Here is a 45,494-nt window from a genome sequence, read left to right as displayed (position 1 = left end):
CCACCACACACGGAACCCCCGAAACCACACCACGAACCGGCACCGCAAAAACCACCCACCCACCACACACGGAACCCCCGAAACCACACCACGAACCGGCACCGCAAAACCACCCACCCACCACACACGGAAACCGCGAAAGCACTCCGTTCACCCGCCACACAGGGAACCGGAGACCACCAGGCCACCCATCACGGACCGAAAGACAACCATCCACCGCACTCGCCACGCGGAGGAGCCTCCGAAACGACCACCCCACCCACCACGTGAGGCCGCCGCCGAGCTGACCGTGGAGCCGGACGCCCAGGAGCCACCACCCAGCCGACCACGGCCGGGCACCCTGGAGAGCCACCCGGCTCGCCTCAGCCTCACTTCTGAACCACGCGCCGAGTGGACGGTCTGACAAACCCAGGTCCGACACCCCCGCCGCGAAGATCAAACCCTGGTCCGACGCGATCCCGCCACCCTCTGCGGGATCGTGAACGCCATGCTGAAACCCCTCGCCCTCACCCTGGCGCTCCTGGGCGCAGGCCTGACCGCCCCGGCCGCGGCGGCGACCACCACCGCCCAGGAGTGGCGCCCCTGCCCCGGAGACAAGATCGGGATGGTCTGCACCGACCTCAAGGTCCCGGTCGACTGGAGCAAACCCGGTGGCCGCACGATCACCCTGAAACTGGGGCGGCTCAAGGCCACCGGCGCCTCGAAGGGGTCGGTGCTGGTGGCCTACGGCGGTCCCGGAGGTCCCGGCATCGCCCTGACCCAGGCCAACCCCGGCTGGTGGGCCGCACTCCGCGAGCGGATGGACATCGTCACGTGGGACACCCGCGGCTACGGCGAGCAGTTCCAGGGCCTCAGCACGGGCCTGCAGTGCTCGTGGACCCGCGTCCCCATCCCCGACGCCCCGGAGGACGACGCCGCCCTCGGCCGGCTGTCCGACACCAACCGCGGCTACGCCGAGGCCTGCCGCCTGAAAGACCCCGAGTTGTTCGCCCACATGAGCTCGGCCGACCACGCCAGAGACATGGAGGCCATCAGGAAGTTCCTGGGCGACGGCGAGCTCAACTTCTACGGCGCCTCCTACGCGGGCATCTTCGGCCAGGCATATGCCCGGCTCTTCCCCGGCCGCATCCGCACGATGGTCCTCGACGGCACGATCAACCACAGCGCCGCGAGCTGGAAACGTGAGCTGGAGGAGTCGGCCAAGACCAACGAGAGCTTCCTGCGGCGCTTCTTCACCTGGTGCAGGAGCAACGACTGCTCCGACGTGCCCGGCCGCTGGCGGGCACTGATCGCCAAGGCAGAGCGCACCCCCGTCCCCACGACGACCGCCAACGTCGCCTACAACGGCCGCGACCTGCAGTCCTTCGCCATCAGCCGGGCCCGGCAGGGCAAGCCGGCCTGGCCCGCCCTGGCGCAGGCGATCCGCAAGGCGGCCAAGGGTGACGCGTCCGATTTCGTGCCCGAGCGCGGTGCCCGCTACCCCGACCAGGCCACGGGCGTCACGGAATGCACCGACTGGCCCCGCTTCGCCGACCTCAAGGAGCTGGCCGCCACCAACACCCGCCTACGCAAGATCGCCCCCAACGCGGGCACCGCCAACACCCTCGCCACGGCGATGCTGGGCTGCATCGGATGGCCGGTGACCGTGACCAACAAGCCCGCTCCCCTCCCCAAGGGGCTGCCTCCCCTGCTCGGAGCGGGAGCGTGGGGCGAGTCCGACTCGGTGGCCCGAGCGCTGTCGTCGGTCCCGGGCAGCGCCGTCGTCCACCACGACGGGCCCGGCCACACGCTCTACGGCTTCAACGAGTGCGCACGCGACCACATCAACCGCTACTTCACCGACCGCACCGTCCCCGCCAAGCCCACACCATGCTGACGAAGCCCCGTCTCCGGATGCCCGCTTCGTACGGGCATCCGTGCACGCGGCAGAGCTTTCCAGTGAACGTAAATACCGCAAACCACCCGGGAATGTCCCGCGTCAAGCAGGTGACGGGTCACCCTCACCGGCAAACGGTCAGTGCCTGCGCCTCACAGCCGATCTTGCTCTGGACGCTCGGAAGGAAAGAAGGCGCCGCAGCATCGCTGCGTACTCCGCTACTCCCGGCGTCTTCGTCCGCGGCGGGGCTACTTCGCCGGTCGTACGCCCAAGTCCCTCCTCCCGCACGACGGCCCGGGCAGGCCTGCCGTGTGAGGCTGTCCGCTATGAACGTGGAGACAGGCCGTCAGACGAGTTTCGACAGCTGGGTCGCTGCTCACGCCTCGACCATGGAAACCCTGGACTTCCAGGCGCCCGTGGACGACCTCGAACCGCTGCGCGACATCATCGGATGTGCGCAGGTCGTGGCTCTGGGCGAGAGCACCCACCACATCCGGGAGTTCTACCAGGTACGCCATCGCCTTCTGCGCTTCCTGGTCGAGCGGTGCGGCTTCGAGGTGTACGCCCTCGAGGCGCCGTTCACCCAGGGCCAGGTCTTGGACGCGTGGGTCCAAGGCGGCCCCGGCACCGTCGAACAGGTCGCGGCGGACGGCATTGCCCTGTCCCTGGGACAGTGCCGGGAGCTGCACGAGGCACTGGCGTGGATGCGGGGCCGCAACCACACCACCGCCACGCCGGTTCGGTGTGTGGGCACCGACCTGCCCGGGGCCGCGGCCTCGCCTCTGCCCGCGCTGGAAGAGCTCGCCGGCTACCTACGCTGGGCCGCGCCGGAGGCGCTCCCGGTGCTGGAGGAGGCGGCCGGCGTCGTGCGCCGGTTCGACGATCCGGTCGTCTTCGTGGCTCTCGACCGCTATGCCGACCTTCCACCGGAACAGCGGGACGTACTCACGGGCGCGCTGAGTCAGCTGATGGCTCGCCTGCAGCGTCTGACCCTCGTCCAGCACGCCCGAGGCCACGGAGCCGAGCACGACACGGCGATGTGGCATTTGCGCGGCGCCTGGTATCTCGACCACCTCCACCGCGCCAACTCCACCGAGGGCTTCGAGTCTGCCTCCACCTTCCGCGACCTCTACATGGCGGAGTCCGTGCTGCGCCTTGTGGAGGGCGGCGCGCGCGTGGTGCTTGCGGCGCACAACTGGCACATCCAGCGCACGCCCGCACTGGACAGCCAGAGGCACCCGCTCCTGCCGGCCGGCGCGCACCTCGCAGCGGCCCTGGGGGACGCCTATCGGGCCATCGGCGTGACCTCGAGTGTCGGCCAGACCACCACGCTGGGCGCGCCGACTCCGGAGCGGCCGCATGGCGCCTGGTATGCCGCCCCGCTCCCGCCGCCGGTCGACGGAAGCATCGAGGCGGCCTTCCCCACCGACCGGCTCTGGGCGCTCGCCGATCTGCGCGCCGCACGCCCGCATGTCCACGACGCGGCGTCCTTCCGGCACTCCCGCATGGCCGACTATTTTCTGGACCTGCCGGTGTTCGAGGCGTTCGACGCCGTCGCGCACGTGTCGCGGACGACCGGCACCGATCACGTGCTGGAACACGGCACCGGTTGAGTCGCGGGCAGCTCCTGTATGCCGGGCCGAGCGCCTGTTCCGAACGGTGATCCTCCATCGGAGCTCGTGTTCGCGGCACGGAACGACCCTCCGCGCCAGAAAGGCTGACTCGCGACCTGGACCAACCCTCCACGTCAGAAGGGTTGCGATTTCGCTGCCGGCTCAGTGCTGACGCAGCCCCCTCCGGGAAGGTGCCGCGCACAGCGGGCGGGCGGCGTCACTGGTTGGTGGTGGAGGGGGTGCCGTGCCAGCTGGTCCACAGGGCTGCGTAGGAGCCGCCCTCCGCCACCAGTTCGTCGTGGGAGCCCAGTTCGCTGATGCGTCCGTCCTCCACGACGGCCACCCGGTCGGCGTCGTGGGCCGTGTAGAGGCGGTGGGCGATCGCGATGACCGTCCGTCCGTCGAGTACGGCGGCCAGCGAGCGTTCCAGGTGCCTGGCGGCCCGCGGGTCGATGAGGGAGGTGGCCTCGTCCAGCACGAGGGTGTGCGGGTCGGCGAGGACGAGGCGGGCCAGGGCGAGTTGCTGGGCCTGCGCGGGCGAGACGGCGAGCCCGCCCGAGCCCACCTGGGTCTCCAGTCCGTCGGGCAGTTCCAGCACCCAGTCGAGCGCGTCCACCGCTTCGAGCGCCTTGCGCACGGCCTGATCGCCGGCGTCGGAGCGGGCGATCACGAGGTTGTCGCGCACCGTGCCCTTGAACACGTGGTGTTCCTGGGTGACGAGTGCGACGTGGCCGCGCAGGTCGTCGAGGGGCATTTCGACGAGCGGCACCCCGCCCACGGCGACGGAGCCGGCGCGCGGCCCGTGGATGCCGGCCAGCAGCCGCCCCAGCGTCGACTTGCCGGCGCCCGACGGACCGACCATGGCCAGCCGCTCCCCCGGCTGCACGGTCAGCGACACGCCGTGCAGCACGTCGCGGCCCTCACGGTAGGCGTAGCGCACGTCCGACGCCTCCAGGAGTTCGCCGGAGGGCGACGACGAGGCGGAGGTCACCCGGTCGTCGGGCACGTTGGCCACGCCGAGCAGCCGGGCCATGGACGCCCCGCCCACCTGCAGCTCGTCAATCCACATGAGGAACCTGTCGAGCGGGTCGATGAGCTGCTGGGCATAGAGCGTGGCGGTGGTCACCTGGGCGAGCGCGACCCAGCCGTTGGTGTAGAAGAGGCCGCCGACCAGCAGCGTGGCCACGACGGGCAGCACATAGCCCAGCTCGACGGCGGGGAACCACACGGTGCGCAGGTGCAGCGTGTAGCGTTCGGCGGCGTACGAGCGGGCGATGTCGTCGTCGGTGCGGGCCCTGCGCCGCTCCTGCAGCCCGAGCGCCTCCACCGCCCTGGCGCCCTCGACGGTCTCGGCCAGTCCTTCGGTGAGATCGGCGTAGGCGGCGTTCTCGCGGAGATAGCCGTCGCGCGCCCGCTTCAGATACCAGCGCGTGGAGATCCACAACACCGGGCCGGCGATCAGCATGGGCAGCATGAGCAAGGGGCTGACCAGGATCAGGGCGCCCACGGTGATCACGAAGGTGACGGACGCGATGAGCGTCTCGGGGACGGCGTGCCGCACGGTGCGCGACAGGGCGTCGACGTCGCGGGAGGTCCTGGTGATCAGGTCGCCGGCGCCGGCCCGTTCGACGGTGGACAAGGGCAGCCCGAGCACCCGGTCGACGAACTCCTCGCGCAGCTCGGCCAGCACCTTCTCGCCGAGCCTGGCGGAGGCCAGTACGGCATGGCGGACGAGCACGCCCTGCAGCAGCAGGAACGCCCCGATGGCGGCGGCCACGACGACGACGTTGACCTCGGCGCCGTACTGCACGTCCTGCACCAGCTCGCCGAGCTGCCACGGCACGGCCAGCCCGGCCACGGCGGCCAGCCCGTGCAGGGTGAGAGCGAGGGTGAGCTCGCGCGGATAGCGCAGGGTCAGCCGCCTGGCATAGGCGCGCACCTGTTTGCGGTCGGCGACCGGAAGGATCTCGCGGGCCATGTGTCAGTCCTCCCCGCGGGTCACGGTCGCGGCATAGGCGGGCGTGCTGGTGAGCAGCTGCCGGTGTGTGCCCTCGGCCAGCACCCTGCCGTCCTCGACGTAGATGACGTGGTCGGTGCGGTCGAGCACCAGAGGGCTGGTCGTGCAGATCAGCGTGGTGCGGCCGGCGCGGGCCTTGGCCAGCCGCCCGGCGATGCGGGCCTCGCTGTGGGCGTCGACGGCGCTGGTGGGCTCGACCAGGATGAGCACCTCGGGGTCGGCCAGCAGCGCTCTGACCAGGCGCAGCCGCTGCTGTTGCCCGCCGGAGAACTCACGACCGGCCTCGGCCACGACCGTGTCGAGCCCGTCGGGCAGGGCCTCGACGATGTCGTCGGCGCAGGCCGCGTGCAGCGCCTCGCGCAGCTGGGCGTCGGTGGCGCCGCCGCGCACGTCGAGCTCGTCGCGCAGGCGGCCGGTGAACAGGCGGGCGCTGTTGTCGGCGACGAGGATGCGGGCGCGGATCTCGGCGAGAGGCAGGTCGGCCAGGTTGGCCGAGCCGAAGGTGACGTCACCGTCGGCGTAGTGGCCGAGCCGGTCGGCGATGGCGGCGGCGTCGTCGGGCGAGTCGGCGGCGACGGCGGTCAGCGAGCACGGCTGGAGGGTGACGCCGCTGTAGGAGTCGCGCAGCACGCCGCCGGGGCTGCTGGCCGTGCCGCCGGTGACCTCGGGCTCGATCGACAGGATGCGGATCACGCGGCCGGCGGCGACGTGGCCTTTGGTGAGCTTGTCGGCGGCCTCGGTGAGGGTGCGCAGCGGGCCGATGAGGAAGACGGCGTAGAGGTAGAACGAGACGAGCTGGCCGGTGGGGATCTCACCCGCGACGGCGAAGGAGGCGCCGACGCCGGTGACGACGGCGATGAGCAGGCCCGGCAGCACGATCTGGGCGCCTTCGAGCGCCGACTCGACTCTGGCCACGCCGACGCCGGCCTGGCGGACGAGCTGCGACTCCTCGCGATAACGGCCGGCGAAGACCTGCTCGCCGCCGATGCCGCGCAGCACCCGCAGACCCGCCACGATGTCGCTCGCCCTGGTGGAAAGATCGCCGACCAGCTCGCGGTGCCTGCGCTGCCGCCGGTGCAGTGGGCGCAGCAGCGGCGAGACGGCGAGAGCCATGATCGGCACGCCGAACAACACGAGCAGGCCGAGCGGCAGCGAGGTCGAGATCAGGATCACGGTGACGGTGACGATCGCCACGATGGAGCCGGTGCCGCGCAGCAGGATGTCCATGGAGCTGCCGATGTGGGCGATGTCGGAGTTGCCGACGCTGACCACCTCGCCGGTGGACAGCCGCTTGGGCAGCGTGGCGCCGAGCCTGGCGGCCTGCCTGGCGGTCACCTGCACGGTGCGGTAGGCGGCCGACAACCAGGTTTGCACGGCCATCCGGTGCCGCATCAGCCCGGTGTAGGCCTGCAGCAGGCCGAGCGCCAGCAGGACGCCCGCCCAGAACAGCAGGGCCTGGGAGTCCTTGGCCGTGACGGCGTCGATGCCCCTGCCGAGCACGGCCGGCATCAGGGCCTGCACCAGCCACCACAGGGTGGCGAAGCCGATGCCCGTGAGCAGAGTCGGCCACTGCCTGCGCGCGGTCCACCACAAATAGCGCAGCGGGCTGCGGATGTCGGGCACGCCGGGATCGGCCTCAGGAAGGGAGCGCATAGCCTGACAACCTTGACAAGGCGCGGGGCGGCCCGGCAAACGGTTTTCGACCTGCTGGAACGTTCCCTTAGTGCTGCTCGATGCCGCGGAAGGCCCGCATCGTGTACGTCAGCGTCACCAGCGCGGTGACCGCGAGGAGGGCGTAGCCGATCGTGTACGCCCCGGTGGCGGCATAGACGGCCCCCATGACGAGGGGCGGGAAATAGCCACCGAGCCCTCCCGCGGCGCCGACGAGCCCGGTCACCGTACCGACTCTGGAGGCTTCGACGAGCCGGGCGACGAGCGCGAACACGCCGCCCGTCCCGAGCCCGAGGAAGAGCGCCATGAGGACGAAACTCGCCCCCGCGGGCACCTCGGCCGGGGGTTGCAGCGCCAGCACGAGCGCCATGACCGTGGTGCCGCCGAACGCGATGAGCAGCACCTTGACCGGTCCGATCCGGTCGGAAAGCGCGCCTCCCAGCGGCCTGGCCAGCACCGCCGCGATCGAGAACCCGGCCGTACGCAGCCCCGCGCCGGTCTGGGCGTAGCGGTAGACGTTCTGCAGCAGGGTCGGCAGGTACGTCGAGAACGCCACGAACCCGCCGAAGGCCACCGCGTACAGGAAGGCCGACTGCCAGGTGGCCTTGAGCGTCATGGCCTCCCGGATCCTGGGCCAGGCGGGTGCGGTCGCGGGCGTCCAGCGCGGCGAGTCACGGCCGATGCCCAGCATGACCAGCCCGGTCACCGCGAGCGCCACCGCCATCAGCGCGTGCGTGAACGCCCGGCCGAACGCCTCCACCAGGACCGGCGTGCAGAACGCCGACAGCGCGGTGCCGCCCATCCCGGCCCCGAACACGCCGGTGGCGAAACCCCGGCGGGCGGGTTCGTACCACGCGTTGACGAACGGGATGCCGACGGCGAACGACGTGCCGGGGATGCCGAGGACGAACCCCCAGAACAGCAGCCAGCCGTACGAGTGGGACCAGCCGGTGAACAGGACGGGCACGATCGAGACGAAGCAGACGGCCGCGAACATGCGCCGCCCGCCGTACCGGTCGGCCAGCATGCCCATGGGGATGCGTCCCAGCGAGCCGACGACCACGGGGATCGCCACCAGGAGCGAGAGCTGCGTCTGCGACAACCCCAATTGCCCGCCGTAGCTCCCGGACAGCGGTCCGATGAGGTTCCACGCCCAGAACGTCACCGCGAAGGCGGCGGTGGCGAGCACCAGGTTCCGCACCTGGCCCGTACGAAGTTCGGACATGCACTCTGTGTAACAGAGTCTCGCTTTCCGTGATGACGTGGGGGTATGCGGTGAGAGCGCCCGCGCGGGCATTCTTTACACGGTGCACACCAGGGCCGGGACGGTGCCGCTCGCGCTTCTCCCGTTCAGGCCTGACGTGCGCGCACTTTTCACCCCGTTGGGCTGTTTGTTCCGTCCTTACATCGTGTATCGGAGGCGCGGGCGATGGCGTGCCGGGGCACCCGGCAGGGGTCGGGGTGCGCCAGAATCGAGCCTTGTGAAGCACGGGTACACCAACAGTACGGTCGGCGACGGCGCCCTGGTCGTGAAGTGCTACCAGGGGCCCGAGGCGGCGTTCAGGCTCAGCACGGAGAGCAGATATCTGCGCCGCCTGCGCGGCCGCATCCCCGTGCCCCGCGTCCACGAGGTCACCTCGACCAGCCTCACCACCCGCTGGGTCGAGGGCTCCCACGGCCAGGACCTGCTGGACGACGGCCGTGCCGCGGAGGTGCTCGCCGAGTGCGGCCGCATGCTGGCCCGCATCCACCGGCTCGGCATCGTGCACGGCGACTACGGGCCGCAGAACATGTTGTTCCACCCGGCGACGTTCGAGACGGCCGCGATCCTCGACTGGGAGTGGGCCCATCCGGGGCGGCCGGTCGAGGACCTCGCCTGGTGCGAGTGGATCGTCCGTACGCACCACCCCGAGCACGTGCCGCTGCTGCCCCGCTTCTTCGCCGCGTACGGCGAGCCCGTGCCCGGCTGGTCCGAGCGCCACGCGGCGATGCTGGCGCGCTGCCGCGACCTGCTCGGCTTCTGCGGCCGCTGGGAGCCCGGCGGGGGCGGCGAGAAACTGTGGCGTGAGCGCCTCGACACCACCTCCGCCTGGACCGAGTGACCGGACGACCGGATGGCGCGGGCCGCCGGACGTCTTTGACAGGTTCTGTCGGTGTCCTTTGCTTGACTCGGGGCATGACTCGGCACGTGATCCTTGTCCTCGGCGCGACAGGCACCATCGGGCGGCGCGTGGCTGAGCGGCTGCGCGCGGCGGACCACGACGTGCGCGCCGCCTCCAGGAGTGGCGAAACCGCGTTCGACTGGGCGCGGCCCGGCACGTGGGAGCCCGCGGTGCGAGGGGCGTCCGGCGTCTTCCTCATGGCCCCCGACGGCGTCCCGATCGATCCGGCGTTCGTGTCGCTCGCGGCGGAACAAGGGGTCGGCCACATCATGCTGCTGTCCAGCGGCGGCATCGAGGTCATGGGCGACGAGCGGCTGATGGCCGCCGAACGCACGGTCCGCGACAGCGGCACCGGGTGGACGATCCTGCGGCCGAGCTGGTTCCACCAGAACTTCGACGAGGGTTTCCTGCGGCCCGCGGTCATGGCGGGCGAGCTGATGTTGCCGATGGGCGCCGTGCGTCAGGCGTTCGTCGACGCCGGCGACATCGCCGCGGTCGCCGCCGCGGCGCTCACGCAGGACGGCCACGCGGGCCGCTCCTACGAGATCACGGGGCCGCGCGCCCTGTCGTTCGGGGAGGCCGCGGAGATCATCGGCTGGGCGGTGGGCCGCGAGATCACCTACCTGGGCGGCGAGGAGGAATACATCGCGGCGCAGGGCTTCTCCGGCGACGCCATCCGTGCCGCCAAGGCGTTCGCGGCGCTGCGCGCCCTCGGCGACCAGCCGGTCACCGAGGTCGTGACCCAGGTGACCGACCGACCGCCCAAACCGTTCGAAAGCTACGTCACCGAGGCGGCCGCGCGAGGCGCCTGGCGGCCGTGAGAGCAGCCCCGCGAGGCGCGGTGGGCGAGGCGCCTGGCGGCCGTGAGGGCGGCTGTCGCTCACGGCCGAAGTGGTTGTCGCCCGCGGGCCCGCAGCCGGAGTCAGCTCACCGGCGCAGTTCGCGCACCAGGGCGGTCGCCGCGTCGAGCAGGTGCAGTTCCCGAGGGGTCATCGTGGGGTTCGCGCTCCGCCGGTCCCTGGCCCGCTCCAGCGCGTCGTCATAGTCCATCGCGGCGCCCAGCCCGGCCAGCAGCGCACCCAGCGCCGCCCGTGCCGCCGGCGCCCGCCCGTCCTCGTCGTCGGCCGCGACCTGGGCGAGGATCACCGCCGAGATGGCGCAGTCGTCCTCGGGCAGGCCCTCTTCGGTGTTGCTCCAGTCGATCACCATCGGGCCGCGGGGCGTGAGCATGACGTTGTCCGGGTGCAGGTCCAGGTGGAGCACCCGATCGCGGGGGTCGGCCGAGCTGCGCGCCGGGATGCGGTGCAGGCGCAGCAGGAGCCGCGCGATGCCGTCGCCCGCCGCCTCGGGGCTGAGCTCCCCGCCGAGCATCGCGTGCAACATCGTGGGCCCGGTCAGCCGCTCCATCACCAGGTCGGTGGCCGGTCCGTCCGCTGGACGCACGCGGGGCACGGGATAGCCGTGCCCGGCCACGTACTCCATGACCGCGGCCTCCCCGCGCGCGTCGAGGCCCGACCGGTAGCGGCGCAGGACCAGGTCCTCACCGATCGTGTACACGTCGGCGCTGCGTCCCGATCCCAGCAACTCCCCGAGCTCCATCGGGCCAACCTACCGGGCCGCCTCAAGGACGCCCGGCGACGCGATCCAGCTCGGCCAGGTCGGCGGTGTGCTCGCGCCGCATGGCGGCCGCGAGCTCGCGTGCCTGTTGCGCGCCGCCCGCGTTCTGCTCGCCGTCCGCCACCAGCGCGAGCTGCTTCAGGTACGCCCGCAACAGCGTGACGAACCTGCGGTCGAACGCCTCGTCCCGCAGCCCCGACAGCGCGTCCAGGTCGGCGGCGGTGGGCATGCCGGGCATGTCGTGCTGCTCGTGCGGGTTCTCGCCGGTGACCCGGGCCTGGGCGAGCAGGGCGCGCAGTCGGCCGCGTTCGCTCTCGTGCTCCTCGCCGAGCCGGGCGGCCAGCCCGGCGAGCGGCGGGTCCGCCGCGCGGTCCCCGGCCAGTTCCAGGAGCGGCAGCGCCCGCGTGTGCAACGCCTCGGCCAGTTGCAACCAGGCCACGTCCGTGGTGGTGAAGGACTCGCTGGAGGTCGGCGCGGGGGCGGGGGCGGCCGAGCAGCCGAGCAGCAGGACGGTCAGCAGCAGGGACCCGAGCACCCGTGACACGCGCACGACCTCCGCGAGGGCCCGGGCGGGACGGCCCGCCCGGGCGATGGACAGGGGTTACGACGGCCGCCCGTCGGCGCCGCACTTGATGACCGGACGGATGCAGTCGCGTACCCGGCGCTCCATCTCCGCCTCCGGCCAGGCGTTGAAGAAGTCGCCGTGCATCGTGAACCCGCCTCCCGACGCCAGCCGGAAGTGTGACGGGTCGCCGCTCACCGGGTAGCGGATCACCTGCCGCAGCTTGGGCACCGGTACGGGATGCGTGCTCGGGCAGGCCCCGGCCACCGGGTAGGCCATGTGGCTCTTGTGGTCGGCGGAGTCGAGGTCACGCCCGTTCCAGCACTGCGGGAAGTCGAGGTACGACTCCAGCATCGTCCCCGGCGGGCAGGTGACGAAGTCCTTCGAGGCGCCCACGTGCCCGGCGTGCAGGCAGGACCACCGGGAGATCGTCGTGTGGTCGGGCCCCGTCGCCATGGCGTTGCCCGCGACGATCCGCAGCCCGAGCGGCAGCGGCTGGGTCCTGGCGACGATGTCGTCACGCACGCCCTCGCCGAGGTAGTAGAACGTGACGATGGCCGGCTCGACGGGGGTGCCGTCCCTGTAGAGGGTGGGCACCCAGTACGACGACCTGTCCACGGCCGGGTTGCAGTTCGTGGCGCCGTTGAGCAGGTCGTTGAGCTGGGTGTGGGCGTTGGTGACGCGGCTGCCGAAGAAGCTGTGCATGTGCGAGGCGCCCGGCAGGCCGGGGAAGACGATCGGGTCGTCGGGCAGCCGGTGACTGAACGGGCAGTCGGCGAGGAACTCCGCCACCCGTACGGGCTCGGCCACCGCGGGCCGGGGCACCACGGCCACCATTCCGATCAGTACGGACAGTAACGCGAAAAGTCGGGAAACGAGCATGGCGGCTCCCTTGGGGGTCATCGGCGGACCCGCACGGCGAGAAGGCGCTGGAAGGCCCTCAGGCGTCGTACGCCGGGGCTGGGGGGTGGACTCACGACGTCTCCGTGAGAAGCGGGGGGTGGTGTCGGGGAGCGCTCCCTGACAAGAAGGTTCCTCGTCCATAACACCGCTGTCAAGATGCTTGTTACCATGTGAAAACCTCAATGACAGCTGAGAAAACGCTCTCTCGACCCGCGTCCGGGCTGGAGCGCTGCCGGCCGGGGGTGCATAAAATAGGTGGGAAATCCTTACTGGTCCGGCCAGACTGATCAAAACCCAGTGAGGAGTTTTCTTTCATGCCGAACCAGCCCGCACCGAACCTGCTGTCGTGGGCCAGCGAGATCGACGAAGGCGCGATCATGCAGGCCGCACGCACCGCCCGCCTGCCGTTCGTCTCCGGCCACGTCGCTCTCATGCCGGACGCGCACGTCGGCATCGGTGCGACGGTCGGCTCCGTGATCCCCACCGAGAACGCGATCATCCCCGCCGCCGTCGGCGTCGACATCGGCTGCGGCATGGTGGCCACGGAGACGACGCTCACGGCCGCGGACCTGCCCGACACGCTCGCGGCCCTCATGCCGCTGGTGGAGCAGCGCATCCCCGCCGGCGTCGGCAAGGGCCACGACGACCCGTCGACCGACCGCGCGCTCAGCGACCTCGGGCTCCCCCACACCGACCTCAACCCGAAGCAGACGAAGAAGGTGGCCGACCAGTTCGGCACCCTCGGCTCCGGCAACCACTTCGTCGAGGTCTGCCTCGACGAGCGCGACCACGTCTGGACGGTGCTGCACTCGGGGTCGCGCGGCATCGGCAACCAGCTCGCCCAGCTGCACATCACGGGCGCCAAGAAGATGATGAAGAGGCAGGAGGTCGGCCTGGAGGACCCGGACCTGGCGTACTTCGTCCAGGACACGCGGGAGTTCACCGCGTACATCGAGGACATGTTGTGGGCCCAGCGCTACGCGATGGCCTCGCGCGCCCGGATGGACAAGGTCCTGATCAACGCCCTGTTCCGCGTCACCGGTAAGGGGCAGCGCGTCCGCACGATCAACTGCCATCACAACTTCACCCAGCAGGAGACCCACTACGGCAAGTCGTTGTGGATCACCCGTAAGGGGGCCATCAAGGCCGACAGCGGCGACGAGGGCGTGATTCCGGGCTCGATGGGCACGCGCTCGTACATCGTGCGCGGGCGGGGAAACCCCGAGTCGTACACCTCGTGCTCCCACGGGGCGGGCCGCCGCATGTCGCGTACGAAGGCCAAGCGTGAGCTGTCGGTCTCGTCGCTCACCGCGGCCATGAGCGGCCGCACCTGGAACGCGGACCGGGCCGCCGCCCTGGTGGACGAGCACCCGGAGGCGTACAAGCCCATCGACCAGGTGATGGCGGACCAGAGGGACCTGGTGGAGGTGCAGCACACGCTGCGCCAGATCTTCAACTACAAGGGCTGAGCAGGCCCACGGCTCCCCGCCTGCGCGACAGGCGGGGAGCCGTCTTTCTGTCGGTGCCGGAACGTAAAGTGCGGCGGGTGGACGAGACCTCCAGAACCCGGCGTGCCGTGCAGGCCTACGTCGGCAGCACCGAGCGGCGGGATTGGCAGGCGCTCGGCCGCCTGCTCGCCGAGGACGTGGTGTACGAGATGCCGCAGACTCGCGAGCGCATCCACGGCAAGCGGGCCTTTCTCCAGTTCAACAGGGATTACCCCGGCGACTGGCACTTACGGGTGCGGCGCATCGTCGCCGACGGGCTCCATGCGGCGGCGTGGATCGACGCTCGCGTGGGCGCTGAGCCGCTGGACGCGTGTGTCTGGTTCGACCTCTCGCCGCAGGGGTTGATCAGCCGCGTCACCGATTACTGGCCGGAACCCTACGATCCACCACCCGGCCGCGAGCACCTCGTGGAACGCTGGTGAGCCGTCCGTCGGGTGGGGCTTTTCACACCTGCCCGTTTTCTGGCTGACTGCCGTACTGCTTCGTCTCCGGCTTCTCCACCATGAGCGCGTGCGCCGGCTCGTCGGCCACGGGCCGGTGCGGCAACCCTCGAGGCACGACGAAGACATCTCCCGCCCGCATGACGACGGACTCCCGCCCTTCGAGCTCGATGCTGAACGTGCCGTCCCAGCACAGGAACAACTCGTCCTCGTCGTGGTAGTGCCACGGAAAGGCACCGTGGAAGCGGGCCAGCCGAACCACCGCGTCGTTCACCTCGGCGAGCTGCCGCTGCTGCCACGGCCCCGGCAGCGTACCGATGACCTCGGGAACCGACACACGAACACTGACTTCGACAGCCATCTTTCCTCCTCGGTGGTTGGCGTAGGAGACCAGCCAATCCACAAAGACGGCTCACTCACAGGGCCAATCACAGCAAAATTGGTCCGCCTCAAGAACCAATCGGCGTGTGCCGGTGCCGTGGGGCGGGTGAGCCGTCATCGGGTTCTCGCCGGCTCCTTCTGTACGACCTGGGCGGGCGGCCTGCCGGGCAGGAGCGGGATGACCGCCAGCACGATCACCAGCACGGACACGACGAGCCAGAAGATGCCGTGGAAACCGGTGATCACGTCGCCGGCCGTCTGCAGGACGAGCGTGACGACTGCCACGCCGAGGGCGGCGCCGAGCTGGTTGAGCATGTAGAGCACTGAGCTGCCCTGCGCCACCATGGGCCCGGGAAGCGTGCGATAGAGCGAGCCCATGGTGGGCGCGCTGAAAGATCCGCTGCCCAGCCCGAGCGTGAGCGCCGCCAGCGCCGGCCAGATCTCGGGGGTGCCGGCTCCCATCCGGGTGAAGGAGAGCGCGCTGAGCAGGGCGACGACGACACCCCCGACGGCCAGGCCACGCGCGCCGATCCGGTCCGACAGCCGCCCGGCCAGCGGCATCGCGATCGAGCCGCCCAGCCCGAGCGGCGCCATCAGCAGGCCGGCGGCGAGCACGCCGTGCCCGTGTGCCTGCTGGTAGTACAGCGGCAGCGCGAACAGCGCCCCGAAAAGGGACAACCCGCCGAGTCCCATGATCGTGACGCTGGCGGTGAAGCCCCGGCTGGCGAACAGGCGCAGGTCGATGAGCGGCGCGTCCCCCGCTCGCGCCCGCAGCGCGTGGACGGCGTACGCGACGAGCAGCAGCACGCCGGCGGCCAGCGGCAGCAGCGCCTGCCAGGCGGCGAACGACCCCTGCTCGGCCGTCTGCGACAGCGCCAGGACGACGGCCGCGAACCCGGGCCCGAGCAGCGCCAGCCCGACGACGTCCAGCCGGGCGAGCGACCTACCGGACGACCCGCCGGACGGTTCTTCGGCGGGGATCACGCGTACGGCCAGCAGCAGGGCGATCAGTCCGACGGGCACGCTGAGCAGGAACATCCACCGCCACGAGAGTCCGGCGAGCACCGCGCCGCCCGCGATCGGCCCGAGCACGGGCCCGAGTGACAGCACCACGCCCATCAGCCCCATCACGCGGCCGGCCCGGCGCGGTCCGGCGGCCCTGGCCAGGAGGATCAGCACGAGCGGGTCGAGCAGCCCCGCCCCGAACCCCTGAAGCACCCGGAAGGCGATCAGGCTGCCGACGTTCCAGGCCAGCCCGGCCAGCAACGATCCGGCCAGGAAGAGGGCCAGCCCCACCAGCCACAGCCGCTTGCCTCCGAACCGGTCGACGGCCCACGTGGTGAACGGGATGGTGGCGGTGACCGCGAGCAGGAAGCCGGTGGACGTCCAGCCGACCGTGCTGAGCGAGGTGGAGAAGGCGCCGGCCAGGGTGTCGACGGCGACGGCGGCCATCGTGCTGTTGAGGATGCCCAGCAGCCCGCCGAGCAGGATCACGCCGATCATGCCGAGGAGCCGGGAGTCCATGCGTTCATCCGACGGTATTGAACTCATGGGTTCAACGTAGTTATCTCATGCGTTCGCATGCAACCCGTACGTCTACAGATTTGAACCGGCGCGTACAATCCCAGACATGGCCACCAGCACCCGCGGACGCATCGACAAGCGCCAGGCGATCCTCGGCGGCGCGTTCGCCGTGTTCGCCCGCCTGGGATACGCGCAGGCCTGTGTGCAGGACATCGCGGACGAGGCGGGCGTGGCCAAACCGACGGTCTACAACCACATGACCGACAAGGCCACGCTGTTCCGGCACGCCGTGGAGGCCGCCTCACAGGCCGCGCTCGACGCCCGGATCGGCGCGCTCGCGCCGCTGGCCGACCCGGGCGACGACCTGGCCGGCACCCTGGAGGACGTCGCCCACGCACTGCTGCGGCTGCACACCGACGAACGTTCGTGCGCGTTGAAACGGCTGCTCTACTCCGAGATCACGAGATTTCCAGACATTCTCGACGTCGTGATCGGCAGCGGCCCCCACCACCTCGCCCAGGCGCTGGCCGACCGCCTGGCACGGCTCGCGCTCGCCGGCCGCCTGCGCACCACCGACCCCGACCTCGCGGCCGAGCAGTTCCTCGCACTGCTCCTCGGCCCGCTGGAGGCCCGCTCCCGCCTGGGCACCCGCCAGATCGCCGACACCGAACTCCGCGACCTGGCCCGCGCCGCCGTGGGCACCTTCCTGCGCGCCTGGGTCCCGGACAGGCCATAGCGAATGTCAGCGACAAGACCTCTTGTCGGTGGTAGGCAAGGGATATAGTCTGCCGCGTGTGGTGGAACGAGACGACTACGCGGCCATCCGCGACCGGATCATCGGGCTCTCCCACACCCATGGCCTGCGCTGCGACTGGGCGGAGACGACCAGGCGGCAGCGCTTCCTCCTGCTGTGGGACGCCGAGGGCCGCGTCGCGGCCCGCGCGATCGTCCCGCTCTACCCCGGGGAGACGCCCCACCTGGTCGACTCCCTCGAGCAGGGGCTCGCGCACCTGTTCGGCGACCACTGGCTGGAGGACGCATGACCGCGGACCGCGTTGACGTTCACATCACGCTGGCGGGCAGCCTGTGGCTGGCCCAGGTGGACGGCGTGGCCGGAGGCATGTCCGCGCGCACGCTGAAGGAACTGCACGCCGACGTCACCGAAGGGCTGCCGTTCCTGTTCGCCGACCGCGACCGGCCGCCCGCGCCCGTCTTCCACTACGCGCTGCCCGGCCTGTCCGAGCAGGACCTCGACGACTTCGCCGCACTGCAACGCCAGGCCGCCGCGATCGCCGAGGACTACACGCGCACGCTGAAGAAGCGGGTCACGCACATGCACGAGCTGGGCCTGTCCGACGGCGACATCGGCGAGCTGCTCGGCCTGACCAAGCAGCGCATCCAGCAGATCCGCACCAACGCCAATGACGAGTCCCGCCAGAGCGCCTGACCGGGTTCTGGCCACGAACGCCCCCCACCTGTCAGGAGCCGGGAACCACCACAGGATCACCGGCGCCGAGCAGCCCAGGCAGGTCGACCAGCAGCACGTCTCCCCCGACGGCCCTCGCTACCGGGATGGCATCCCCGCAGGGATCGCGTTGCGGCCCGAGAAGAGCTCGCGCCGTGGGTCCGGCACGGTGGCCGGGATCCAGGTGTCCACCTCGTCGGCGGTCCGCTGTGGATCGTCAGTCCCCGAAATACAGGCGGTTCAGGTCGACCAGTTCCACGTCCGCCCGCCCGCGCGCCGCTTCCACCAAGCCGTCAGTGAATCCGGAGCGTGCGAAGAGCAGCAGCTTGGGCTGCTCGCCGATGCGGGTGTCGGGCAGCAGGGCGCGAAGGTGCTCCAACCGCCGAAGCTGCGGGACGTCCACGGGGGCAAGGGTGCCCTTCGCCTCGCCGATCGCAGTGATCCGATCTCCGGCGAAGGAGGTCGCCTCGGACACCACGATGTCGAGTTCGTGTCCATGGCGGTGTGCACGGCACGAAATTTCGCTGGGACGGACGGTGCTTGCCGTTCCCCCGAGCGTGCCGGTGGACGCATACAGGAAGCACCATTCGCGCGCGAGGTCCTCGAAATGGGGTCCGTAAATCTTGGACGCGACCGTATCGGCATGGTCGCGCCAGACCCGGGCCGCTTGACCGCTGATCAGCTCCGGCTCCCGCCGCTGCGTGATCAGCTGGTGCAGCCGGACGATCGGCTCAGCGATCCTGAACACGCTCCGCTTCTCCCGCAACGCGTCATCAACCTGTTCCACGAGGCCGATGCTCTGCAATCCCCCGAGCAGGTGGGCCAGCGCACTCGTGGGCCGCCCGAGAGCGGCGGCGATCTCACTGCGACGGTGATTACCGGCGCTGATCGCCGTCAACGTGGCCGCGTAGGACGTGGGATCGGAGATCGAAGGCTCTTCCCTGAGCAACAGACCGCCCTCGCGAAACATCGCGGATGCCGGGTTGAGCAGCCGCCGCTGCACCCATCGATCGAAGCCGCTGAGGTCGGCGGGGCCGGTTCCCCCGCACATCTCCAGGTACGCGGGCGTGCCGCCGACGAGCGCGTGCACCCGGAAGGCCAGTTCCGGTGACTCTGTAAGCCTCCAGAAGGCACTCGCCTCGCGGAAGCCGAACGGCCGCACGATGAGTTCGAGCACGGCCCGACCACGCAGTGGAGCACCGCCTCCGAGCAACTGGGCCATCGTGGTGAGGGCGCTGCCGCAGAGGATCAGCCGGGTGCGGGTGTGTTCCTTGGCATGCCCCGTCGGGCTGAGTGCCTGCTGCAGGTAAGAGGGAAGCGCCGGCGTGGCCGAGACCAGGTAGGGAAACTCGTCGAGGATCACCGGCGTGGCACGTTCGTCGCCGAGGCGCAGCAATTCGTCGAGCGCTTCCCTCCAGTTGCCGAACCGGACCGGCTGGCGCAGGCCACGATAGGTCGCGTACGCCGCACCCAAATCGGCCAAGTTCTGCGCCTCGGTTTGCTGGGTGGCGCCGAAGAGCAGGCCCCCGGTCTCCTGGGCCAGCAGTTCGAGCATGAGCGTCTTGCCCTGGCGGCGGCGACCGTACACGAGTCCGAGGGTGGCACCCACCGCCTGGCTGGTAGCGAATTCGGCCAGGTTTTCCCATTCGACATCGCGGCCGGAAAGCCGCCCAGGCTTACGTAGCATACCCAGATAATAGCTCAACTTATCATAGCTCTGCCTATCATTCTTTACAGAGAGATCCTGTTCGGCTCCGACGAGCAGGTCCGACCGGTCAGGGCGCGGCTGCGGATCGAGGCCGAGCTGTGGGCGGCACAGTTGCCGGGCCTCCGACGACGACCGCCAGAGCGCCTGACCGGGTTCCGGCCACGAACGCCCCCTCAGCCGCCCCACCTGGTCAGGAGCCGGGAACCACCACAGGATCACCGGCGCCGAGCAGCCCAGGCAGGTCGACCAGCAGCACGTCTCCCCTGCGACGTGCCGCGGTGACCAGATCCGGCTGAAATCCCTCCGTCGAGAACAGCGCCAGGAACGCCGACCTGACGTCATGCCCGTGCTCCGCCAGCAGCCCTTTCAGCCGGTCGAGCCGATCGAGGTCAGCCACGCTCCGCCGGATGACCGTGGCCTTGGCCTCACCGACAAGGCTGATGCGCGCCCTCCCCGACCGCTTGTCCAGGGCGACGACGTCGATTTCGTGCTTGGCCTGCCCTTCCCTGTCGTTGACGACGGTCGCCGCCACCTGGGTGGCATCTCCCCGCAGCGAGGAATCGGCCTGGGCCCGAAGCCACGCCCTGGCGCAATCCTCGAAGTGAGGCCCCAGAACGCGAGCGACGAAGGTGGGCCGTGAACGTCGCCAGGCCTCGGCCGCCTGCCCCGTCTCCACGAGATCGCGCTGCGGAACGGTGATCAGGTTGTGGAACCGGACGATGGGGTCGGCAATCGTGATCACCGGCCGTCTTTCCCACAACGGATCGCTTTCGCGCCGTAGGTATCCCGCGCTGGTGAGCGCGTCGATGGGCCGGGTCAGCGACGAGCGCGGCTGTTCGAGCAGCCCTCCGATCTTCGCCGGGCTCGTGGCGCCGTTGGCGACGGCATTGATGAGCGCGTAATGCAGTGCGCTTCCGGTGAACCTGGGATCTTCACGCAGCAGATATTCGGCTTCGCTTCCCGAGAAGAGCGCCTGCCGCGGATCCAGCACAGTGGCCGGGATCCAGGTGTCCACCTCTTCGGCGGTCCGGGGCGGATCCACAGTCGACAGGTTGCGGTAGCCGGGCGCGCCGCCGAGTGTCGCATGCACCCGGAAGGCGGCCGCCGGATCCTGAATGCCCCAGTGCCGCGCCGTGGTGGCCAGATCGAACGGGTGGAGACGAAGATCGATCGACGCCCGTCCTCGCAGCGCCTTCGTACCGGAGAGCAACTCGTTCATGACCGACATGGCCGACCCGCAGACGATCACTCGTCCTCCCGGCACACCCTGCTCGGCCTGGGATCGGTCGTACAACAGCTGCAAGAGTCCGGGCAGTTCGGGAGAGTGCGCCACCCAGTAGGGCAACTCGTCAATGACGAACACGCTCGGCGGTCCTGCTCCGCCGCGCCGGGCCGTCAGCTCGATCGCCGTGGAGAGAAGCGATTCCCAGCTCGCGTCGGCTACCAGTTCGGGACTCAGGCCCGCGTAATGTGCGATCTCCGTGGCGAGCCGTCGCCGGGCGGCGACCACCCCCTCCTCGGCCACGGCCGAGACATAGAGCCCATCGGTGGCCTCGGCGAGCGCACGGAGCAGGAAACTCTTTCCGACCCTGCGCCGTCCTGACACGACGCCGAGCCGGAGGTGGGTGTCCGAGTGCCGGACGAACTGCGCGAGCGCGGCCCACTCCGCGTCCCGGGCGAGGACTCTGGTCGGCTTGCGCATCAACGCCTCCTCATTTGTATGCTCACGAACATACTAATTTGTTCGCACCCCTAAACCAAGTGATTCGCTTCTACTTGACGCTACAGAGCAAGTACTTGCTATTGTGTGTCAAGTGAGCACGCGTGAGCATGTGGCGTTGGCGGGTGAGCTGGCCGAGCTGGTCGGGCGGCGGATCGTCGACCCGTTGGAGATCCTGTTCGGCTCCGACGAGCAGGTCCGGCCGGTCAGGGCGCGGCTGCGGATCGAGGCCGAGGTGTGGGCGGCACAGTTGCTGGGCCCCGACGACGACCTCGCGGTCCGGACGGCGGCGCGGTTGATCGCGGCCCTCTTCCCCGGCGACGGCCCTTTCGATCCCCCGGACGAGTGGTGGCGCAGCGCGTTCGGCAGGGCAGTGGCCCGGCGCGCGGGCCATCCGGGCAGGGAAGCGGTCCCCTTCGCCACGGCGGGCGCGATGCTCGGCATCACCCGGCAGGGCGTTCACGACCTCGTCAAGCGCGCGAAGCTCGACCGGCATCCCGGCGGCGGGGTGAGCACCCACTCCATCCGCGAACGGCTCAACCAACCTCAGGAGCGTCATGGCGCACGACTTCACCCTCACTGATCACGACATTCCCCTCGCCGTACGCGACCGCGGCGGCTCCGGCGAGCCCGTCCTCCTCCTTCACGGCCTGGGCGGCACCCTGGAGGCGTGGGACCCGTTCGACCTGCCCGGCCACCGGGCCGTCGCTCTTGACCTGCGGGGCCACGGCCTGTCGGGCGACGGCCCGTGGGAGTGGGACAAGGCGCTGGACGATCTCGAGGCCGTGGTGAAACACCTCGGGCTCGGCAACCCTGCGGTCGTCGGCCAGTCGCTGGGCGGCATGCTCGCCGTGGCGTGGGCCAGGCGACATCCCGAATGCCCGGCGATCGTCAACCTCGACGGGCTGCGCAGCGCGGAGAGCGACCCGGGCAACTACCCGGGGATGGACCCGGAGGCGAGGGATCGGGAGCTGGCGCGGCTCAAGGCCACGTTCGACCAGCAGGCGGCGGGCATGGGCGGGCCGCTGCCCGCCGAGCTCAGGCCCATGTTCCCCGCCAGGGCGCTCGTCGAGCGGGACGGGCAGGTCTACGCCCGGCCGGGCGTGGACCTGCTCGAAACGGTGCGCCGCACCCCGGAGTTCCGCGACACGATCCCCCTGCTGGGTGAGGTCTCCTGCGACGCCCTGGTGGTCATCCCGACCCGCGACCCGCAGGGCATGCCCGGCGGGGAGCTGATGGAGGCGTTCAGGAGAGGGGTGCGCCGCGACCTCGCCGGCCTGCCCGCCCACATCGAGGTCAGGGAGCTGGACGCCGGCCACGACATGCTCGCCGAGCAGCCGGCGACCGTCGCCGCCCTGGTCACGGACTTCCTCGCCACCCGGGGTTGAGGGCGGCGGCCTACTTGCTGTTGGCCTTGAGGTAGTCGCTGTTCATCTGGGCGATCGTGTCCAGCGGGATGCCCTTGGGGCAGACCGCCGTGCACTCCCCCGTGTTCGTGCAGCCGCCGAACCCCTCCGCGTCCATCTGGTCCACCATGGCCTTGGCGCGGGACATCCGTTCCGGCTGGCCCTGGGGCAGCAGGCTCAGGTGCGTGATCTTGGCGGCGGTGAACAGCGAGGCCGAGCCGTTCGGGCAGGCGGCCACGCACGCGCCGCAGCCGATGCAGGTCGCCGCGTCGAACGCGTCGTCCGCGTCCTCCTTGCGTACGGGGATGCTGTGGGCGTCGGGCGCCGACCCGGCCGGGACGGAGACGAAACCGCCCGCCTGGATGATCCGGTCGAACGCGCTCCGGTCCACCACGAGGTCCTTGACGACCGGGAACGGCGCGGCCCGCCACGGTTCGATGGTGATGGTGGCGCCGTCCTCGAAGTGGCGCATGTGCAGCTGGCACGTCGTCGTGGCGCGCTGCTCGCCGTGCGCCACGCCGTTGATGACCATGCCGCACATGCCGCAGATGCCCTCACGGCAGTCGTGGTCGAAGGCGATCGGGTCGTCGCCCTCCAGGATGAGACGCTCGTTGAGGACGTCCAGCATCTCCAGGAAGGACATGTCCGGGGAGACGTCCTCCACCTTGTACGTCACCATCCGCCCGTCGTCGGAGGGGCCGCTCTGGCGCCAGACGCGCAGGGTCAGGTTCACTTGTAGCTCCGCTGGGTCATCTTGACGTACTCGTACTCGAGCGGTTCCTTGTGCAGCACCGGCCCGTCGGGGGTGCGCTCCCAGGCGGAGACGTGCGCGAAGCGCTCGTCGTCCCGCAGCGCCTCGCCGTCGGAGTCCTGGGACTCGGCGCGGAAGTGGCCGCCGCACGACTCCGTGCGAACCAGGGCGTCGAGGCACATGAGCTCGGCGAGGTCGAAGAAGTCGGCGACGCGGCCGGCCTTCTCCAGGACCTGGTTCAGCTCCTCGGCGGTGCCGCTCACCTTGACGTCCCGCCAGAACTCCTCGCGCAGCTCGGGGATGCGCTCCAGCGCCTTGCGCAGCGACTCCTCCGTGCGTTCCATGCCGCAGTAGTCCCACATGAGCTTGCCCAGCTCGCGGTGGAAGGAGTCGGGGGTGCGGGTGCCGTTCACGGACATCAGCCGGTCGATCTTGTCGCGGACCTTGATCTCGGCCTCGGCGACGGCCTCCTCGTCGACGTCGCCGTACGGGCCGTCCGCGAGGTAGTCACCGATGGTGGTGGGAAGCACGAAATATCCGTCGGCGAGCCCCTGCATCAGCGCCGACGCGCCGAGCCGGTTGGCGCCGTGGTCGGAGAAGTTGGCCTCCCCGATGACGAACAGGCCGGGGATCGTGGCCTGCAGGTCGTAGTCCACCCACAACCCGCCCATCGTGTAGTGCACGGCCGGGTAGATGCGCATCGGCACGTCGTACGGGTTCTCGCCCGTGATGCGCTCGTACATCTCGAACAGGTTGCCGTACTTCTTCTCCACGGCGTCGCGCCCGAGCCGGCCGATCGCGTCGCGGAAGTCCAGGTAGACGCCGAGGCCGCCGGGACCGACGCCGCGGCCCTCGTCGCAGACGTTCTTGGCGGCCCTGGAGGCGATGTCGCGGGGCACGAGGTTGCCGAACGCGGGGTAGATCCGCTCCAGGTAGTAGTCGCGCTCCTGCTCGGGGATGTCGCCGGGGGCGCGGGAGTCGTTCTTGCGCAGCGGCACCCACACGCGGCCGTCGTTGCGCAGCGACTCCGACATCAGCGTCAGCTTCGACTGGTACTCGCCGGAGACCGGGATGCAGGTCGGGTGGATCTGCGTATAGCAGGGGTTGGCGAAGTACGCGCCCCGCTCGTGCGCCCGCCAGATGGCCGTGGTGTTGCAACCCTTGGCGTTGGTGGACAGGAAGAACACGTTGCCGTAGCCGCCCGTGGCCAGCACCACGGCGTCGGCCAGGTGCCGCTCGATCTCGCCGGTCACCATGTCGCGCACGATGACGCCGCGCGCCCGCCCGTCGGAGACGATCAGGTCGAGCATCTCGTGCCGGGTGTGCATGGTGACGGTCCCGGCCGCGACCTGCCGCTCCAGCGCCTGGTACGCGCCCAGCAGCAACTGCTGGCCCGTCTGGCCGCGGGCGTAGAACGTACGGGAGACCTGGGCGCCGCCGAACGAGCGGGTGTCGAGCAGGCCGCCGTACTCGCGGGCGAACGGCACGCCCTGCGCGACGGCCTGGTCGATGATGTTCACGGAGACCTGGGCGAGGCGGTAGACGTTCGACTCCCGGGCGCGGAAGTCGCCGCCCTTCACGGTGTCGTAGAAGAGCCGGTAGATGCTGTCGCCGTCGCCGCGGTAGTTCTTCGCGGCGTTGATGCCGCCCTGCGCGGCGATGGAGTGGGCGCGGCGGGGCGAGTCCTGGTAGCAGAACGAGGTGACGTTGTAGCCCAGCTCGCCGAGGGTCGCGGCGGCCGAGCCGCCGGCCAGGCCGGTGCCGACCACGATCACGTGGAGCTTGCGCTTGTTCGCGGGGTTGACCAGCCTGGCGCTGAACTTGCGCTTTTCCCACCGTTCCTCGATGGGGCCGGAGGGCGCCTTGGTGTCCCGGATGTCCGGGCCCTGGGTGTGGTTCACTTGACGACTCCGAACGTGATCGCGAGGGGCGGGGCGAGGAAGCCGACGACCAGGGCGGCGGAGAGCAGCCCTGCCCCGAGGCGCAGCGTTCTGGTGCGGGTCCGGTTGGCCCAGCCGAGGGTCTGGAACGCGCTCCAGACGCCGTGCCGCAGGTGCAGCCCGACCATGGCGACGGCGACGATGTAGATGAGCGTCACCCACCACCGGGACGGGTCGAAGCCCGCGATCATCCGGTCGGCGGGGGCCGCGTCGAAGCCCTTGGGGTTGACGACGCCGAAGGTCAGGTCGAGCAGGTGCCAGACCAGGAACAGCGCGATCGTCAGGCCGCCGAACCGCATGATGTGGGTGGCGTAGCCACTCGCCTGCGACTTCTTGGCGACGTACTTCACCGGCCTGGCCTTGCCCGCGCGCCGGGTCAGCGAGATCGCGGCCCACATGTGGGCGACGACGGAGACGACGAGCACGATCTCCAGGGCCGTCAGCACCGTGCGGTAGGGGACGATCGGCTCGAGCAGCGTGCGCAGCGCGTGCGCGTAGTCGTTGAACGAGTCGCGGCCGAAGAAGATCTTGAGGTTGCCGAGCATGTGAAGGACGAGGAAGAGCACCATCACGGCGCCCGTGACGGCCATGACGGCCTTCTTGCCGTTCGAGGAGCCCATGAAGCCGCGCGCTCTGCGGCGCTTCGGGGTGCTGGGAGGGGTGACGGGCGCTGTGGCGGCGCCGCGCTCTATCGTGGCAGTCACGTCTTAGACGCTATGTACGCAGCGATGATCCGTCCAAGTCATCGAGTGCCTCGTTTCGATAGCCAGAAGCTATGATGCTTGGTTTGTACGGTCGCTCCAAGCCAGGGACGGCCGGCCGATGCGAGGAAAATCACATGCAGCTGCAACAACTGGCCTACTTCGTCGCGGTCGCGGAGACCAGGCACTTCACCCAGGCGGCCGAGCGCATGCGGGTGGCGCAGCCGTCACTCAGCAAGCAGATCAAGACCCTTGAGGACGATCTGGGCGCCCGGCTGTTCTCCCGCGCCCGGGGCAACGTCACGCTGACCGCCGCGGGAGAGGCGCTGCTGCCGCTGGCCCGCCGCATCCTGGCCGACGCCGACACCGCCCGGCAGGAGGTGGCCGAGCTCGCGGGGCTGCGCCGTGGCCGCGTGCGGCTGGGCGCCACGCCGTCGTTGTGCGCGGGGCTGCTGGCCGACGCGCTGGCCCGCTTCCACCGCGCGTACCCGGGGATCGAGCTGCTGGTGGAGGAGGGCGGCTCGCGTGACCTGGTCCGGGCGCTGGCCAGGGGGCAGCTCGACCTGTCGATGATCATAATGCCGCTGCACAGCGACGACCCGGTCCTGGTGACGGAGGAGATCCTCAGGGAGAACCTCGTGGTCGTCGCGCCCTCCCGCGAGGCGTCACGCGGGCCCTACCTGCGCATCGAGGACCTGCGCGGCCGGTCGATGGTGATGTTCCGGCGCGGCTACGACCTGCGGGAGGCCACGCTGGCGGCGTGCCGGCAGGCGGGGTTCGAGCCGAGGTTCGCGGTGGAGGGCGGCGAGATGGACGCGGTGCTGCGGTTCGTGGAGGCCGGTCTGGGCGTGGCCGTGGTGCCGTCGATGGTGCTCGACGGGCGGCCCGGCCTGTCGGGCACGCCGCTCGCGCCGCCGGGGCTCAGCCGGACGATCGCCCTCGCCCACCGCAAGGACGTCGAACCGACCAGAGCGGCCCAGGCGTTCCGCGAGATCCTGCTAGCTTTCGTGGTGGAATCTGGACATGAGGGCACGCTTCCACAAGGGGTGGAGCTCATCGCAGAATGAGCACCACCGCTCCAACTCCCCGAAGAGGCGTCTTGACGGCAAATCTCTCAGAAACGCTGACGCTGCTCCTCATCGAGGATGACGATGGCGACGCCTTCCTCGTCGAGGAGCTGCTCAAAGAGGCGGAAGCCCCGCCGAGGATCTTCTGGGCGCGCAGTCTGCGCGAGGCGAAGGAGAAGCTGAACGAACACATCCAGTGTGTGCTGGTCGACCTGACGCTGCCCGACGCGAACCGGCTGCAGGCCCTGGAAGAGGTGCTGAAGCTGGCCCCGCACGCGGCCGTGCTGGTGCTCACCGGCCTGCGGGACGTCCACGTCGGCGTCACCGCCGTGCAGGCGGGCGCCCAGGACTACCTGGTCAAGCAGGACATCGACGCGCGCCTGCTGGCCAGGTCCATCAGGTACGCGATGGAGCGCAAGCGGGCCGACCTCACCCATCTGGCGCTCGTTCAGGCGGAGCTGCAGGCCAAGGAGAACGCCAGGCTGGAGAGCGCGCTGCTGCCCGGCGCGCTGCTGCGTACCGAGGCGATCGAGCACGTCACCCGCTACCTGCCGGGCAGTGGCGGCACGCTGGCCGGTGACTTCTTCGACACCGTGCAGACGCCGGACGGCTCCGTGCACGTCGTGATCGGCGACGTCTGCGGGCACGGGCCCGACGAGGCGGCGCTCGGCGTGGCCCTGCGCATCGCCTGGCGCACGCTGGTGCTGGCCGGGCGGACCGACGAGACGATGCTGCGCACGCTCGACGCGCTCCTGCGCGCCGAGCGCAAGGCCCCCGAAATCTTCACCACGCTCTGCACGGCCACCATCGCCCCCGGCCTGGGGTACGCGAGGATGCACGTGGTCGGCCACCCCCCTCCGGTGCTGGTACGCGACGGTCACGTCGAGGTGGTGTGCGACGCGCCCTCCGGTCCGCCGCTCGGCATCTTCCCCGACGTGGAGTGGCGGGTCATCGACGTCCCGCTGGGCGAGGAGTGGACGATGATGCTCTACACCGACGGCCTGATCGAGGCGGCCGTGGGCGAGCCCGGCGGGGAGATCGGCGTGGACGGCCTCGTCGAGCTCGTACGCGCCCACGGTGACATCGATCTCGACCGGCTCATCACCCACGTCGGCACGCTGAGTGACGACCTGGCCGTGGTGCTGCTCGCCAGGAGGAGAGCATGAGCATCCACCCGCTGCCACCCGCTCGTGAGCCCACGGGGCTGGGCCGGCTGCCGGTCGCCCGCTGGTTCCTGTTCGTCGGGGCGATCGCCGCTCTCGCGTTCGTGGCCGGGGTCACGGTCGTCCTGCTGATGAGCGCCAGGACCATGGAGCTGTCCCCGCCTCCCGAGGTGGCCGCGCAGCTCACCCGGCTGAACCACGCGCTGATCGTGGTGTTCGGGGTGCTGCTCGCCTGCGGCGTCGGGCTGGCGTTCATCGTGCGCCACGCGGTGCTGAACCCCGTCGAGCGGCTCACCACGCAGGTGCGTACGGTCGCCGCCGGCGACTTCGACCACGTCCTGTACGTCGACCGGCCGGCGGAGCTGGCCGAGCTGGCCAGCCACGTCGACTCCATGCGCGACCGCATCGTCGCGGCCTGGCGGGTGGCCGCCGACCAGAGCGAGGAGCTGCGTAGGTCGAACGGCGAGCTGGAGCAGTTCGCCTACGTCGCCAGCCACGACCTGCAGGAGCCGCTGCGCAAGGTCGCCAGCTTCAGCCAGATGCTGGAGCAGCGCTACGGCCCGCAGCTCGACGATCGGGCCAAGCAGTACATCCACTACGCGGTCGACGGCGCCAAGCGCATGCAGCTGCTCATCAACGATCTGCTCGACTTCTCCAGGGTCGGCCGGGTGACCAGCGAGAAGACCCCTGTCGAGTCGGGCATGGCATTGGAGGCGGCGCTGGAGAACCTCTCGGCCATGGTCGAGGAGACCGGCGCCACGGTCACCCACGACGAGCTGCCCAGGGTCACCGGCAACCGGATGCAGCTCACCCAGCTCTTCCAGAACCTGATCGAGAACGCCGTGAAGTTCCGCTCCGAGGAGCCTCCGCGGGTCCACATCGGGGCGGAGAGGTCGGGCGACATGTGGGAGTTCAGCTGCTCCGACAACGGCATCGGGGTGGAGCCGAAGTACGCCGACCGCATTTTCCTGATCTTCCAGCGGCTGCACCCCCGGGACGTGTACCCAGGTACCGGGATCGGGCTCGCGCTGTGCCGCAAGATCGTCGAGTATCACGGTGGCAGACTGTGGCTGGACGGCGACACGGAGGGCGGGGGCACGACGTTCCGCTGGACACTACCTGGGGCTGGAGGCCGATCATGACTGACGTGCGACCGATCGACGTTCTCCTGGTGGAGGACGATCAGGGTGACATCTTGCTGACGAAGGAGGCGTTCGACCACAACAAGGTGCGCAACCGCCTCAACGTGGTCAACGACGGCGAGCAGGCGCTGGCCTACCTGCGCAGGGAGGGCGAATACCGCGACGCGACCCGCCCCGACCTCATCCTGCTCGATCTCAACCTGCCGAGGAAGAGCGGCAGCGAGGTGCTGCGGGAGGTCAAGGACGACCCGGCGCTGCGTACGATCCCCGTGGTGATCCTGACGACGTCGGAGGCGGAGGAGGACATCCTGCACAGCTACCGGCTGTACGCCAACGCGTACGTGTCCAAACCAGTGGACTTCGAGCAATTCATCCGAGTTGTCCGACAGATTGATAATTTTTTTGTAACGGTGGTTAAACTTCCCACCTCGGGGCAGCGCCTGTGACGCGGCTACGTGACAGGAATCACAGCGAGTCATCGAAATTGTGAGTGACCCGGCTCACTAAACTCGATCCTGTCGTCGTAACGTATCCCCCACCAATGCGCGCCTGAGCGGAGATCGCCATCCGCGCGCCCAGCGAATACGAGAACCACGGACCCCTGCGCGATGGGTCCGCGGGAGGTGGAGAGGTCCGCGATGACCCAAACGACGCCCGAAGCACCAGCGAGAAGGCAGCGTGCCCAGGTCAAGGTGCGCACGCTGCGCACCGACCGATGGTGGCTCGTACCGCTAGTGACGTTCTTCGGGCTCAGCTCATTCCTTGTCTACGGCGTGTGGGCGATCCTCGACACGAGCAACTTCGTCGAGCCCTACATCGCCCCGTTCGCCGCGCCCTGCCTGACGACCCAGGAGGTCTGCGAGGGCGCGCGGCTGTTCGGATGGGCGCCCATCGGCGACTGGTACGCACTCCCGCCGGGGCTGCTGATCCTCGGCCTGCCCGGCGGATTCCGGCTGACGTGCTACTACTACCGCAAGTCCTACTACCGCTCGTTCTGGCTGTCGCCGGCCGCGTGCGCGGTGCAGGAGCCGCACGGGAAGTACACCGGTGAGACCCGGTTCCCGCTGATCATCCAGAACATCCACCGCTACTTCTTCTACTTCGCGGTGGTGATCGGCGCCATCCTCACCTACGACGCCGTCCTGGCCGTGGTGCACAAGCCGCTGGGTCTCGGCTCGTGGATCATGATCCTCAACGCCGTGCTCATCCTCGGCTACACCTTCGGCTGCCACTCGTGCCGCCACATCACCGCGGGCAGGCTCAACCACTTCTCCCGTCACCCGCTTCGCTACCGGGCCTGGACGTTCGTCTCCAAGCTCAACGCCAAGCACCAGCAACTCGCGTGGGCCTCGATGTTCTCCGTCATGGGCGCCGACCTCTATGTGCGACTGGTCGCCAAGGGCATCATCGCCTTCCCGTACGCGTAAGGACCAGCTTCAGTGGAAAACTCGCTAAACACAGAGCGTCACGAGTACGACGTCGTCGTCATCGGCGCGGGCGGCGCCGGTCTGCGGGCCGCGATCGAGGCGCGCCAGCAGGGCAAGCGCACGGCGATCGTGTGCAAGTCGCTGTTCGGCAAGGCGCACACCGTCATGGCCGAGGGCGGCGCGGCCGCCGCGATGGGCAACGTCAACTCCGACGACAACTGGATGGTGCACTTCCGTGACACCATGCGGGGCGGCAAGTTCCTCAACAACTGGCGGATGGCCGAACTGCACGCCAAGGAGGCGCCCGACCGCGTCTGGGAGCTCGAGGCCTGGGGCGCCCTGTTCGACCGCACCAAGGACGGCAAGATCAGCCAGCGGAACTTCGGCGGGCACGAATACCCGCGGCTCGCCCACGTGGGCGACCGTACCGGCCTGGAGATGATCCGCACCCTGCAGCAGCGCGTCGTCGCGCTCCAGCAGGAGGACTACGAGACGCACGGCGACTACGAGGCCTACATCAAGGTCTTCGCCGAGTGCACGGTCACCCGGCTGCTCAAGGACGGCGACGCGGTCTCCGGCGCGTTCGGCTACTGGCGCGAGACGGGCAACTTCATCCTCTTCGACGCGCCGGCCGTCGTACTGGCCACCGGCGGCATCGGCAAGTCGTACGTCGTGACCTCCAACTCCTGGGAGTACACCGGCGACGGGCACGCCCTGGCCCTGCTCGCCGGCGCCAACCTGATCAACATGGAGTTCATCCAGTTCCACCCCACGGGGATGGTCTGGCCGCCGTCCGTGCGCGGCATCCTCGTCACCGAGTCCGTCCGCGGTGACGGCGGCGTGCTGCGCAACTCCGAGGGCAAGCGCTTCATGTTCGACTACGTCCCCGACGTGTTCAAGGACAAGTACGCCACCAGCGAGGAAGAGGGCGACCGCTGGTACACCGACCAGGCCAACAACCGGCGCCCGCCGGAGCTGCTGCCGCGTGACGAGGTGGCCCGCGCGATCAACGCCGAGGTCAAGGCCGGTCGCGGCTCGCCCCAGGGCGGCGTCTTCCTCGACGTGTCCACCCGGCTTCCCGCCGAGGAGATCAAGAAGCGGCTGCCGTCGATGTACCACCAGTTCAAGGAGCTGGCCGACGTCGACATCACCGCCGAGCCCATGCAGGTGGGCCCGACCTGCCACTACATCATGGGCGGCGTCGAGGTCTCGGCCGACACCGGCGCGGCGGCCGTACCCGGTCTGTTCGCGGCCGGCGAGGTCTCCGGCGGCATGCACGGCTCCAACCGGCTGGGCGGCAACTCGCTGTCCGACCTGCTGGTGTTCGGGCGCCGGGCGGGCGCGGGCGCGGCGGCGTACGTCGACGGGCTCGCCGGCCGGCCGAAGGTCGCCGACGAGGCGGTCGAGGCGGCCCGCGAGGAGGCGCTCGCGCCGCTCGGACGCAGCGGCGAGAACCCCTACGAGGTGCACCACGAGCTGCAGCGCACCATGAACGAGCTGGTCGGCATCATCCGCAAGCCCGACGAGATCTCCGAGGCGCTCCAGGTCGTGGAGAAGCTGAAGGAGCGCGTGGCGCTGGTCGGCGCGGCCGGCTCGCGCATCTACAACCCCGGCTGGCACCTCGCGATCGACCTGCGCAACATGGTGCTGGTCTCGGAGTGCGTGGCGCGCGCCGCGCTGCTGCGCGAGGAGAGCCGCGGCGGGCACACCCGCGACGACTTCCCCGGGATGAACCCGGAGTGGCGCCGCAAGCTGCTCGTCTGCTCCACCGAGGACGGTTCGGTCCACGTCGAGGAGAAGGTCCAGCCGCGCATGCGTGACGACCTGATCGGTCTCTTCGAACGCGACGAGCTGAGCAAATACCTCACCGACGAAGAGATGACCGAGTTCGACGGGATAGCGAAGTCATGAGCTACAAGGCAAAGTTCAAGGTCTGGCGCGGTGAGGGCGGCGAAGGCAAACTCGAGGACTTCACCGTGGAGGTCAACGAGGGCGAGGTCGTCCTCGACATCATCCACCGGCTCCAGGCCACGCAGGCACCCGACCTGGCCGTGCGCTGGAACTGCAAGGCGGGCAAGTGCGGCTCGTGCAGCATGGAGATCAACGGCAAGCCGCGCCTGGGCTGCATGACCCGGATGTCCACCTTCAGCGAGGACGAGACCATCACGGTCACGCCGATGCGCACGTTCCCCGTCATCAAGGACCTCGTCACCGACGTGTCCTACAACTACCAGAAGGCCCGGGAGGTCCCGTCCTTCACGCCGCCGGCCGACGTCCGGCCCGGCGAATACCGGATGAAGCAGGTCGACGTCGAGCGGTCCCAGGAGTTCCGCAAGTGCATCGAGTGCTTCATGTGCAACAACATCTGCCACGTGATCCGCGACCACGAGGAGAACAAGACCAACTTCTCCGGTCCGCGGTTCCTCATGCGGATCGCCGAGCTCGACATGCACCCGTACGACGTGGCGGACCGGCAGGAGACGGCCCAGGAGGAGCACGGGCTCGGCTACTGCAACATCACCAAGTGCTGCACCGAGGTCTGCCCCGAGCACATCAAGATCACCGACAACGCGCTGATCCCGATGAAGGAGCGCGTCGTCGACCGCAGGTACGACCCGCTGGTGTGGCTGGGCAACAAGATCTTCAAGCGCAGTTCCTCCTCGTAGGGCGCTGACACACGGAAGGCGGGGGCCGGATCGTCCGGCCCCCGCCTTCGTGGTTCGTACGTGCCGCTCTACTTCTTACGGCCCCAGCGGCGCTTGCGCTTGGCATCGCCCGGCGGGGTCTCCTGGGCGGGTTCCTGCGCGGGTTCCTGCCCCTCCTGAGCGCCCGCCGGCTGCTCCTCCGGCGTCGGCTGGTCCGGCAGGGGCTGGACCGCGGTCACCTCGCCGTCGGCGGGCAGGTAGGGCGGCGGGTCGTAGTCGGCGCCGCCGCGGGCGGGCGGCTCGAACAACGAGGCCGGCTGGCCCTGCCAGGGCTCCGCGTCGCCCGGCTCCGCCGCCGAGGCCGGCGGGATCGGGCGTTCCTTGTCGTCCTCGTACGGGCTCGCGCCGCCCGGCGGGATGTCCGCCGGCGGGATCACCGGCTCGAACGGGTCACGGAATTCGCTCTGCTTGGGCGGCTCGTGGCTGTAGGAGCCGAACTCGTCCGGGCGCAGCACCACCGGCTCCTCCGCCTGGGGCGGCTCCGGCTGCGGGTAGTCCTGCGGCGGGGCCGGCTGCGGCTCCTGGTAGACGGCGCCGTACTGCACCTGGCCGCCCGGGTAGGTCTGCACCGGGACGAAGCTGATGATCGGCGCGTACGCCGTGCCGCCCGGATAGCCGGGGGCGGGGAAACCCGCCGTGGCGTAGCCGGGGCCCGCCGGGTAACCGCCGCCCGGAGGCATCTCCGGGTGACCCGCCGGCCCCGCCTTGCGTACCGCCGCCGCGTGCGCCATCCGGCGCAGCCGTCCCTCGAAGATGAGCACCGCGAAGAGCGCGAGCAGCACCAGCACCAGCGCGGGGATGCTGAGCTTCTGCGTCAGCGTGCGCTGGTCGAACTCGGGCGCCGCGTTCCGCAGTTCCAGCGGCACCTCCTCGGAGGAGGCGGGCGGCGTCTCGCTTGGCAGCGGGTCGGTCGGCGTGTCGGTCGGCGCGACGGCCGGCATCTCCACGCTCTCCTCGGGAGTGGCGGTGGCGGAGGTGCTGGGCGGCACCTCGACGCTCTGCGTGGGCAGCGGCTGCGGCGGCGGCTGCTGCGGAGTCGACGGCGTGGCGCTCGGCGTCGGGGTCTTGGTGGACTTCGTCGGCGTGGGGCTCTTCTTGGTCTTCGTAGGAGTCGCGGTGACGGTCTGAGTGATCGTCGTCTCCGGGTCCGGCTCCTCCTCCGGCTCGTCGGGCTGCGGCTCGCCGGCCGTCGCCGTGACCGTCACCGTGGTCTCGGGATTCTCCGGGTACGCGTCGCACACCTCGCCGGGATTGCACCCCTCGACAGGGTCGTACGCTGAGGCAGAGGCGCTGGCGCCCTGCACGACGAACGGAGCCGCTCCCGCACCGGCCAGGCCCAGCGCCAGGACGATCGCGGACACGGCCGTCGCTCGTGTGCGTGCCACCGTTGTCCTCCGCACAGTCCCGAAACCATGGTCAAGGAAATCCTAGCCGGGTCAAAGTAACAGTAAAGACCGATTTACATCTCCAATTTCCGGTTACGTCCTCGTTGTACCGTGACAATGAGCCGCAATGCCCCCAGCAGCACTCCGACGGCCGCGGCCGTCAACAGGAAACCCGGCACGCCGTCCACGATGCTGACCCGCTCCTCGGGGGGCACCCGTTTCGCCGACGACACCATTTCGAACGGCAACGGCGCCGATCCTGGGCCCGCGGCCGGCGGGAAAGAAACCTCAGGCGGCGGTACGTCTCCCCCCATCGCCTGGGCACCGTCGTTCCACGGCTCCCCGAACCCCTCAGGCAACGGCTGGGACCCCACCATCCCCCGGGATCGGGTCGAGCCCTGGGCCTGCGCGGTCGTACGGACCTGGGCGGCGCCCTGAGAGCGCGCGGGGGTCGCCTTGTGAGCCGGCACGAACGCCTGAGGCTGCGCGGACGCCTGTCCCTGCACGGGCCCTTGCGACTGCACAGGCACGGCCCCCTCCTGCGACCGCACAGGCACGGCTCCTGCCACCGCCCCCTGCGACTGCACAGCCCCGGCCTCCGGCGCCGCCCCTTGCGAATCCGCAGCCTCAGGCACCGACCCTCCCGAATCCGCAGCCTCCGCCACCGACCCCCGCGAATGCACAGCCCCCGGCACTGATCCTCCCGAATCCGCGGCCCCCGGCACCGCCCCCCGGGAATCCGCAGCCTCCGGCGTCACCCCTCGCGAATCCGCGGCCCCCGGCACCGATCCCCGCGACCGCACATGCCCGGCCTCCGGCATCGCGCCCTGCGACCGCACATGCCCCGTCCCCGGCACCGCCCGTCGCGAATCCGCGGCCTCCGGCATCGACCCCTGCGGGCGCACGGGCGCGGGCCCCTGAGCCCGTATCGATCCTGGCGACTCCTCGTACGCCCGAGGCTGCCCGGCCCCCCGAGACCGGCCCTCCGACTGCTGCGTGGGCCCGGCCTCCACGAGTCCACGCGCTCGTGAGCCCGACGTGCCGGGTTCGCGCACGCCGCGCCGCATCGCGAGCCGCTCCTCGTCACGCCTTTCAGGACCCCCGGGCGGCCAGACCTCCATGCCGAAACCGGGCGCCGGCCACCCGGCCGCAGGACCGGCGGGCGACCACCCGGCCACGGGACCGGCGGGCGGCGGGCCCTCCGCTCCAGGCCACACAGGTACGGGCCAGACCGGTGGCAGACCGTAGGGGCCGTCAGGGTGGTGACCCGGCAAGCGGTCCTGCGGGCCGGGAAGCACATCAGCGTCACCGCGGCGACCGGACGACACGGCGTTCCTGACCCGCGTGGTGGCGGTGCCGGCCATGGTCGTCGTCAGGCCGTCACCGGAGCCGGTGCGCATCCTGGCGACCGCCGCCAGCGCGACGGCACTGGCCCCGGCCGGTGCGGTGAGCGTCACGTCGACGGACCGTTCCCCGGAGACCCTGCCCAGCGTGCACACCCGCGTTCCCGGCAGCACGCCGCCGGCCCGGGTGGAGCCGGAGTGCCCCTCCAACGCCCGCAGGGCGAGCGCCTCGGACGCCGCCTCCCCTGGGTTGCCTGGCGCGGCGGCCCGGTCCACCGTCGCGGGATCAGGCGCGGCGGCTCCGGGCCGGGCACGCCCCGTTCCGGCGCCGAAGGGCCCGGCACGCGCCGTTCCGACGTCAGTGGGCTGGGCACGCCCCGTTCCGGCGCCGAAGGGCCCGGCACGCGCCGTTCCGACGTCAGTGGGCTGGGCAGGCCCCGTTCCGGCGTCAGAGGGCCCGGCAGGCCCCGTGACGCCGGAACCGGCCGCCTCCGGGCCGTCGGAACGAGCGGGCGGCGGGACGCAGACGACGTCCGCCAGCGCCTCCGCCGGGCTGGCCGCCACCGCGACCCTGGCGCCCCTGCCCATCCCGTTCAGCCGTACCTTGAACCGCTGGACGTCCCCCGTCCTGACCCACTTGCCCGTGCCCTCGGACCCCTTGATCCGCTCGAGCACCAGCGACACCCCGGTGGCCCCCACGGGCACACACGGAACCGCCGTCAGAAGCAGGGCCCCGGCAATGATCCAGCCACGCCGCATCATGGCCACTCCCCCGTTGCGACAAATCACACCGAGTCATCATCATGTCACACAGAGTGAGTGGATTGTCACCGGGGCAGCAGGTTCTCCACGGTCTTCATGATGGGCAGGTCCGCGCCCAGCCAGTCGACGTCGTAATAGTCGCCGGGACCGAGCCACCGCAGCGCCAGGTGCTCCTTGGCTTCGGGCACGCCCGAGACCAGGGAACACAGCCACACCTTCATGACGTACCCCGGCGACAGCGGCCACTCACCGCCGACACGTTCGCCCACCGCGATCTCGACGCCGAGCTCCTCGCGGCACTCGCGTACGAGCGCGGCCCGCTCGTCCTCGCCGGGATCCACCTTCCCGCCGGGGAACTCCCACCCGCCGGCCAGCGCCGCCGGTTCGGCGCGCTGTGCTGCGAGCACCCGGCCGCCGGGGGCGACGATCACCGCGGCCACGACCATGACCGTGCTCATCACGTCACGTTCCTCACAGGGATGGATTGCGGAGCTTCTTCAGCTGTTCGAGCACGTCGGGGTTCTGCAGGGGACGGGTGAAGCCCACCCGGTTCGTACGGGCCTGGTAGCTGGTGACCTTGATCGGCCCGCAGAGCCGGCAGCGGGCCTCCAGCATCTTGCCCTTGGACACGACCAGGCCGACGTGACCGGGGTTGTTCGCGGACGTGCCGGGACCGGAGTTGAAGAACACCAGGTCGCCCGGCTGCTCCTCCCCTTCCTGGACCTTCACGCCGAACGGCCACTGCACGAACGTCGTACGCGGGATCACCAGCCCCGCCGCCCGGTAGGCCGCGTAGATGACGCCCGAGCAGTCGAACGCGTCGGGCCCCGTGCCGCCCCACAGGTACGGCTTGCCCCGCTGGTCCAGCGCGTACTTCAGGATCTTGGCCACGACGTCGCTCGGCGCCGCCTCGATCAGCGGGTCGTCGCACTCCTCCGAAGCCTGCGGCGGGACCTTCACCTCGCCCGACTTGCCGTACTTTCTGGCGATCTCGACAACCTGGTCGACGTACCACCAGGCCCGGTTGTAGACGAACAGCGCCCGCCGCACGTTCTCGGGCGCGCCGTTGCGCTTGAGCATCTTCGCCGCGCCCAGGATGGCGTCGGCGGGGTTGTAGACGTCGCCCACGCCGTCGCCGTCGCCGTCGGAGGCGTAGCCGTTGAAGTCGGACGACATCGCGATCCTGGCCTTGCCGCCCCATGTGGAGATCAGGAACTGCATCGGCCCGGCGGCGCCCGCGTGGTTGGTGCCGTTCTTGACGCCCGGCAGGTCGGAGCGGCCGTGGTCGGTCTCGCGCTTGCCCACGGCGGCCAGGATGTTCCACTGCACGCCGATCTTCTTGCCGTGCTTCTTGTACAGCTCCAGGTAATCGCCGGGGATGTCGGAGCTGCCCGAGTCGGACACCTCCTCCACCTGCGTGTCGTCCTCGCAGTCGACCGAGGTGCCGCCTCCCGAGATGAAGGACGGCAAGGAGATCAGCAACATCGGCGAGAGGATGACCGCCACCAGGATCAACGCCCCGGCGAGGCCGATCACGAGAGCGAGACGCGTACCTTTCACTGAAGAATGTCTCCCTCCTGGCCCTCGGTCGCCGGGCGGAGGTCGAAGACCCGCCAGTCGGCTCCCTGCTGGCTCACCGTGACCGCGAACTCCTCGTCCTGCCGCTTGTCTCCGCTCTTCGCGGCGACCTGCCGGGTGGTGCTGATCACGAAGACGACGGAGGTCTTCTCGACCTGCCTGATCTCCTTCAGCCTGGCCGTGGCCGTGGAGACGATCTCGTCGTCGCGGTTCTGCTCGATCGTGCCCGCAGAGGAGACGGTCCTGGCCAGCTCGTTGCCGAACTCGGCCGTCGTGTACGCCTTCAACCGCGCCGCGTAGGCCGCCGGATCCTCGTCGTGGCGGAACGTGCCGTACTCGGCGGCGAACCGCTCGGCCAGGTCCGCCGCCGCGGCGAGCTGCTCCTTCTGCATGGGCAGGTAGGAGTAGACGTCGAACGGCTCGGCGCTCGCGGTCGCCAGCGGCGTGCTCGACACCGCCGGTGTGACGGCCGCGGAGGTCGCCTCCGGCGCGGGCTCCGCCGGTTCCTCCATCGAGGGCCCGATCGTCAGGTAGACGCCGACCGCGGCGACGACCACGACGATGACGGCGAAGGCGAGCCCGCGCCTGTCACCTGGCTGTGCCATGTTCAGTCCTTGTCGGGGGAGTTCGGCTTGAGCCAGAACGGCACGGAGGGGCTGTCACCTCCGGAGCCGCCGCCGTCGCCGCCGCTGCGCAGCCAGAGCGGGGGCGCCTCCGAGGAGCGCGACGGCGACTCGCCGGACGTGAAGATCCGGGGGCCTGCCTGGCCACCGCGCGGGCCTGCCTGGCCGCGGCCACCGCCCCCGCCGGACCGCGAACCGCCGGACCGGCCTGAGCCGTTTGAGCCGCCGAACAGCCCGCCGCCGGAGCCGCGCGACCGCGTGCCGCCGGACCCGCCGAACCTGGACCCGCGCGAGGAGCCGGACGAGCCGTTACGGGAGCCGCCCGACGATCCGCCGCGCCGTGCCCAGCCGCCGCCGGACCCGCCGCCGAACCAGCCCCCGCCGGAGCCGCCCGAACCCGCGGAACCGCCGGAGCCCGAACCCGCGCCCGCGCCCGCCATGCCTCCGGAACCGCCTCCGGAACCGCCAGGACCGCCGCCTCGCCGGACACCGCCCGCCCCGCCGCGCGTGCGGGTGGGCGTGCCCAGGTTGAGCGGTGGTGCCGTACCCCTGCGTGGTTCGAGCGGCGCCCTGGTCGACGCCTTGCCGCCCTGCTGGTCGGTGTCGAGGGGCGCCGCCGTGGCGGGCACGCGGGTGCCGGAGGGAGTGCCCTCGCCCTCCTCGGCGCGTACCCTGGCCTGCCCGGTCGCCGCCGTGGCCGCCACCCCGGCCGGGTTGGCCGCGGCCGCCGCCCTGATGACCGGCTCGGCCTTGCGCAGCCCCCAGCGTCCGATCCTGGCCGACGCGACCGGCGGCAGCACGCCCGCGGAGCGTTCGAGCACGGACGAGCCGGCCGCCTCGCCGAGCATGCGAGTGGTGACCGTGTGGCCGTTCAGCGAGGCGAACAGGTGCTGGAACGGACGGCGGTAGAAGAACACCGCGATCGTCAGCAGGGCCATGAACAGCACCTGCAACCCCCATGGCATGGCCGTGGAGATGATCAGCGCGTAGCCGTACACGAGCACGCTGAGCACGATCGTCAGGACCGCCTGTCTCAGCAGCGTGCCGACGAGCATCTCCACCCAGCGCATGGCGATGATGCGCCCGCTGCCCGGGTGCACGCCGATGAGCAGGAAGATCGGCCCGAGGATGAGCAGCAGCAGGAAACCCACCTTCAGCACCAGCAGCGACACCGCCACCAGGAAGATGAGCGTGCCGGCCACCAGCGCGGCGATGAACGCGCCGACGGCCACGCCCAGCCGGTTGGACCAGTCCCTGCCGGAGAAGACGGTGTAGCGGGGGTCGTTCCGCAGTTGCGAGGCCAGTTCCGCGTACTCCGACTGGCGGGCTCCCACGTCGGGCGCGGGCTGGCCCGCGACGGCGGGCGGGATCGACTGGATCTCCAGCATCTTGCGGCCGAAGTCGCGCACGATGGGCTGCTGCGGGTCGGAGGTGCCGAACTGGCCCACCAGCCACGGCTTGCAGACCAGCGTCGACCACAGCGCGTCGGCGTTCTGCTCGACGCCCGGGGTGCCGGTCTGGCCGTAGCCGCCCGGCTTGAGCTCGGGACTGCTGTCGCCGGGAGGCGGCAGGCAGGACGCCCCGCCCGCGCCGGGAAGGCCGGAGAACGCCGAGTTGACGACCTCGCCGGTCTTGTCGGTGACCACCTTGCCGAGCCCGGTGAAGTCACCCGGCCTGCTGAAGAACCAGACCGCCACGGTGACCGCGAGCACCATCCAGATCACGCCCTCGGCGGTCGTGGTGGCCCGCTTGCGGATCAGGCCGTACCAGGCCAGCCAGATCGCACCGATGATCACGATCGGGCGGAGCAGCGGCCAGTACATCGCGTCGGCCAGGCTCGTGACGATGTCGTCGACCACGTCCTTGATCGACTGGAGCGGCCCCTCGGTCGCGGCCGCCTGATAGGTGGTGATCGTCAGCCGGTCGACGGCCTTGGCGGCGGTGAAGATGCCGTTGGCCCACATGTTGCCGAGCACGGCGACGTAGTCGGAGCAGCCCAGTTCGTGGGTGTGCCAGAACTGGCCGCTCATGCCGAACTGGCCGTAGTTGGTGCTCGGAGGCTGCGCCCCGCCCTCGGGAGGCGGAGGCTGGATCATGCCGTCGGTGCCGCCGCCGATCACCTCGGGCGCGAGCGCGCCCGACAGGTCGCAGGGGGCCGCGGCAGCGGGGGCGGACACGCCTCCCACCACGACGGGCACCACGAGCACGGCGGTGACGAGCGCGAACGCCAGCGCGAGTCGTCGGGATAGCCGGACCTTCATGACCGTACCTCCTGCGCTCTGCCCACGCCCCCCTGAAGATCATCATGCCCGTCGGCGACGGGTTTGTCGTGTGTGGGGTTCGTGTCGAGCCAACGGAGAAGTTCTTCGGAGATCAGGTCTACTCCGATGCGGCCCGCCCTGCCATCCAGATCACGGAATACGCATTCGCCGTTTCCGAGCGAGCGCAGCACGGCCTTGTGCTCTTCCGACGGCTCCACCCCGAGCAGGGACATGACGTGGTCCACCTCCACCCGTTCGGTGGACCTGAACGCGAACACGGACGACAGGCAGTTGGTCACCTGCTCGTTCAGCAGGTCTCCCGCGTTCTGCGAGACCAGCACCAGAGCGGTGTTGCGGGAGCGGCCCATCCGGCTGACCTCGGGCACCAGCTTGGCGCCCTCGGGCGTGGAGGTGATCGCCCACGCCTCGTCCAGGAAGATCGCCTTCGGGGCGCGCCGGTCGAGGCCGTTCATCAGCCTGCGCGCGAACTGGGAGACCAGGTAGAGCAGCGCCACCGACAGCCGCTGCTCGTAGGAGTAGTCGTCCCTCGTCGTGGCCACGTCGGGCAGCGTCAGGCCGCCCAGCGTGAACACGGTCGTCCACCCCTCCGTGTCGATCTGGTCGCCGCCGGAAGGGTCGAAGCAGAGCCTGGCCAGGTGCATCTCCGACATGGAGCGCAGCACCGCGCCGAGGTTCTTCGACGCGGCGTCGTCCGCCCGCTCCAGGAAGTCGACGACCTTGCCGAGCGACGGGTCGGGCGCGTTCGACACCGCGGCCACCGCCTGGATCATCGCCGACTCGCGCTCCTCCGACATCCGGGGCAGCAGCAACCGCAGCGTCTCGGTGGCCATCGTCTTCTTCGCCGCGATGTCGTCGCCGAACGAGAACGGGTCGAGCAGCCCGGGCGCGGCCGAGCCGAGCGGGATGATGCGCGCCTTGCGGCCCCGCTTGTCGAGCAGCCGTACGAGGGACTCCGCGTCGCCCTTCGGGTCGATCACCGCGACCGTCACGCCGCGCAACGCCATCTGATAGATCATCAGCAGCGCCAGCGTCGTCTTGCCGCCGCCCGGCTCGCCGGTGATCGCGATGGCGGTCGGCCGGTTACGGCTGGCCGCCAGCAGCGGGTCGAAGTGCACGATGCTGCGCGCCCTGCCCACCGTCTCCCCGATGTACGGGCCCAGCCAGCCCTCGCTGCCGTCGTCGAGCCGGTCGCCGAGGTCGACCGTCGCCGTGGCCATGCCACCCGCGATCGTACGCAGCGGCTGGCGCTGGGCGTAGGCGTTGACCTGCACCTTCTCCCCCGGCAACGCCTCGCAGAACAACGAGAACTGGTCGCCGGTCGAGTTGACCACGTCGATGCCCATGTCGCGGTAGTGCTCGACGACCGCCTCCACCCGCTGCACGCAGATGTCCTCGGTCGGCGCCGACACGATCAGGCGGTGCCAGCCGTACACGAACGGCAGCCGCTCCTTCGTGATGCCGTGTTCCAGCATCCGGGCGGCGTCGATCTGCTCGGCCAGCGCCAGCGGCGCCTCCGCGCCCGCCTCCCGGATGTGGTGGTCCATGTCGCGGGCGTGCGCCAGCTTCCGCGCGACGTCCTTCGACGCCTTGACCGGCGGGATCAGCCGCATCCGCGACGAGACCTCCACGGGGAAGGCGAGCTGGTCGGCGAAGTGCATCCACGGCTCGCCGTCGGGGAACGGCATGAGGTCGGGGAAACGCGCGAACGACAGATGGGCGACGTACGACTCGCCCTGCGGCTGCACGATCCGCAACAACGACCTGCCGTTGTGGATCTCGCCCTCGACCAGCGCCTCGATCTCGCCCTTGCCCCAACGCCGCTTCGGGCTCGCCGACGGCGGCGGATCGCCCAGCGCGCCCGCGGCCGCGTGCCGGAACAACCACGCCACCTCCACGGAGGTCGCGTGCCTGGCGTAGAGCGCACTCGACGCCAGCGCCCTGCCGAGCCGCTCCGCCTGCTCCGTCCACCGCCCGATCTCGCTGTCGGGCACGTGGTCGTCCTCCATGCCGAGCGTCTTCTCGGTCTTCTGGTAGAAGCCGAGGAGCTGGCTGAGCACGCCGCTGCCGAGCTGCTTGCCGCGCGGCCCGAGCCGCACGCCGAGGTAGACCTCCTTCGACCAGAAGTCCTTCGCCCAGACGTGCCGGTACATCTCCTCCAGATAGTCGCGCCAGCCGGGCCCCTCGTCGGAGGTGGTGTTGAGCGCCATGGCCCACTCCGCCGCGGGGTAGGTGCGGTGTGCGACCCTCAGATGCACCTCGGCGTCGGGCATCCTGATCGCCGCCAGCGCGATCGTGATGTTGGTCGCCAGCGCCTCGCGCTCCTCGGGCGTGACGAACTCGTAGCTGACCGTCGGGAGTCTGAAGTACGCCCATGCGCAGGTGTCCGTGAGCAGGATGCGGTCGTCGAAATAGCGGACCGCGAGGCGCTGGTGCGCTCGTGACGCCCTGCTCATGCCGCCCCCTCAGCGCATGAACGGGCTGTGCCTGCTCGCTTGTTCACTTATCGCTCACCGATTCTCGTGCCCGGGGGGTCACTCGCCAACTCCTCTTCGCTCGGTCGGACGGTCTGTGCCTGTGCCGCGAAGCCCGCTATCACCACGCCGGCGAGGGCGAGGTAGGCCCTCCGCCCGGCCGCGCGCAACTGCCCGGGGTCGACGACGTCCGCGCCGCCCGGCGCCAGATCGTCCTCCCAGGGGACCCTGACGATGGCCCGGCATCTGCCTCTGGCCACCGCCTCCGCCTGCTCGACGTCGGCCATCGAACGCCTGCTCACGCCGTTCACCACCATCACCGCACGCCTGCGCAGCTCCGCGCAGCCGTGCCCGTCGAGCCACTCGTACGTCATCGCCACCGCCTCGGACGCCTCCTCGCTCGCCGGGACCACGAGCACGAGCTGGTCGGCGTACGGCAGGACCCGTGCCGCCAGCGCGGCGGCCGGGTCGATGACGGCCAGCTTGTAGTGGCGGTCCAGCAGGCGCATCGACTCGCCCAGCCGGTGGTCGGAGAACAGGGACCGGTCCGCGAGCCGCTGTTCGGCGCCCGCGTCGGTGTCGGCGCTGATCACCTCCAGGCCGGAGGCCGTCCTCGTGGTGTATCCGCGCATGGAGCGGTAGCCGCTGACCCGGTCGAGGCCGGACAGCAGCGAGGTGAGCGTCTCAGGGGTCTCCAGCTCGATCTTGCTGGTCAGGGTGCTGCCGCCGGTGTTGGCGTCGACGGCCACTACCCTGTCCTCGCGGTAGCGGGCGAAGGTGTGGCCGAGCATGAGCGCGGTCGTGCTCTGCCCCGCGCCGCCGGTGCAGCCCAGTACGACGACCCTGCGGCTGCCGCCGAACACGGCCCTCGCCCTGGCCTCGTCGATCTCCGACCCGTCCGTGCGTACGCCGCCCCCGCCGACCACCACCTGGGCGATCCGCCTCCAGCCGCCGGAGTCGCGCCCGACCACCGACTCGACCCGGCGCACCCGGCCCTCGCCGGGGCGCGGAACGGGCACCGGCGGCACCAGCTCGCCGCCCCGGCCGGGCTCACCGCGCAACGGCGGCGCATCCTGCCCGCGCCCGCCCGGCCGCGCACCCCGCCGCCCCGCCTGGGGGTCACCGTCGGGCCCGGCGTCGTGACGGCTCGCCGCCGCGTCGCGGCCGCCGGTCGTGCCGGGGGTGGTGGGTTCTTCGCTGGTCGTGCCCGAGAGGGCGCGATCTCTACCGGTCGTGCCGGAGGTGGCCCGATCTCCGCCGGTCGTGCCGGAGGTGGTGGGTTCTTCGCCGGTCGTCCTGTCCGGTCCGCCGAACCCGCCGACCGGGACCAGCGTCGGCCTCGCCCGGCCGCCGGTCGCCTGGTCCTTCGCCGGGGTCTCCTGGCCGCCCGCCGTTTCGCGTACGTCTTCCGCGCCCTGGCCGGACGGTTCCCCTTCCTGAACCGCGTCCGGCGCACTCCCGGACCCGTCAGACACGTCCTGCCCGGCACCGGCGTCCACGGTCTCTTCCGCGTCATCCACGGCGGAGGGAACGTCGGCGGCCTCGGCACCCGCAGCCGGTGGGGTGGGGGTGGCTTCCATC

The 45,494-nt window shown here is 70.5% G+C and carries 39 protein-coding genes; 19 read left to right on the top strand and 20 right to left on the bottom strand.

The window, feature by feature from the left end:
• Positions 1-487 precede the first annotated feature (487 nt).
• On the top strand, positions 488-1,876 hold the full coding sequence (locus tag E1295_RS24010) for an alpha/beta fold hydrolase (RefSeq protein ID WP_132632855.1): 1,389 nt from the start codon (positions 488-490) through the stop codon (positions 1,874-1,876).
• 326 nt (positions 1,877-2,202) lie between these two features.
• The gene (locus E1295_RS24005) at positions 2,203-3,489 is read left to right on the top strand and encodes an erythromycin esterase family protein (protein ID WP_166427379.1); all 1,287 of its coding nucleotides are present in this window, start codon (positions 2,203-2,205) and stop codon (positions 3,487-3,489) included.
• A gap of 217 nt (positions 3,490-3,706) precedes the next feature.
• Here the strand turns inward: E1295_RS24005 and E1295_RS24000 are convergent, their stop codons facing one another.
• The 3 genes from E1295_RS24000 to E1295_RS23990 form a co-directional block, all read right to left on the bottom strand.
• Positions 3,707-5,467: an ABC transporter ATP-binding protein gene (locus tag E1295_RS24000; RefSeq protein WP_132632851.1), complete on the bottom strand. Its 1,761-nt coding sequence runs from the start codon at positions 5,465-5,467 to the stop codon at positions 3,707-3,709.
• A gap of 3 nt (positions 5,468-5,470) precedes the next feature.
• On the bottom strand, positions 5,471-7,159 hold the full coding sequence (locus E1295_RS23995) for an ABC transporter ATP-binding protein (protein WP_132632849.1): 1,689 nt from the start codon (positions 7,157-7,159) through the stop codon (positions 5,471-5,473).
• 67 nt (positions 7,160-7,226) lie between these two features.
• Positions 7,227-8,402: an MFS transporter gene (locus E1295_RS23990; protein WP_132632847.1), complete on the bottom strand. Its 1,176-nt coding sequence runs from the start codon at positions 8,400-8,402 to the stop codon at positions 7,227-7,229.
• Positions 8,403-8,658: 256 nt separating this feature from the next.
• Between E1295_RS23990 and E1295_RS23985 the strand changes: the two genes are divergently transcribed.
• Together E1295_RS23985 and E1295_RS23980 are read left to right on the top strand one after the other, a co-directional pair.
• Positions 8,659-9,279, top strand: coding sequence for a phosphotransferase (locus tag E1295_RS23985; protein WP_132632845.1), 621 nt, complete (start codon positions 8,659-8,661; stop codon positions 9,277-9,279).
• A 74-nt stretch (positions 9,280-9,353) separates the two neighbouring features.
• Positions 9,354-10,160 (top strand): SDR family oxidoreductase, encoded by an 807-nt coding sequence (locus E1295_RS23980; protein WP_132632843.1) that lies wholly within the window; start codon positions 9,354-9,356, stop codon positions 10,158-10,160.
• A gap of 106 nt (positions 10,161-10,266) precedes the next feature.
• Here E1295_RS23980 and E1295_RS23975 read toward each other — a convergent pair whose 3' ends face one another.
• From E1295_RS23975 to E1295_RS23965, 3 genes are read right to left on the bottom strand one after another with little or no spacing between them, the layout of a single operon-like run.
• Entirely contained in the window at positions 10,267-10,938 is a 672-nt protein-coding gene (locus tag E1295_RS23975) for a phosphotransferase (RefSeq protein ID WP_132632841.1), read from the bottom strand.
• Between the two features lie 22 nt (positions 10,939-10,960).
• Positions 10,961-11,500, bottom strand: a complete 540-nt coding sequence (locus E1295_RS23970) for a DUF305 domain-containing protein (protein ID WP_166427378.1) — start codon at positions 11,498-11,500, stop codon at positions 10,961-10,963.
• A 57-nt stretch (positions 11,501-11,557) separates the two neighbouring features.
• Positions 11,558-12,400 (bottom strand): DUF1996 domain-containing protein, encoded by an 843-nt coding sequence (locus E1295_RS23965; protein WP_246080294.1) that lies wholly within the window; start codon positions 12,398-12,400, stop codon positions 11,558-11,560.
• Between the two features lie 335 nt (positions 12,401-12,735).
• Between E1295_RS23965 and E1295_RS23960 the strand changes: the two genes are divergently transcribed.
• Together E1295_RS23960 and E1295_RS23955 are read left to right on the top strand one after the other, a co-directional pair.
• Positions 12,736-13,890, top strand: a complete 1,155-nt coding sequence (locus E1295_RS23960) for an RtcB family protein (protein WP_132632835.1) — start codon at positions 12,736-12,738, stop codon at positions 13,888-13,890.
• A gap of 77 nt (positions 13,891-13,967) precedes the next feature.
• Positions 13,968-14,351: a nuclear transport factor 2 family protein gene (locus tag E1295_RS23955; protein ID WP_246080293.1), complete on the top strand. Its 384-nt coding sequence runs from the start codon at positions 13,968-13,970 to the stop codon at positions 14,349-14,351.
• Between the two features lie 22 nt (positions 14,352-14,373).
• On the opposite strand, the gene E1295_RS23950 is transcribed toward E1295_RS23955, so the two are convergent.
• Entirely contained in the window at positions 14,374-14,730 is a 357-nt protein-coding gene (locus tag E1295_RS23950) for a cupin domain-containing protein (protein ID WP_132632831.1), read from the bottom strand.
• A gap of 134 nt (positions 14,731-14,864) precedes the next feature.
• Positions 14,865-16,274, bottom strand: coding sequence for a DHA2 family efflux MFS transporter permease subunit (locus tag E1295_RS23945; protein ID WP_246080291.1), 1,410 nt, complete (start codon positions 16,272-16,274; stop codon positions 14,865-14,867).
• A gap of 106 nt (positions 16,275-16,380) precedes the next feature.
• Here E1295_RS23945 and E1295_RS23940 point away from each other — a divergent pair, with 106 nt between their 5' ends.
• Genes E1295_RS23940 through E1295_RS23930 form a run of 3 tightly spaced genes read left to right on the top strand, consistent with a single transcriptional unit; the run spans position 16,381 to position 17,721 of the window.
• On the top strand, positions 16,381-17,010 hold the full coding sequence (locus tag E1295_RS23940; RefSeq protein ID WP_132632827.1) for a TetR/AcrR family transcriptional regulator: 630 nt from the start codon (positions 16,381-16,383) through the stop codon (positions 17,008-17,010).
• Between the two features lie 58 nt (positions 17,011-17,068).
• Positions 17,069-17,317, top strand: coding sequence for a hypothetical protein (locus E1295_RS23935; RefSeq protein ID WP_132334163.1), 249 nt, complete (start codon positions 17,069-17,071; stop codon positions 17,315-17,317).
• Positions 17,314-17,721: a hypothetical protein gene (locus E1295_RS23930; protein WP_132632825.1), complete on the top strand. Its 408-nt coding sequence runs from the start codon at positions 17,314-17,316 to the stop codon at positions 17,719-17,721. Before E1295_RS23935 ends, E1295_RS23930 begins: the two co-directional genes overlap by 4 nt.
• A gap of 235 nt (positions 17,722-17,956) precedes the next feature.
• Here the strand turns inward: E1295_RS23930 and E1295_RS23925 are convergent, their stop codons facing one another.
• Together E1295_RS23925 and E1295_RS23920 are read right to left on the bottom strand one after the other, a co-directional pair.
• A complete protein-coding gene (locus tag E1295_RS23925) occupies positions 17,957-19,444 on the bottom strand; it encodes an AAA family ATPase (RefSeq protein ID WP_246080289.1) in 1,488 nt (495 codons plus the stop codon).
• A 193-nt stretch (positions 19,445-19,637) separates the two neighbouring features.
• Positions 19,638-21,149, bottom strand: coding sequence for an ATP-binding protein (locus tag E1295_RS23920; protein WP_132632823.1), 1,512 nt, complete (start codon positions 21,147-21,149; stop codon positions 19,638-19,640).
• A 112-nt stretch (positions 21,150-21,261) separates the two neighbouring features.
• Here E1295_RS23920 and E1295_RS23915 point away from each other — a divergent pair, with 112 nt between their 5' ends.
• Both E1295_RS23915 and E1295_RS23910 read left to right on the top strand, forming a co-directional pair.
• Entirely contained in the window at positions 21,262-21,750 is a 489-nt protein-coding gene (locus E1295_RS23915; protein WP_132632821.1) for a hypothetical protein, read from the top strand.
• On the top strand, positions 21,725-22,555 hold the full coding sequence (locus E1295_RS23910; protein WP_132632819.1) for an alpha/beta fold hydrolase: 831 nt from the start codon (positions 21,725-21,727) through the stop codon (positions 22,553-22,555). The genes E1295_RS23915 and E1295_RS23910 overlap by 26 nt, the downstream gene beginning before the upstream one ends.
• Before the next feature lie 10 nt (positions 22,556-22,565).
• Here the strand turns inward: E1295_RS23910 and E1295_RS23905 are convergent, their stop codons facing one another.
• The 3 genes from E1295_RS23905 to E1295_RS23895 are packed head-to-tail and all read right to left on the bottom strand — an operon-like array spanning position 22,566 to position 25,968.
• On the bottom strand, positions 22,566-23,306 hold the full coding sequence (locus tag E1295_RS23905) for a succinate dehydrogenase/fumarate reductase iron-sulfur subunit (protein ID WP_132632817.1): 741 nt from the start codon (positions 23,304-23,306) through the stop codon (positions 22,566-22,568).
• The gene (locus E1295_RS23900) at positions 23,303-25,225 is read right to left on the bottom strand and encodes a fumarate reductase/succinate dehydrogenase flavoprotein subunit (RefSeq protein ID WP_132632815.1); all 1,923 of its coding nucleotides are present in this window, start codon (positions 25,223-25,225) and stop codon (positions 23,303-23,305) included. Before E1295_RS23900 ends, E1295_RS23905 begins: the two co-directional genes overlap by 4 nt.
• Complete coding sequence (locus tag E1295_RS23895; protein ID WP_246080287.1) at positions 25,222-25,968, bottom strand: succinate dehydrogenase cytochrome b subunit; 747 nt, start codon at positions 25,966-25,968, stop codon at positions 25,222-25,224. The genes E1295_RS23900 and E1295_RS23895 overlap by 4 nt, the downstream gene beginning before the upstream one ends.
• Positions 25,969-26,102: 134 nt before the next feature.
• Here E1295_RS23895 and E1295_RS23890 point away from each other — a divergent pair, with 134 nt between their 5' ends.
• From E1295_RS23890 to E1295_RS23860, 7 genes are all read left to right on the top strand, one after another.
• Positions 26,103-27,032 carry a LysR family transcriptional regulator gene (locus E1295_RS23890; protein WP_132632813.1) on the top strand — a complete coding sequence of 310 codons (930 nt, stop codon included), beginning with the start codon at positions 26,103-26,105 and terminating at the stop codon, positions 27,030-27,032.
• A 32-nt stretch (positions 27,033-27,064) separates the two neighbouring features.
• Positions 27,065-28,198, top strand: a complete 1,134-nt coding sequence (locus E1295_RS23885; RefSeq protein WP_132632811.1) for a PP2C family protein-serine/threonine phosphatase — start codon at positions 27,065-27,067, stop codon at positions 28,196-28,198.
• Positions 28,195-29,337, top strand: a complete 1,143-nt coding sequence (locus tag E1295_RS23880) for a sensor histidine kinase (RefSeq protein ID WP_132632809.1) — start codon at positions 28,195-28,197, stop codon at positions 29,335-29,337. The genes E1295_RS23885 and E1295_RS23880 overlap by 4 nt, the downstream gene beginning before the upstream one ends.
• Positions 29,334-29,783 (top strand): response regulator, encoded by a 450-nt coding sequence (locus E1295_RS23875; protein ID WP_132632807.1) that lies wholly within the window; start codon positions 29,334-29,336, stop codon positions 29,781-29,783. The genes E1295_RS23880 and E1295_RS23875 overlap by 4 nt, the downstream gene beginning before the upstream one ends.
• A gap of 192 nt (positions 29,784-29,975) precedes the next feature.
• A complete protein-coding gene (locus E1295_RS23870) occupies positions 29,976-30,764 on the top strand; it encodes a hypothetical protein (RefSeq protein WP_132632805.1) in 789 nt (262 codons plus the stop codon).
• 12 nt (positions 30,765-30,776) lie between these two features.
• Positions 30,777-32,675, top strand: a complete 1,899-nt coding sequence (locus E1295_RS23865) for a fumarate reductase/succinate dehydrogenase flavoprotein subunit (protein ID WP_132632803.1) — start codon at positions 30,777-30,779, stop codon at positions 32,673-32,675.
• Entirely contained in the window at positions 32,672-33,430 is a 759-nt protein-coding gene (locus E1295_RS23860) for a succinate dehydrogenase/fumarate reductase iron-sulfur subunit (protein ID WP_132632801.1), read from the top strand. The genes E1295_RS23865 and E1295_RS23860 overlap by 4 nt, the downstream gene beginning before the upstream one ends.
• 68 nt (positions 33,431-33,498) lie before the next feature.
• Here E1295_RS23860 and E1295_RS23855 read toward each other — a convergent pair whose 3' ends face one another.
• Positions 33,499-34,854: a hypothetical protein gene (locus E1295_RS23855; RefSeq protein ID WP_132632799.1), complete on the bottom strand. Its 1,356-nt coding sequence runs from the start codon at positions 34,852-34,854 to the stop codon at positions 33,499-33,501.
• A gap of 117 nt (positions 34,855-34,971) precedes the next feature.
• Here E1295_RS23855 and E1295_RS23850 point away from each other — a divergent pair, with 117 nt between their 5' ends.
• Positions 34,972-35,292, top strand: coding sequence for a hypothetical protein (locus tag E1295_RS23850; protein ID WP_132632797.1), 321 nt, complete (start codon positions 34,972-34,974; stop codon positions 35,290-35,292).
• Between the two features lie 1,732 nt (positions 35,293-37,024).
• Here E1295_RS23850 and E1295_RS23845 read toward each other — a convergent pair.
• The 6 genes from E1295_RS23845 to E1295_RS23820 all read right to left on the bottom strand — a co-directional run.
• On the bottom strand, positions 37,025-37,417 hold the full coding sequence (locus E1295_RS23845) for a (deoxy)nucleoside triphosphate pyrophosphohydrolase (RefSeq protein ID WP_132632857.1): 393 nt from the start codon (positions 37,415-37,417) through the stop codon (positions 37,025-37,027).
• 13 nt (positions 37,418-37,430) lie between these two features.
• Positions 37,431-38,519 (bottom strand): C40 family peptidase, encoded by a 1,089-nt coding sequence (locus E1295_RS23840; protein ID WP_246080285.1) that lies wholly within the window; start codon positions 38,517-38,519, stop codon positions 37,431-37,433.
• Complete coding sequence (locus tag E1295_RS23835; protein ID WP_132632793.1) at positions 38,516-39,142, bottom strand: hypothetical protein; 627 nt, start codon at positions 39,140-39,142, stop codon at positions 38,516-38,518. The genes E1295_RS23840 and E1295_RS23835 overlap by 4 nt, the downstream gene beginning before the upstream one ends.
• Positions 39,143-39,144: 2 nt before the next feature.
• Positions 39,145-41,421 (bottom strand): type IV secretion system protein, encoded by a 2,277-nt coding sequence (locus E1295_RS23830; protein WP_132632792.1) that lies wholly within the window; start codon positions 41,419-41,421, stop codon positions 39,145-39,147.
• Positions 41,418-43,895, bottom strand: coding sequence for an ATP-binding protein (locus tag E1295_RS23825; RefSeq protein ID WP_132632791.1), 2,478 nt, complete (start codon positions 43,893-43,895; stop codon positions 41,418-41,420). The genes E1295_RS23830 and E1295_RS23825 overlap by 4 nt, the downstream gene beginning before the upstream one ends.
• 47 nt (positions 43,896-43,942) lie before the next feature.
• Positions 43,943-45,494, bottom strand: a 1,552-nt coding sequence (locus E1295_RS23820; protein WP_425465362.1) for a MinD/ParA family ATP-binding protein, incomplete at its 5' end; no start/stop codon positions are given.

Source organism: Nonomuraea mesophila (genome assembly GCF_004352805.1).
Classification (GTDB): Bacteria; Actinomycetota; Actinomycetes; order Streptosporangiales; family Streptosporangiaceae; genus Nonomuraea; species Nonomuraea longispora.
The sequence above is the reverse complement of the archived record's forward strand: the minus strand, read 5'-3'. Positions and strand labels throughout refer to the sequence as shown.

What these genes read in the sequence shown, in the direction of transcription:
- E1295_RS24010 (WP_132632855.1), top strand. Translation starts at nt 488, where the DNA reads ATGCTGAAACCCCTCGCCCTCACCCTGGCGCTCCTGGGCGCAGGCCTG.
- E1295_RS24005 (WP_166427379.1), top strand. Translation starts at nt 2,203, where the DNA reads ATGAACGTGGAGACAGGCCGTCAGACGAGTTTCGACAGCTGGGTCGCT.
- E1295_RS24000 (WP_132632851.1), bottom strand. Translation starts at nt 5,467, where the DNA reads ATGGCCCGCGAGATCCTTCCGGTCGCCGACCGCAAACAGGTGCGCGCC.
- E1295_RS23995 (WP_132632849.1), bottom strand. Translation starts at nt 7,159, where the DNA reads ATGCGCTCCCTTCCTGAGGCCGATCCCGGCGTGCCCGACATCCGCAGC.
- E1295_RS23990 (WP_132632847.1), bottom strand. Translation starts at nt 8,402, where the DNA reads ATGTCCGAACTTCGTACGGGCCAGGTGCGGAACCTGGTGCTCGCCACC.
- E1295_RS23980 (WP_132632843.1), top strand. Translation starts at nt 9,354, where the DNA reads ATGACTCGGCACGTGATCCTTGTCCTCGGCGCGACAGGCACCATCGGG.
- E1295_RS23975 (WP_132632841.1), bottom strand. Translation starts at nt 10,938, where the DNA reads ATGGAGCTCGGGGAGTTGCTGGGATCGGGACGCAGCGCCGACGTGTAC.
- E1295_RS23965 (WP_246080294.1), bottom strand. Translation starts at nt 12,400, where the DNA reads ATGCTCGTTTCCCGACTTTTCGCGTTACTGTCCGTACTGATCGGAATG.
- E1295_RS23960 (WP_132632835.1), top strand. Translation starts at nt 12,736, where the DNA reads ATGCCGAACCAGCCCGCACCGAACCTGCTGTCGTGGGCCAGCGAGATC.
- E1295_RS23950 (WP_132632831.1), bottom strand. Translation starts at nt 14,730, where the DNA reads ATGGCTGTCGAAGTCAGTGTTCGTGTGTCGGTTCCCGAGGTCATCGGT.
- E1295_RS23945 (WP_246080291.1), bottom strand. Translation starts at nt 16,274, where the DNA reads ATGGACTCCCGGCTCCTCGGCATGATCGGCGTGATCCTGCTCGGCGGG.
- E1295_RS23940 (WP_132632827.1), top strand. Translation starts at nt 16,381, where the DNA reads ATGGCCACCAGCACCCGCGGACGCATCGACAAGCGCCAGGCGATCCTC.
- E1295_RS23930 (WP_132632825.1), top strand. Translation starts at nt 17,314, where the DNA reads ATGACCGCGGACCGCGTTGACGTTCACATCACGCTGGCGGGCAGCCTG.
- E1295_RS23920 (WP_132632823.1), bottom strand. Translation starts at nt 21,149, where the DNA reads ATGCGCAAGCCGACCAGAGTCCTCGCCCGGGACGCGGAGTGGGCCGCG.
- E1295_RS23910 (WP_132632819.1), top strand. Translation starts at nt 21,725, where the DNA reads ATGGCGCACGACTTCACCCTCACTGATCACGACATTCCCCTCGCCGTA.
- E1295_RS23890 (WP_132632813.1), top strand. Translation starts at nt 26,103, where the DNA reads ATGCAGCTGCAACAACTGGCCTACTTCGTCGCGGTCGCGGAGACCAGG.
- E1295_RS23880 (WP_132632809.1), top strand. Translation starts at nt 28,195, where the DNA reads ATGAGCATCCACCCGCTGCCACCCGCTCGTGAGCCCACGGGGCTGGGC.
- E1295_RS23875 (WP_132632807.1), top strand. Translation starts at nt 29,334, where the DNA reads ATGACTGACGTGCGACCGATCGACGTTCTCCTGGTGGAGGACGATCAG.
- E1295_RS23870 (WP_132632805.1), top strand. Translation starts at nt 29,976, where the DNA reads ATGACCCAAACGACGCCCGAAGCACCAGCGAGAAGGCAGCGTGCCCAG.
- E1295_RS23860 (WP_132632801.1), top strand. Translation starts at nt 32,672, where the DNA reads ATGAGCTACAAGGCAAAGTTCAAGGTCTGGCGCGGTGAGGGCGGCGAA.
- E1295_RS23850 (WP_132632797.1), top strand. Translation starts at nt 34,972, where the DNA reads ATGAGCCGCAATGCCCCCAGCAGCACTCCGACGGCCGCGGCCGTCAAC.
- E1295_RS23845 (WP_132632857.1), bottom strand. Translation starts at nt 37,417, where the DNA reads ATGAGCACGGTCATGGTCGTGGCCGCGGTGATCGTCGCCCCCGGCGGC.
- E1295_RS23835 (WP_132632793.1), bottom strand. Translation starts at nt 39,142, where the DNA reads ATGGCACAGCCAGGTGACAGGCGCGGGCTCGCCTTCGCCGTCATCGTC.
- E1295_RS23830 (WP_132632792.1), bottom strand. Translation starts at nt 41,421, where the DNA reads ATGAAGGTCCGGCTATCCCGACGACTCGCGCTGGCGTTCGCGCTCGTC.
- E1295_RS23825 (WP_132632791.1), bottom strand. Translation starts at nt 43,895, where the DNA reads ATGAGCAGGGCGTCACGAGCGCACCAGCGCCTCGCGGTCCGCTATTTC.